Annotated in this window: 45 protein-coding genes and 1 riboswitch (1 of these 46 running past the window's edge); of the genes, 31 read left to right on the forward strand and 14 right to left on the reverse strand. The window is 57.2% G+C overall.

The window, feature by feature from the left end; translation table 11 throughout:
• A protein-coding gene (locus AB5Z25_RS03935) for a recombinase family protein (RefSeq protein ID WP_368134846.1) crosses the window boundary here: on the reverse strand, positions 1–471 show its 5' portion. It extends 93 nt beyond the left edge of the window; 471 of the gene's 564 nt are visible here — the first part of the coding sequence; it begins with the start codon at positions 469–471; the stop codon falls past the left edge of the window.
• Between the two features lie 269 nt (positions 472–740).
• Here AB5Z25_RS03935 and AB5Z25_RS03940 point away from each other — a divergent pair, with 269 nt between their 5' ends.
• Together AB5Z25_RS03940 and AB5Z25_RS03945 are read left to right on the forward strand one after the other, a co-directional pair.
• Positions 741–1046: a hypothetical protein gene (locus AB5Z25_RS03940; RefSeq protein WP_368134847.1), complete on the forward strand. Its 306-nt coding sequence runs from the start codon at positions 741–743 to the stop codon at positions 1044–1046.
• Positions 1046–3598, forward strand: a complete 2553-nt coding sequence (locus AB5Z25_RS03945; RefSeq protein ID WP_368134848.1) for a DEAD/DEAH box helicase family protein — start codon at positions 1046–1048, stop codon at positions 3596–3598. The genes AB5Z25_RS03940 and AB5Z25_RS03945 overlap by 1 nt, the downstream gene beginning before the upstream one ends.
• A 254-nt stretch (positions 3599–3852) precedes the next feature.
• Here AB5Z25_RS03945 and AB5Z25_RS03950 read toward each other — a convergent pair whose 3' ends face one another.
• Positions 3853–4296, reverse strand: coding sequence for a hypothetical protein (locus AB5Z25_RS03950; RefSeq protein WP_368134849.1), 444 nt, complete (start codon positions 4294–4296; stop codon positions 3853–3855).
• A 132-nt stretch (positions 4297–4428) separates the two neighbouring features.
• Here AB5Z25_RS03950 and AB5Z25_RS03955 point away from each other — a divergent pair, with 132 nt between their 5' ends.
• From AB5Z25_RS03955 to AB5Z25_RS03970, 4 genes are all read left to right on the forward strand, one after another.
• Entirely contained in the window at positions 4429–4992 is a 564-nt protein-coding gene (locus tag AB5Z25_RS03955; RefSeq protein WP_368134850.1) for a hypothetical protein, read from the forward strand.
• A 172-nt stretch (positions 4993–5164) separates the two neighbouring features.
• Positions 5165–6844 (forward strand): energy-dependent translational throttle protein EttA, encoded by a 1680-nt coding sequence (gene ettA / locus AB5Z25_RS03960; protein ID WP_055251458.1) that lies wholly within the window; start codon positions 5165–5167, stop codon positions 6842–6844.
• Between the two features lie 280 nt (positions 6845–7124).
• On the forward strand, positions 7125–8252 hold the full coding sequence (locus AB5Z25_RS03965; RefSeq protein ID WP_147332645.1) for a hypothetical protein: 1128 nt from the start codon (positions 7125–7127) through the stop codon (positions 8250–8252).
• Positions 8230–8622: a hypothetical protein gene (locus AB5Z25_RS03970; protein WP_271756768.1), complete on the forward strand. Its 393-nt coding sequence runs from the start codon at positions 8230–8232 to the stop codon at positions 8620–8622. The genes AB5Z25_RS03965 and AB5Z25_RS03970 overlap by 23 nt, the downstream gene beginning before the upstream one ends.
• 54 nt (positions 8623–8676) lie before the next feature.
• On the opposite strand, the gene AB5Z25_RS03975 is transcribed toward AB5Z25_RS03970, so the two are convergent.
• Positions 8677–9966 (reverse strand): hypothetical protein, encoded by a 1290-nt coding sequence (locus tag AB5Z25_RS03975; protein ID WP_368134851.1) that lies wholly within the window; start codon positions 9964–9966, stop codon positions 8677–8679.
• A gap of 140 nt (positions 9967–10106) precedes the next feature.
• A complete protein-coding gene (locus AB5Z25_RS03980) occupies positions 10107–11060 on the reverse strand; it encodes a hypothetical protein (protein WP_368134852.1) in 954 nt (317 codons plus the stop codon).
• Positions 11061–11263: 203 nt separating this feature from the next.
• On the opposite strand from AB5Z25_RS03980, the gene AB5Z25_RS03985 reads away from it, so the two are divergent.
• The 5 genes from AB5Z25_RS03985 (at position 11264) to AB5Z25_RS04005 (ending at position 18079) form a co-directional block, all read left to right on the forward strand.
• Entirely contained in the window at positions 11264–13243 is a 1980-nt protein-coding gene (locus AB5Z25_RS03985; protein ID WP_368134853.1) for an NAD(+) synthase, read from the forward strand.
• Between the two features lie 118 nt (positions 13244–13361).
• Positions 13362–14525, forward strand: a complete 1164-nt coding sequence (locus tag AB5Z25_RS03990; RefSeq protein WP_368134854.1) for a pyridoxal phosphate-dependent aminotransferase — start codon at positions 13362–13364, stop codon at positions 14523–14525.
• Positions 14526–14726: 201 nt separating this feature from the next.
• The gene (locus tag AB5Z25_RS03995; RefSeq protein ID WP_022094138.1) at positions 14727–15677 is read left to right on the forward strand and encodes an L-lactate dehydrogenase; all 951 of its coding nucleotides are present in this window, start codon (positions 14727–14729) and stop codon (positions 15675–15677) included.
• A gap of 126 nt (positions 15678–15803) precedes the next feature.
• Complete coding sequence (locus AB5Z25_RS04000; RefSeq protein ID WP_368134855.1) at positions 15804–16964, forward strand: DUF2974 domain-containing protein; 1161 nt, start codon at positions 15804–15806, stop codon at positions 16962–16964.
• Between the two features lie 110 nt (positions 16965–17074).
• Positions 17075–18079: a nucleoid-associated protein gene (locus AB5Z25_RS04005; protein WP_316367139.1), complete on the forward strand. Its 1005-nt coding sequence runs from the start codon at positions 17075–17077 to the stop codon at positions 18077–18079.
• Between the two features lie 143 nt (positions 18080–18222).
• Here the strand turns inward: AB5Z25_RS04005 and dapD are convergent, their stop codons facing one another.
• The 3 genes from dapD to dapA are packed head-to-tail and all read right to left on the reverse strand — an operon-like array spanning position 18223 to position 22024.
• Entirely contained in the window at positions 18223–18942 is a 720-nt protein-coding gene (gene dapD, locus AB5Z25_RS04010; protein ID WP_368134856.1) for a 2,3,4,5-tetrahydropyridine-2,6-dicarboxylate N-acetyltransferase, read from the reverse strand.
• A 39-nt stretch (positions 18943–18981) separates the two neighbouring features.
• Positions 18982–19722: a 4-hydroxy-tetrahydrodipicolinate reductase gene (gene dapB / locus AB5Z25_RS04015; RefSeq protein WP_368134857.1), complete on the reverse strand. Its 741-nt coding sequence runs from the start codon at positions 19720–19722 to the stop codon at positions 18982–18984.
• Entirely contained in the window at positions 19715–22024 is a 2310-nt protein-coding gene (gene dapA, locus AB5Z25_RS04020) for a 4-hydroxy-tetrahydrodipicolinate synthase (RefSeq protein WP_368134858.1), read from the reverse strand. The genes dapB and dapA overlap by 8 nt, the downstream gene beginning before the upstream one ends.
• A 65-nt stretch (positions 22025–22089) precedes the next feature.
• Positions 22090–22258: riboswitch (Lysine riboswitch) on the reverse strand.
• 146 nt (positions 22259–22404) lie between these two features.
• Here dapA and AB5Z25_RS04025 point away from each other — a divergent pair.
• The 9 genes from AB5Z25_RS04025 (at position 22405) to AB5Z25_RS04065 (ending at position 30082) form a co-directional block, all read left to right on the forward strand.
• Positions 22405–23592, forward strand: a complete 1188-nt coding sequence (locus AB5Z25_RS04025; RefSeq protein WP_368134859.1) for an N-acetyldiaminopimelate deacetylase — start codon at positions 22405–22407, stop codon at positions 23590–23592.
• A gap of 101 nt (positions 23593–23693) precedes the next feature.
• A complete protein-coding gene (locus AB5Z25_RS04030; protein WP_271744584.1) occupies positions 23694–23975 on the forward strand; it encodes a type II toxin-antitoxin system RelE/ParE family toxin in 282 nt (93 codons plus the stop codon).
• Positions 23947–24288 (forward strand): HigA family addiction module antitoxin, encoded by a 342-nt coding sequence (locus AB5Z25_RS04035; protein WP_343007032.1) that lies wholly within the window; start codon positions 23947–23949, stop codon positions 24286–24288. Before AB5Z25_RS04030 ends, AB5Z25_RS04035 begins: the two co-directional genes overlap by 29 nt.
• A 29-nt stretch (positions 24289–24317) precedes the next feature.
• Positions 24318–24641: a hypothetical protein gene (locus AB5Z25_RS04040; RefSeq protein WP_349128594.1), complete on the forward strand. Its 324-nt coding sequence runs from the start codon at positions 24318–24320 to the stop codon at positions 24639–24641.
• 480 nt (positions 24642–25121) lie between these two features.
• Complete coding sequence (locus AB5Z25_RS04045) at positions 25122–26045, forward strand: GIY-YIG nuclease family protein (RefSeq protein ID WP_368134860.1); 924 nt, start codon at positions 25122–25124, stop codon at positions 26043–26045.
• A 9-nt stretch (positions 26046–26054) separates the two neighbouring features.
• On the forward strand, positions 26055–27158 hold the full coding sequence (locus tag AB5Z25_RS04050; protein ID WP_349128591.1) for an ADP-ribosylglycohydrolase family protein: 1104 nt from the start codon (positions 26055–26057) through the stop codon (positions 27156–27158).
• A 416-nt stretch (positions 27159–27574) separates the two neighbouring features.
• Positions 27575–28120 (forward strand): DUF4352 domain-containing protein, encoded by a 546-nt coding sequence (locus tag AB5Z25_RS04055; protein WP_368134861.1) that lies wholly within the window; start codon positions 27575–27577, stop codon positions 28118–28120.
• A 39-nt stretch (positions 28121–28159) separates the two neighbouring features.
• The gene (locus AB5Z25_RS04060; protein WP_368134862.1) at positions 28160–28582 is read left to right on the forward strand and encodes an XRE family transcriptional regulator; all 423 of its coding nucleotides are present in this window, start codon (positions 28160–28162) and stop codon (positions 28580–28582) included.
• A gap of 99 nt (positions 28583–28681) precedes the next feature.
• Positions 28682–30082 (forward strand): serine/threonine protein kinase, encoded by a 1401-nt coding sequence (locus AB5Z25_RS04065; protein ID WP_349128586.1) that lies wholly within the window; start codon positions 28682–28684, stop codon positions 30080–30082.
• 44 nt (positions 30083–30126) lie between these two features.
• Here AB5Z25_RS04065 and AB5Z25_RS04070 read toward each other — a convergent pair whose 3' ends face one another.
• Together AB5Z25_RS04070 and AB5Z25_RS04075 are read right to left on the reverse strand one after the other, a co-directional pair.
• The gene (locus AB5Z25_RS04070; RefSeq protein WP_368134863.1) at positions 30127–31260 is read right to left on the reverse strand and encodes a coiled-coil domain-containing protein; all 1134 of its coding nucleotides are present in this window, start codon (positions 31258–31260) and stop codon (positions 30127–30129) included.
• Positions 31261–31494: 234 nt separating this feature from the next.
• The gene (locus AB5Z25_RS04075) at positions 31495–32127 is read right to left on the reverse strand and encodes an MOSC domain-containing protein (RefSeq protein WP_349128583.1); all 633 of its coding nucleotides are present in this window, start codon (positions 32125–32127) and stop codon (positions 31495–31497) included.
• 219 nt (positions 32128–32346) lie between these two features.
• On the opposite strand from AB5Z25_RS04075, the gene AB5Z25_RS04080 reads away from it, so the two are divergent.
• Positions 32347–33603: a carboxylate--amine ligase gene (locus tag AB5Z25_RS04080; protein ID WP_368134864.1), complete on the forward strand. Its 1257-nt coding sequence runs from the start codon at positions 32347–32349 to the stop codon at positions 33601–33603.
• 83 nt (positions 33604–33686) lie between these two features.
• Positions 33687–34433: an aspartate/glutamate racemase family protein gene (locus AB5Z25_RS04085; protein ID WP_368134865.1), complete on the forward strand. Its 747-nt coding sequence runs from the start codon at positions 33687–33689 to the stop codon at positions 34431–34433.
• 124 nt (positions 34434–34557) lie between these two features.
• On the opposite strand, the gene AB5Z25_RS04090 is transcribed toward AB5Z25_RS04085, so the two are convergent.
• From AB5Z25_RS04090 to AB5Z25_RS04110, 5 genes are all read right to left on the reverse strand, one after another.
• Positions 34558–35304, reverse strand: a complete 747-nt coding sequence (locus AB5Z25_RS04090; RefSeq protein ID WP_343007023.1) for an energy-coupling factor transporter transmembrane component T family protein — start codon at positions 35302–35304, stop codon at positions 34558–34560.
• Positions 35297–37048: an ABC transporter ATP-binding protein gene (locus AB5Z25_RS04095; protein WP_368134866.1), complete on the reverse strand. Its 1752-nt coding sequence runs from the start codon at positions 37046–37048 to the stop codon at positions 35297–35299. The genes AB5Z25_RS04090 and AB5Z25_RS04095 overlap by 8 nt, the downstream gene beginning before the upstream one ends.
• 213 nt (positions 37049–37261) lie before the next feature.
• Positions 37262–37834: a hypothetical protein gene (locus AB5Z25_RS04100; protein ID WP_368134867.1), complete on the reverse strand. Its 573-nt coding sequence runs from the start codon at positions 37832–37834 to the stop codon at positions 37262–37264.
• A 419-nt stretch (positions 37835–38253) separates the two neighbouring features.
• On the reverse strand, positions 38254–40056 hold the full coding sequence (locus AB5Z25_RS04105; RefSeq protein ID WP_368134868.1) for a C69 family dipeptidase: 1803 nt from the start codon (positions 40054–40056) through the stop codon (positions 38254–38256).
• 410 nt (positions 40057–40466) lie between these two features.
• Positions 40467–41384 carry a diacylglycerol/lipid kinase family protein gene (locus tag AB5Z25_RS04110; protein WP_349128577.1) on the reverse strand — a complete coding sequence of 306 codons (918 nt, stop codon included), beginning with the start codon at positions 41382–41384 and terminating at the stop codon, positions 40467–40469.
• A 98-nt stretch (positions 41385–41482) separates the two neighbouring features.
• Between AB5Z25_RS04110 and rnd the strand changes: the two genes are divergently transcribed.
• The 9 genes from rnd to AB5Z25_RS04155 form a co-directional block, all read left to right on the forward strand.
• Positions 41483–42616 (forward strand): ribonuclease D, encoded by a 1134-nt coding sequence (gene rnd, locus AB5Z25_RS04115; protein ID WP_349128576.1) that lies wholly within the window; start codon positions 41483–41485, stop codon positions 42614–42616.
• Between the two features lie 238 nt (positions 42617–42854).
• Positions 42855–43559: a zinc metallopeptidase gene (locus tag AB5Z25_RS04120; protein ID WP_368134869.1), complete on the forward strand. Its 705-nt coding sequence runs from the start codon at positions 42855–42857 to the stop codon at positions 43557–43559.
• A 115-nt stretch (positions 43560–43674) separates the two neighbouring features.
• Positions 43675–45126, forward strand: coding sequence for an exodeoxyribonuclease VII large subunit (gene xseA / locus AB5Z25_RS04125; protein WP_438265589.1), 1452 nt, complete (start codon positions 43675–43677; stop codon positions 45124–45126).
• Between the two features lie 42 nt (positions 45127–45168).
• Entirely contained in the window at positions 45169–45435 is a 267-nt protein-coding gene (gene xseB, locus AB5Z25_RS04130) for an exodeoxyribonuclease VII small subunit (RefSeq protein ID WP_006234311.1), read from the forward strand.
• Positions 45436–45484: 49 nt separating this feature from the next.
• The gene (locus AB5Z25_RS04135) at positions 45485–45820 is read left to right on the forward strand and encodes a histidine triad nucleotide-binding protein (protein ID WP_035137921.1); all 336 of its coding nucleotides are present in this window, start codon (positions 45485–45487) and stop codon (positions 45818–45820) included.
• Positions 45821–45861: 41 nt separating this feature from the next.
• Positions 45862–46752 (forward strand): LysR family transcriptional regulator, encoded by an 891-nt coding sequence (locus AB5Z25_RS04140; RefSeq protein ID WP_368134870.1) that lies wholly within the window; start codon positions 45862–45864, stop codon positions 46750–46752.
• 119 nt (positions 46753–46871) lie between these two features.
• On the forward strand, positions 46872–48032 hold the full coding sequence (locus AB5Z25_RS04145) for an MFS transporter (protein ID WP_368134871.1): 1161 nt from the start codon (positions 46872–46874) through the stop codon (positions 48030–48032).
• Positions 48033–48152: 120 nt separating this feature from the next.
• Entirely contained in the window at positions 48153–49331 is a 1179-nt protein-coding gene (locus AB5Z25_RS04150; RefSeq protein ID WP_368134872.1) for an acetate/propionate family kinase, read from the forward strand.
• Positions 49332–49495: 164 nt separating this feature from the next.
• Positions 49496–50298, forward strand: an 803-nt coding sequence (locus AB5Z25_RS04155; RefSeq protein ID WP_368134873.1) for an acetate/propionate family kinase, incomplete at its 3' end; no start/stop codon positions are given.

Genomic DNA, 50298 nt, shown 5'->3' on the forward strand with positions numbered 1-50298 from the left:
GCGATAAAGCTCTACGGCACGCTCCTTTGCGGCATTGCTTGCTTTGGGCCTACCCATCTTCTTACCTGCTGCCTTAGCAGCCTCATAACCCTCGCGCTGGGTTTCCCTGATTATTTCACGCTGGAATTGCGCTACAGCGGCACTAACGGTAAAGAAGAAACGACCTTGCGGCGTAGAGGTATCAATCTGTTCCTTGATTGAGTAGAGGTTTACGCCCTCAGCCTCAAATCTGTTAGACAAATCGAGAAGCTGCTTAGTAGAACGTGCCAACCTATCGAAAGACAGGATTACTACAGTATCGTCTTTGCGTAGACGAGAAAGCATATCGTCTAGAGCTGGACGCTCTGCTTTTGCTCCTGAGATTTTGTCGCAAAAGATGTTATTGTCCTCAACGCCTGCCTTATGTAATGCTTCAATCTGCCTATCAAGATTCTGCTCGATGGTAGAAACCCTAGCGTATCCGAACTTCATTTTGCCAATCTCCCGTCTAGATAGAGTCTCAATAATTCAAATTATAGATTATTGAGATACTAGATAAAGAGACTAGTTTTGAGAATTTCATTAACAGGCATTTTGACATTCTTTTAGTGTCTCAAAGCGCTGTATCAAAAAGTATGCTGCTGAGACAGCGCTAAATCGTTAGAACAATTTTCAAAAAATGTGGGCAGATTGCTGTAATTCGTACAGTCAATTTTTCAAATAGAGATAGAAGAAATCATTTCTATTGAAAGGAGACTGTTATGGCAAAAGATACGAAAGTAACCATTCGTATTTCTGCGGAAAAGAAACAACTCTGGGAAGATTACTGTGATGCTCATGGAAAGGGTTTAACGCTCACAGGTCTAATTGAATTAGCTGTAGACGATAGGGTAACTAACGTAACTGAGTTTAGAGATAAGGCCGCAGGGACGGGTCTTTACTGGATTCTTAAACCTAATGGCGAATATCGCAAGCAATACGATTCAAGAGTTGAACGTTTAGGCCGCATGGAAATTGAACGCCTGAACACCCATAAGCAAAATATCTTAAACGGCATTTACGATTAGTGCAGTTCTGCTATTCAGTAGATTCACTTAGTAAAAAGCCAAGCAATCCCAGTCCGTATCAAAGGAAAGAGAACTATCGACAAGACGATTTATCAATTGAAGATATAGCTAGACTTTGCGGCACTGGGCATTGTTGGCGTGCTGGTATCTACGATTTGAACAATGGCACGTTCAAGAAGAAGGACGCTCAGGCCGCACAGTTGATAGCACTTGATTTTGATAAGGTCGAGACAAGACCATACGAAGTAATAGAATATGCGGCGAACGTTGGTCTACCTGTTTCATTCTGGTATCCGAGCTTTTCAATGAATCCCGAAACTCTGAAAAAAGAAGCAAAAAGTGCGGATTCCACCTGTGTACTTATAAGTAATCTATTAAGTAGACAGGTGCAAAACGGCGATTTTGGGTCTAAAAACGGAGCGTATAAGGATGGATGGAATTACCGCATAGTCTGGTGCCTGAAGCGTCAAATCAGCCCACGTGAATACGAATGCGTCTACAAAGCGCTCCTAGGTCTGTTTGGCAAATTCAGCCCCGATAGAGCCACAAAAGACTGCTCAAGGCTCTGGTACGGCGGCAAGCTGGGCTATGAAGTAATTAACCAAGAACCACTTGAAACGGCCTTAATTGGGCGCATTATGGCCTTAGATAAGGTTTCCTCTGGTACTGAGCCGAATAAGGCAATGAAGCAAAAGAAGAACTTCATTCCTGAGTATGCGGATATGCCTACGCCTGATGCCGTGCTGGTTAATGAGGGCTGGTACCGCAAACTTCAGGGCCGTTGTAAGTTATGGGATAGATGGACTAAGGGCGATTACCTCGATTACAACGAACGCCTTGCACTATTCGGCAACCTTCGATTCCTTAGATACAGCGACAAGAATAGGTTTGTCGTTCAGGATGTTTTAAAGTTCTTCATTCCCGAGACGTATGAAGGTCATACCTGCGATGAAGGCCAGATTAGGCAGAAATTCAGAGATAGCAGTCTAAAGCCTTGTCCGATTGTCAAAGGGCCTTTAGGCGTACCGCAAACAATCCCAGAGTTTCTTTCTCAAAACATAGATATTCCAATAGTTCCCCATCTAAGCAAGGTTCCTTTAGAGAACTTAGATAAGTGGATGGACGAACATGTACCGCAGTTTCTAGATGATAGAGACGCTGGAATTAAGATTCTTAAGTCACAAACAGCTTCGGGAAAGACCGAACGAATAATCAACTATCTTCTTACTAAGGTTGACCTTGAAAAGGCTAAGGTTATTTATGCGGCACCCAAGCATTCAAATCTAGAAGAGGTCGAGACTCGCTTATTGGGTAAAGCAACCTTTAATCAAATAGCGTTGATTCATCGTTGCCCGCAAAAAGAGGTAACTCAATCTGATTTACTCTATCTGCAATTAGGACTACCAGCAAAAACAAGAAGTGCCAAGAGAAAAGGCTTCATAGATAAGTTGTTCAGCCCCGATGAAAAGGGGCTTTTTCTTTTAACTCACAGCCTGCTAACAAATGTAAGTAACTTGGATGCGGATTTGATTATCGTAGACGAAGAAATTGATTCGAGCTTAATCAAAGAGACGAAATTAGGCCTAACCAACCTAGCAACGACAATTCCTTTTCTAGATTTACAAACATCCCAAGAGCTTATTCAGTTCATTAATGATGTAAAAGATAGAAAGCGTGACGAAGGTTTAGATATTGACCTAACCATCTTACGAGAGAAAGTAGCGCCACAAGTAGAAGAGCGGTTAGATAGCTACATTCAGTCAACGCAAACAAGCTCAATTGCAGTCGGTCTATTTGAGTGTTACAAGACAGACGGCAGGCTTTCGAAAGACAATGCGGGGAATAATTGCGTGCGAATGGTTCGCAAAAGTACGTTAATTGGCGATGCCAAGTTAAACGGTATTCCCGTTAGGGTATTCACTGCAACGCCTTTAAGTAAACGAACTGAAATGTACTACGGAGTAGAGATTGAGGTCATTGAAGCGCCGCTTGCAGAGAATAAAGGCAAGATTGTGCAATTCTGCGGCCTTAGTGGTGCTAGAGGGATGCACAATGACAACTTTCCCAAACTTGCGCAGTACATAAAGGAAAAGTTGCCGCAGGAAGTAATAGATAAATCAATTCTGATTACCTTCAAGGGCAGTAAAGAGGAAGTTGATTTTTGGCAGAGCCAAGGATTCAACGTGGCAGAGAACAAAGGGAATCAAATACATCTGTTGAACAATAGCGGTCTAGATTGCTTTAAAGGAAAATCGCTAATAATCGCTGGTAAGTCTGATTTGCCTCAACAAGCCTATCAAGACTACTACGATGATTGCCATGAATCGCCGCGGGAACTTACGAGACAGAATCAGGTTATAGAGCTTAACGGAGTGCGGCAATCGCTCTATCTCTTTGAGGATGAAGAGATGCGTAAGCTACAACTTCAAAACATCCAATCTGCTACAGAACAGTCCGCAGGACGCGCTAGGGCGTTACGCGAAGAAGGTGCAACGGTCTATCTCTTTAGCAATCTGGTAATTAGGGATGCGGATGAAGTTATTGATAGGTAGAGAATGGGGACGGGGGTATGTTACGGGATTCTCCAAACGGTTTGATTAAATCCCGTCCATCCCGCTCAACATACCGACCAAAAGCAATTATTCAATTTCCGAAAAACGAATAGAGGTATTTATGAATGCAGTAAAGAGCTATACGCAATTGAAATGCGGCTAGAAATGACTACACCTCATTAGCTGAAGTACGCATTGTGCACCAACTAATGAGGTGATAGATAGTGGCGAATTCTGTAATTCGGAAGAGAAAGTTATTCTTTTGAGTATTCCATTCTGGTCTTATCAAAATTGCTTCCATTGAGCATGAAGTTTTTTAAATCATCCTCTGTTTTAAAAGCATAGAAATGTTTGTTGCTGACCATTGCATAGCGAATTTTGAAAAAGTACTTTGAGTTATGAGTTACCAATCTATAAACGTAGAACTTTTCGCCGCTTACGGTGTATCCGTTGTCAAAGCATTTTTCCCAACGATAAGTTGAACCATGATAGGATTCTGTTCCGCTTTTCTTGTAGACAAAGGTTCCATCAGAGTTAAATCTTAAATCACGTCTATCGGTTTCTTGCACGCTAGACGGATTATTTAGTTTCCAAATTCCTACAATCGGCTCTTTGTTGAATAGTAGGTAACAGCTGAAAGCGATAATCACACAAACCAGTGCGAGGCAAATCGGCTTGATTAGTTTCTTGCTTTTCATCTATAGCGCCTTTCAATTAATGAAATTAGCCTTTCTTGCTGTAGAGAATAACGCTCATTGCTGTTTTCTATCTAATGAAATGAGATTATTATTTTGCTTGAGTTTAGCCCTTGTCGCTAGAAAGGTTGAATTATGGCTGACGTAAAGGAAAAGAAGCCTAAAAAGCCCGAGATTAAGTATCAAGCTAAGATTCATGAGGCATATTCTGAGTTTATTGATAAAGAGGACAAGGCAAAAGCGCTTGAGGTACTTGAAGAGCTTAAAAAGAATCATCCTGATATTTCGCTTGCCTATCAGCCATCTCCTTTGGCTAAAGTTCTAACCGAGAGCAATCTTGAAATTTGCAAGGCCCTGTTTGTTGACTCTGAAGAATCGGGTGCCTTTAGTTTCAATAAGCCGCGCTCTAAGACTGTTGAACAGACCGTTAGGGCAAATCTGATTGCTTATAACAATGCTAAAACCGCTCTTGAAGAAGAGACTTTCGATGATTACAAGTATGTCTACAAAACTATCGTAGATGCCCTCGAAGTCTATTTCTCCATTGCCGCAGAAAGTGCGTTGAGGGAATACTTCACGGGCTACGCTGAGTTTGCCGATAACTATACAAAAGAGGAAGAGAAGAAACAGGCCGCGAAGTCTGCGAAGAGGCGCAAGACAGAGGAAGAAAAGAAGCGGGGCAAGGATGCGGAGAAGTAGCGTAAGGCTCTTCGGCTGAATTTATAGGGCAATGCGGCCCTGTATTATGGGGGGGGCGGGAAACCGCATCCCCTTCTTTTTGTAGAAGTTCATTTGAATTTTTTCTACAAAACGTTTCTACTGTTTACGTACACGATAGTGTTTCCGCAGGTGAGAAAGGTAAAATAGGACAATGGCGGAGTTTATCTACCAGATGTATCAGGCTCGCAAGGCCCATGGCGACAAGGTAATCCTTGACGACGTGACCCTGAGCTTCTACCCCGGTGCCAAGATCGGCGTCGTGGGCCCCAACGGTATGGGCAAGTCGACCCTGCTCAAGATTATGGCCGGCATCGAGGAGGTCTCCAACGGCGATGCCAGGCTCACCCCCGGCTACACCGTGGGCATCCTGCAGCAGGAGCCGCCGCTCGACGACGACAAGACCGTTATCGAGAACGTGCGCATGGCGTTTGGCGATATGATCGCCAAGGTCGATCGCTTCAATAAGATCGGCGAGGAGATGTGCGACCCGGACTGCGACATGGACGCCCTCATGGCTGAGATGGGAAAGCTCCAGGACGAGATCGACGCCGCCGACGGCTGGGATATCGATTCCAAGCTCGGCCAGGCTATGGACGCCCTGCAGCTGCCCGATTCCGACATGCCGGTCAACGTGCTTTCCGGCGGCGAGCGCCGCCGCGTGGCCCTGTGCAAGCTGCTGCTCGAGGCTCCCGACCTGCTGCTGCTCGACGAGCCCACGAACCACCTGGACGCCGAGTCGATCCTGTGGCTCGAGCACTTCCTGCACAACTACCAGGGCGCGGTGCTTGCCGTCACACACGATCGCTACTTCCTGGATAACGTTGCCGAGTGGATCTGCGAGGTCGACCGCGGTCACCTTTATCCCTACAAGGGCAACTACTCCACGTATCTGGAGACCAAGGCCGCCCGTATCGAGGCACAGGGCAACCGCGACGCCAAGCTCGCCAAGCGCATGGAGGCCGAGCTCGAGTGGGTGCGCAGCTCGCCCAAGGCCCGTCAGGCCAAGAACAAGGCCCGTCTGGCTCGCTACGAGGAGATGGAGGCCGAGGCCCGCGCAAGCCAGAAGCTCGACTGGACCGACATCCGCATTCCCGTTGGACCGCGTCTGGGTAACAAGGTGCTCGAGGCCCATCACCTGCACAAGGAATTCGACGGTCGCGTGCTCATCGACGACCTATCGTTCACCCTGCCGCGCAACGGCATTGTGGGCGTCATCGGCCCCAACGGTGTGGGCAAGACCACGCTGTTCAAGACCATCGTGGGCCTGGAGCCGCTGACTTCGGGCGAGCTCGAGGTGGGCGAGACCGTCAAGATCTCCTATGTCGATCAGAACCGTTCTGGCATCGACCCCGATAAGAACCTGTGGGAGGTCGTCTCGGACGGCCTGGACCACATGATGGTCGGCGAGACCGAGGTTCCGAGCCGCGCGTACGTGGCGAGCTTTGGCTTTAAGGGCCAGGACCAGCAGAAGCGTGCTGGCGTACTCTCCGGTGGTGAGCGCAATCGTCTGAACCTGGCGCTCACGCTCAAGCAGGGCGGCAACCTGCTGCTCCTCGACGAGCCCACGAACGACCTCGACGTCGAGACGCTGTCCTCGCTCGAAGCGGCGCTGCTCGAGTTCCCGGGCTGCTCGGTGGTCATTAGCCACGACCGCATGTTCCTGGACCGCGTCGCCACGCACATTCTGGCGTGGGAGGGCACCGACGAGAATCCGGGCAACTGGTATTGGTTCGAGGGCAACTTTGAGGCCTATCAAGCCAACCGTATCGAGCGCCTGGGCGAGGACGCAGCCCAGCCGCATCGTATCCACCGTAAGCTGACGCGCGACTAGTAGCAAGTAGAAAGGCCGCCAGCAAGGGCGGCCTTTCTTGTAGCAATTGCTCTGCAGCTATGCCCTGGCTGCTGGTTTGATTCATAATCAAAGTCATCTCTTTGGGATTAAAGCCCGTTTTTGCTATGAGTGATTTTCTAATTCCGTTTAAAACGTAAAGATGTATTGGGTTACAAGGACATAAGCGAATCGAATTGAAATATAACCAGTGCTGTAACGTTACAAAAAAGGTTATAGAATAGGAGTATCTTATAAGTCGCTCCTCTAGAAAGAAGAACATATGCTTTCGCGTCGTCGTTTTCTGCAACTTGTCGCGTCTTCAATTGTCGCCTTAGCCGCACGTCCGAAAGAGGTTTTTGCTTCGACGGGCAATATTGATGGTGAGCAGATACAATTTACTTCTGAAATTGCGCAAGAGCTTGCCGATAAATATATAAAGGGACTCCTCGGCTCTTCGTATACGCCTTCTGACCCTATTCCTTTTGTAGACGTTGATGGGTCCCCGCTTGGTTACATTGTTCCGGTTGTGACATCCAATAGAGCCGCGGGCTATTTGGTTTTAGATGCTTCAGATGATGAAATACTTACGGGATATCGTTTTGGAGACGGCTTAGTCAGCCCTATGGATCGGGGAGGAGATCTTGGTGTCGAGCCTTATTCTTTCAATAACCCAGTCGTAATGATCAATCCATTCGAATTCGGCGTGCAATCTTTGGACGGTTCAATAACAACAAATTGCGGAAGAACAATCCCGGCTGTTTCCATAGAAGGACGGCCTGTCGTTTTATCGAATAAACCTTCAAGCTGGAACGATGTTGTAATTTACGCAACTCAAATGCAGGATTACACAGTATCTGGATTTCGTTCCATTTCTCAGTTTATGTCATATGATGAAAGCGAGATTAAGAGGCTTACCGCCCACTATGCTTGTATGGTGACGGCTTTTTCGAACGTTGCGGAACTGTATGGCATTGCCAATTTATATAGCGACCCTTCGCAATATATGCAGATATGGAATTACACCAATACCCATGCTCTTTCCGATGAAGAACAGACTGTTCCCGGTGTTGTTTTGGGCGGAACGCCGATTTCAACCTGTGCAACGGGGTTTACAAATTACTGCGCAAGCAGAGGGAGTAATCTTATCGCTCGCACTGTCTCCTCCCCGGCTATCGTGAACATTCAAAATGAGATTAACTCTAATAGACCGAATGTTTTACATGCGAGTTTGTACAACGGATCAGCCCATTCTGTAACAGCGGAGGCTTACGCCACACTTACTGGTAAGAAAACTGGAGAGACAAGGCAGATGATTGGCATAGCGGACGGCTGGAATTCATCCTTATCCTTCCTGAAGTATGATCAGAGTTATTATGCGTGGACTTATGGAACGACTTTTTCGAAGTAGGACGATTCGTTTAGTCCTGTCTTTGGTGTTGATGGCTTTATTGGTGAGCTGTTCAACAAAAGAAGAGATGCCGCGCGGAGATTCCGGAGAAATGTCTGTGACAAACTCAGATTCATTGGAAATAGCTGGTGGGCATGCCGATGTGATGTTGCAAGGTAAAGGCATGCTTAGGTCGATTGATGCTGAAGACGCTGTCTGCTCAATAGAGGAATTAAAGACAGGTGAAACTGCATCGTACCGTGTTTCAGATAATGCTGCGAATATGATTGAGTCGATACCGATTGGAGCACAAGTTTCTTTTAGGTATTTTGCTCCGCAACTTGAGGAGGAGCTTGCTTCTCTGGTGTCTATATGCGCCGATGGCAACTAAAAGGCCTGAATTCAAACGGCCTCGGATGGTCAATTGGCTATCCGAGGCCGTTTTTTACTCGACCGGGGCGTTGACCTTGTCGATGGTCCAGGCGGCTCCGAGGCCGCCGGTGGTGTTGCGGCGGATGCGCACGGTGACTTCGTGGCGCTCGCCTGCCTGCGTGTAACGCAGGGGGAAGCTTGCGCGGTTTCGCGCGGCCTCGATGGTTCCGCGCTCGCGGGCGATCCAGTAGTACTCGCCGACGATGCCGAGCGTGTCGGCGCCGTAGGGGAGATAGGTCGACAACTGGTGCAGAAGCGGGCCGGGGCAGAAGACCTCGGTTGCGAAATCGACGGGGAAGTCCTCGGGGATGGCGGGCGCTACGGGTGCGGGGGCCGGTACCATCGTCGGTGCGAAGGCCTGCTCATTGACGGGCGTCACCTCGATGACGGGCGCGGGTTCGGCGCCGAGTACTGATTCGGTGTCCGCTTTCGGCATCGCCGCGGAATCTGCGGGCTCGACGATGGCGGGTGCGTCTGCGGTCGCGGTGTCGAACTCGACTTGCGGAGCGCTCTGATTCTCGACGCTCGACTTTGCCTCGATGGGCGTGGAGGCCATGGTGGTGATGCCGGCGTTGGCGTTCTCGGGGTCATAGACGACCGTAAGCGAGATGGCAGGCTGCGGTGCCTCGGGCTCCGATGCCACCTCGGTAGCGTCCTGTTCTGCGGGCTCGCAAGGCTGATCGTCCTCGGCCTCGTCGCCAAAGACATCGCTGTTTTGGAACGCAGACGTCTCGGGCTGGTCGGCGGCTTCTTCGGTTGTCGACTTGGGAGCTTCGTTGAGCTCCGCAGTGGCTTCCTGCTCGGATATGACTTTGGGATCGGCCGTGGTGGCGATTTCGGTTTCGGCTTGTGCCGTTACCTCAATAGCGACTTCGATCTCGGGCTCGGGCTCGGGCACAGCTTCAACTACGGGCTCGGGACGCTTAACGTGCTTGGGGCGCACGGCCTTCAGGTCCTTCTCGCCGCGCTTCTTCTTTTTGTAGGACTGCTTGGCGCCCTTGGTGGCCTTGGGCTTGTCCTCGCCCTTGGCAAGGGCGGCATCCCAGGCCTCGTTGGCGATGACGGTGGCATACAGGCGGCCGCCCTTAAAGACGGTCAGCTTAATGCAGTCGTTGAGCTCCTCGAGCAGCTCGCGCGTGGACTCGAAGCCCAGGTCATAAGCGGTCATGTCGCCGGCGGCGAGCGCCTCCTCGACCTGTGTCATAAACGTTTGCTTGCCGCATCCGATTGCATCGCGTAGCAGGCGATACAGATAGATGTGGTTGCCCAGCGATAGCGTGGGCCTAACTATTGTCTTGCTCATGGCAAATCTCCTCTTTACACATGTAAAGCATCTTACCATCGCATGGCGTTCGCCATAGCGGCGCCCAAGGCAAACGGGCGCGAACCGCTTTCGATTCGCGCCCGTTGTACAGGTCGGTTATCTATGAGAGGCAAATGTGCTTAGTTGCCCGATGCCGTGCCTTGGCTCGAGTTGTCAGATGTCGTGCCGGACGCGGTTCCGCTCGAGCTGTTGGTGTTGCTACTGTCTGCTGCACCCGTTCCCGACGTGGTGTCGCTCGTCTGGCCTCCTGTGTTCGGCTGTGAACCGTCAGTTGTTTGGCTTGAGTCGGTCGTGTCGGACGGCGTGCCACTGTTTGCCGTAGAGGAATCGGTGCCCTGCGATTGGTTTTGGGTGTTCGAGGACGAATTGGCAGCGGTAGAACTGTCTTGCGTGCCGTCCGCCTGTGCCTGCTGATCCTGCGACTGGGTGTTGCCATTTGCATCGCTCTCGGTCGTGCGCGACGACAGGATTGGCTCGGGACGCTCGCCCAGACCCTCACCGGCAGTGGTGATAAGGATGGCGCCGGCGCAGGCGATGACCGCGACGATGGCGATAGCGATCGAGAAGACGATGACCTTCTTTTGCGTCTGGCTGCGCTCTGCCGCCGCCTTGGCGCGCAGGCTGTTGGGGGCGACGCGCGCCGTGGTCGCGCGTCCCGCAACCTGGCGCATCTCCTGCGTGGTCGCGGCGCCACCTAGGTGCTCCTCGACATCGGGCTCAACGGGCTCGTAGGCGCCGGCAGGGTAGTCGACAGCGGCATGCGTGCCCTTGATTGCTTCGGCGCTGGCGGAGATAAAGTGGCGATAGACCTGCGAGGACACAACAGTGATGACTGAGCTCACAGCGGCACCAATCACCGAGCCGGCAATGCCGATCTTTGAAGCAAGCGCCACGCTCGTGGCGGCAGCTGCGGCGCCGGCGATGATCTGGGGAATGGAAATGTCGTCAAACAGGCCCTTTTTGGGCGCGATGGCCATGGTCTGTCCGATGGAATGGTTCTCGTGCACGCCGTTGTTGAGCGATGCCGGCGTCATGACGCGCGTGCGTGGCGCGTCGGTGTACTTGGTTGTCATACGGGGTCCTCCCGGTGTAAATCTGCTTCGTTTCGTGTAGCCATCAGGGTACCCACCAGATGTGAATCGTACGTGACATTTAACAGATACCATCAACTCATCAATAGCTCACCAAGTTGGTGGGATGCGGTTACACCCGGCGGTTGAACTACAATAGGGCTTGCTAATTGTTGTGAATGGCGTTTACGCACGGGAGCATTCTTATGAATCTTCACCTTTCTCAGTCTGATGGCTTTTTGCGTGTGGCGGCGGCCTCGCCCAAGATGCGTGTGGCCGATGTCGAGGGCAATGCCGAGGTGGCGCTGGCGGCTGTTCGCGAGGCTACCGAGCGTGGCGTTCGCGCGCTGGTACTGCCCGAGCTTAACCTGACCGGCTATACCGCGGCCGATCTGTTCCATAACCGCACGCTGCTGCATGCCTGCGAAGCAGCGCTGGTGCACATCCTCGATGAAACCCGTGAGCTGCCGATCGTCTTTACCGTTGGCTTGCCCGTTGCGGTGGCTGAAAACATCTACAACTGCGCCGCCGTGTGCTGTGCGGGTGAGCTTTTGGGTCTTACGGCTAAGAAGTATCTGCCCAACTATGGCGAGTTCTATGAGCGTCGCTGGTTTGCTCCGTCGCCTGCGGATCCCGTGTGGGTTGAATTTGCCGGTCAGGGTCCGGTTCCGCTGGGTTCGGGGCTTGTCTACCGCTGCTGTGATGAGGGTGCCGAGGATATGGTGCTGGGCGTTGAGGTTTGCGAGGACCTGTGGGTACCGGCGCCGCCTTCGACCGAGATGGCGCTTGCCGGTGCGACGGTGATCCTCAATCCGTCGGCTTCGGACGAGATTATCGGTAAGGCGGATTACCGCCGCAGCCTCATTTCCAACCAGAGCGCGCGCCTGTATTGCGCCTATGCCTACGCGGACGCGAGCGAGGGCGAGTCCACGACCGACATGGTCTTTGCGGGCGAGAACCTCGTCTACGAAAACGGCTCCAAGCTCGCCGCGACCAAACTGCTTACCTGCGATATGGCCATCGCCGACGTTGACCTTGACCGCTTGGTTGCCGAGCGCCGCCGCTCGACGACATGGACGCGCTCGGACGATGCGCCGGAGGCCGTGACCGTCGAGTTCTCGTTTGAGGGAACGTTCACCGAAAAGTCCGTCCTGCGCGATGCCTGCGATATCGACCGCGTTTTCCCGCGCGCGCCCTTTGTGCCGGCCGACCACGGCGACTTGGCCGAGCGCTGCGAGACGATCCTCGATCTGCAGACTGCGGGCCTCAAGACCCGCCTTGCCCACACGGGTACCAAGGCTGCGGTTATCGGCCTTTCGGGCGGCTTGGACTCCACGCTAGCGCTGCTTGTGACCGTGCGTGCCTTCGATGCACTGGGGCTGCCGCGCACTGGTATCACAGCCGTGTCCATGCCCGGCTTCGGCACGACGCATCGCACCAAGTCGAATGCCGAGTCGCTCGCTCGCGACCTGGGTGTGAGCTTCCGCGAGGTTTCGATCCACGCGGCTGTGGAGCAGCACTTCAAGGACATTGAGCATGATCCAGCTGTGCAGGACGTGACCTACGAGAACAGCCAGGCGCGCGAGCGTACGCAGATTCTGATGGATCTGGCCAACCAGGCTGGCGGTTTTGTCATTGGCACGGGCGACCTGTCGGAGCTGGCGCTCGGCTGGGCTACCTATAACGGCGACCACATGAGCATGTACGCCGTCAACGCGAGCGTGCCCAAGACGCTTGTGCGCCATCTGGTACGCTATGCCGCCGATGTCTTTGGCGGGCGCATTGCCGAGGTCTTACTCGATATCCTCGATACGCCGGTGTCCCCCGAGCTTCTGCCGCCCACGGGCGACGGCGAGATTGCGCAGAAGACCGAGGATTTGGTAGGTCCGTACGAGTTGCACGACTACTTTCTCTACTACCTGCTGCGTTTTGGCTTTGAGCCGGGCAAGATCTACCGCATGGCGCTCAAGAGCTTCGAGGGCGTCTACGACGCCAAGACCGTCCACACGTGGCTACGTACGTTCTACCGTCGCTTCTTTGCCCAGCAGTTTAAGCGCAGCTGCCTGCCCGATGGTCCCAAGGTGGGCTCTGTGACGCTCAGCCCGCGCGGCGATTGGCGTATGCCGAGTGACGCTAGCTCGCGTCTGTGGCTTGCGCAGATCGACGCGCTCAATCCAGTTGACTAAGGTTGGCTAAATTGAACCAATACGGGGGTTGCAAGCGTTACACTTTTGCAATCTGATGGCCCGTATCGCGCGGCGCTCTTGTCGGAGCGCCGCGTTTTTCATATCGAAAGGTGGCACCATGCAGGCATCGCAGCGTCTCGACCGCTTTGGCGCGGAGGTCTTCGCCTCACTCAACAACAAGCTTCTCGCGCTGAAGGCTCAGGGCAAGACCATTTACAACATGAGCGTGGGCACGCCCGATTTTAAGCCGTACGACCATGTGGTCGAGGCGCTCACGCAGGCAGCCCAAGATCCCGAGATGTGGAAGTATGCCCTGCGCGACCTGCCCGAACTCAAGCAAGCCGTGTGCGATTACTATGAGCGCCGCTTTGGCGTTTCGGGCATTACGCCGTCTATGGTGCAGTCGTGCAACGGCACGCAGGAGGGCGTGGGCCATTTGGGCCTGGCCCTGCTCGATCCGGGTGACACCATTCTGGTTCCCGATCCGTGTTACCCGGTCTTTGAGGCGGGTGCCAAGATCGCCGATGCCAAGCTCGAGTACTATCCGTTGGTTGCCGAGCACAATTACCTGCCCTATGTGGCGGGCATCGATCCCGAGGTGGCCGATCGCGCCAAGTATATGATCGTGTCGCTGCCCGCCAACCCGGTCGGCTCGGTGGGCACGCCCGAGGTCTACGAGGAGATCATCACTTTCGCCCGCGAGCACGACCTGCTCATCGTTCACGACAACGCATACTCTGACATCGTGTTTGACGGCGAGCCCGGCGGCAGCTTCTTGCAGTATCCCGGTGCGCTTGAGGTGGGCGTGGAGTTCTTCTCGCTTTCCAAGTCGTTTAACGTCACCGGTGCCCGCATCGGCTTTTTGGTCGGTCGCGAGGATGTGGTCTCGGCCTTTGCCAAGCTGCGCGGCCAGATCGACTTCGGTATGTTTTTCCCGATCCAGAAGGCTGCTATCGCCTGCCTGAACGGTCCGCGCGATGAGGTCGAGGCGCAGCGCCTGAAGTACCAGGAACGTCGCGATGCCCTGTGCGACGGTCTTGAGGGCCTGGGCTGGGAGCGTCCCAACGCGCATGGCTCTATGTTTGTGTGGGCCAAGCTTCCCGGTGGTCGCACCGATTCCATGGCGTTTTGCGAGGAGCTCATGGAGAAGGCCGGCGTTGTGGTGACGCCGGGCGCGAGTTTTGGTCCTTCGGGCGAGGGACACGTGCGCATGGCGCTGGTCCTACCGCCCGATCAGATCGCTTTGGCTGTCGAGGCCATTCGCGAGGCGGGCCTGTATTAGAAACCTATTTCGACTCGTCAATAGCTCGAAACCGATTTCGCGCAGTTATTTTACGAATACTGCAAACAATTTCGGTAAACGGTCGATTTTTGGCTGCGAATAGGGGCATAATCAAAGTCCCGATTGGATGTATTGGGATTACGACAAGCCGCTCGGGTCGTTCCCGGGCGGCTTGTTTGTGGAGAGAGATGGGAGTTTCTAATGGTTAACGAGAAGAAGGTCGCTATTGTCGGCTGCGGTTTCGTCGGTTCGTCTTCGGCGTTCGCACTGATGCAGAGTGGTCTGTTCTCCGAGATGGTCCTCATCGACGTGGACAAGAACCGTGCCGAGGGTGAGGCCCTGGATATCGCGCACGGCATGACGTTTGCCGAGCCGATGAAGATCTACGCCGGCGATTATTCCGATGTCGCCGACGCCGCCATGATCGTCGTCACTGCTGGCGCTGCCCAGAAGCCCGGTGAGACCCGCCTGGACCTGGTCAACAAGAACGTCAGCATCTTCAAGTCCATTATTCCCGAGATTAAGAAGTCCGGCTTCGACGGCATTCTGCTAATCGTCTCCAACCCGGTCGATGTTCTGACCTACGCCGCCATCAAGATGTCCGGCCTGCCCGAGGGCCACGTCATCGGTTCCGGCACCGTGCTCGACACCGGCCGCCTGCAGCAGATGCTTGGTGCCCACGTCGAGGTTGACCCGCGCGATGTCCAGGCCTATGTCATGGGCGAGCACGGTGACTCCGAGTTTGTCGCTTGGTCCAGCGCTCAGGTTGCCGGCGTTCCGCTGAACACCTTCTGTGAGCTTCACGGCCACCTGGAGCATGAGGCTGCCGAGAAGCGCATCGCTGAGGACGTCAAGAACTCCGCCTACACCATCATCGAGAAGAAGCACGCCACCTACTATGGCGTCGCCATGGCCGTCAAGCGCATCTGCACCGCCGTTATGCGCGATGAGCAGACCGTTCTGCCTGTCTCCTCGCTCATGGTGGGCGAGTATGGCCTGTCCGATCTTGCTATCTCCATGCCGACCGTCGTTGGCCGCGACGGCGTTGTCTGCCGCGTCCCCGTGCCGCTGAACGACGACGAGCAGCATGAGCTCACCGTCTCCGCCAAGGCCCTCAAGGACATCATCGACAGCGTCGATTTCTCCTGCTAAATCAAGCTCGCTAGAGCGAAAAGCTACAATGAAGGCGTCCGGGTCCACACGGCCCGGGCGCCTTTTGGTGCAAAGTAACCTGACCCCAATGCACCATCCCAATACACCATAGTTGATGGGAGGGCCATGTCGGATTCGCCTAATTTTTTGACCTATGCCCAGACGGCGTTTGATCCGTTTGAGGAGCGGCCGTTCTGCGCGGTGGACAGCCTGGTCTTTGCGTGGTTGTCCTATTTGCGTTTGCCGGGTGATACGGCGGAGCTGACGAACTGGCAGGGCCTAGACGTACGCGAGCTGCTGCGCGCCGAGTGCTACCAAGACATGATTGGCGACCTGTGGGATCCGGAGGGGAGTCGTGCCCTGTTGGAGGCTGTGGCAGCAAGCCCTCGCTACCGTGGCGTTCGTGTTTGCGGCTATCGTAGCGTGAGTGATGCCGAGACAACGGAGCAGTTTGCGGCCATGACGTTCCGATTTCCGGCGGGGTTTAGCTATCTTGCCTTCCGGGGGACCGACAGCACGATTGTGGGCTGGAAAGAGGACTTTAACATGGCGTTCCGGTGTCCTGTGCCGGCCCAGGAATCCGCGGCGCGTTATGTGGACGAGGCGGCGGATGCGATCGACGGGCCGCTTTTGTGCGGAGGTCATTCCAAGGGTGGAAACCTTGCGGTGTACGGTGCGGCGATGTGCTCCGATGTCGCCCGTGAGCGAATCGAACGGGCGTATTCCCATGATGGTCCAGGGTTCGTCGAGGAGTTTCTGAACGGCAACGCCTTTGCCGATCTTTCCGGTCGAATCGATAAGACGCTACCTCGGTCGTCGATCTTTGGCATGATGTTCGAGACACAGGAGGACTATGCCATCGTTGAGAGCACCGAGTTCAGCCTGCTGCAGCACAATCCCTTTAGCTGGGTGGTTGATGGTCACGACTTCGTGTACTGTGAGCGCCTGTCTGCCGGTGCTCGATACGTTGATGGTTCCATTCGCGAGATGTTGCTTGCAGTGTCGCCTAGCGAACGCGAGCGTTTTGTAGATGCGTTGTTCTCCGTGTTTGAGGCTACGGGTGCTGAGCGGTTTGCGGATATCGCTGGGAATCTGCGCGAGAGCCTGCCCGTGATGCTCCAGGCTGCGCAAGGCTTTGACGAGGATACACGACGCTTTGTCTCGCAGACCATCGTAGCAATCCTTAAATGCGCACTGCTGCCCAAACGACCTCAGATCGACATGCCCGCTGCCGGCAAGAGTTTGGCAGAACAGCTCGAGGCTTGGCAGTCCGAGCTCCTGCGCTAACCATTGGTGCAAGCAACCTGTCCCCGATGCACCAATCTTCGAAGCGCCTGGGGCGGGATCGACCGCTATACTGATTCGTGCCGAAATCGATCTAGAACGGAATGCCGTATATGAAAATCAATCACGCGATTCTGCATATCCTGGACTTTGACTCTGCCGTCAACGTCATGAGCCAGCGCGAGTTGGATATCGAAAGCCGTACTGTCCGCAACTTCGTGACCACACATCTGCGTCGCGCGCGCACTTCGGCCGATAACAAGCGTGCCACGTTTGCCGAGAACTCCGCATTCGGCGGCGAGCTCAAGAGCTATTTCTTTGGTGAGCGTGAGTTCGTGGACCTGTCGCAGCAGATTGCGGAGTTTATCTCTTCCGAACTCACCAAGGCTGAGAAAGCCGAGTCCACCGACGTGCTTGTGGCGGACTTTGACGACGATGAGGATGCCCGCTGGTTTGCCGTGATGCTGCTGGGCTCCAAGCAGGCATTCATGCACGAGGTGGGTCGCGAAGAGGGCGAGGTGCGTAACGACATCGCGCGCCACTACGCCATTCTGCCGAACCCCTCGCAAAAGGTGCCGAGCTATGCCATCGTGCGCGCGAGCACCATGGAGATCGGCTATGTGGACAAGAAACGCAAGATTGCCGGCGAGGACCGTATGCTTATCCCCGATGGCCTGCTGCAGTGCGACACGGGCGTATCGGGCAAGGAGGTCATCGACACCGTGACGCGTGTGGTCGAGGAAGTCGCCGAGGAGCACGGTGCCAATACGGCCGTAGCGCTCGCCAAGGTTAAGGCTGCTGTTGCCGAGAAGGTCGAGGATGACGAGGAGCTGCCGCCTTGGGATATCGTCGACGAGGTCTTTGAGGACGAGCCGGTCATCAAGGAGAGCGTGCGCGCGGCACTGACCGAGGAGAAGGTGCCTGAGCGTGTGCCCGTGGAGCGCAAGCAGGTCGAACGCGCGGCGGTGCGCAATCATAAGATCCGTACCGACACGGGTATCGAGATCAGCTTCCCGGCCGAGATGGGTTCCAACTCCGAGTACATCGAGTTCGTCAATGAGCCTAACGGCCTCATCTCCATCGAGCTCAAAAATATCGGTAGCATCGAGAATCGATAAGTTGCGTTGCGCCTACAGCGAGAAAGCAAAGGCCGAAGCCCTTCGGGACTTCGGCCTTTTTTGTTTTCGGCTTGGTTGCTGACATTGCGCCGCAGGTTGGGCATACGTCAGCGAAAACGCGGTTTGTCAAAACCGCGTAACTATTAAAGTTGACGTAAGCCCTCTTCCAGGCCGGTCTTGCTGTCGGTCTTCTCATCGCGCATCTTGATGACGCGGGCGGGGACACCGGCCACGACGGCGCCGGCGGGGACGTCCTCGACGCACACGGCACCGGCAGCCACGACGGCGCCCTTGCCCACGCGCACGCCCTCCAGGACCACGGCGTTGGCGCCGATCATGACATCGTCCTCGATGATGACGGGCGTGGCGCTGGCGGGCTCAACGACGCCTGCCAGTACGGTGCCGGCGCCGATATGGCAGTTCTTGCCCACGGTTGCGCGGCCGCCCAGGACGGCGCCCATATCAATCATAGAGCCTTCGCCAATGACGGAGCCGATGTTGATGATGGCGCCCATCATGATGACGGCGCGGTCGCCGATCTCGACGCGGTCGCGGATGATCGCGCCCGGCTCGATGCGGGCGTTGATGCCCTTAAGGTCGAGCATGGGCACGGCAGAGTTGCGACAGTCGTTCTCGACGTCGTAGTAATCGATGGAATCGGCGTTGGCGTCCAGGATGGCCTTAAGCTCATCCCAGTCGCCAAAGACGGTCTTGCCGCGACGACCGCCGTAGACATGTGCGTCGCCCCAAGCAACCTTCATGCCCGGCTTCTCGCGCACGTACAACTTGACGGGCGTCTTTTTGGGCGCGGTGGCGATGTAGTTGATAATCTTCTGTGCATCCATCTCGGCTGCGTTACTCATTTGCTATCTCTCCTTTGGGCGGATTCGGTTGACACCTGGTTAGACAAACATGACCTGGTCGAACGTATAGAAGCCGGGTTCGCGGGTGACGAGCTTCTGCGCGGCTGCCAAGGCGCCGTTGACAAAGATCTGACGACTCGTGGCGCGGTGGGTGAGCGTGACCTCCTCGTCCTGGCCGAAAAAGCTTACCTCGTGCACGCCGGCGACGGTGCCGCCGCGCAGCGAGTGCATACCGATCTCCTTGGGGTCACGCGCGCCGCACATGCCCTCGCGGCCATAGACGGGGTGGTAGCCTGCCTCGGGCTCAGCTTCGACGACGGCATCGAGCAGTAGCTTGGCAGTGCCGCTGGGGGCATCGACCTTTTGGTTGTGGTGCGTCTCGACGATTTCGCAGTCAAAGCCGGGCAGCTCGCGTGTAGCCTGCGCTACCAGATGGCGCAGGGCTGCGATGCCGATGGAGTAATTGCCCGAGTGCATAACGCGGGTGTTCTGGCCCAGCTCACGCAGACGGTCCATCTGCTCGGGGGTGTAGCCTGTGGTGCCCGAGACCAACGCCGCGCCCGTGCGCTCGACATAGGCGACGACGGCATCGAAGGTCACGACGTTCGAGAAGTCGATAATCACATCGGCAGCCGGTGCGTTCTCGAGCTTGCTCAAATCGAAGCCAATCTGGGCGACGATATCAAAAACGTGCTGACCGGCGGCGTCGACAACGCCCTCGGCGGTGGTGCGGATGAGCGAGCCCATGCGGCCCGTTCCCATAATGACGGTCTTAATCAAGCAGACCAGCTCCCTTCAGAGCATCGGTAAGTGCAGCGCGCGTGTCGTTGGCCATGGAGCAAAGCGGCATGCGGTAGTTGGCTTCGATCATACCCATCTGAGCGAGCGCTTCTTTAACGGGGATGGGGTTGACCTCACTAAAGAGGGCGTTGATGAGCGGCTGGCCAGCAATTTGAATATCGCGGGCACGTGCCACGTCACCGTCCAGATAGGCGCGGCACATGTCATGCACGAGCTGCGGCTGAACGTCGGCCCACACGCTGATGGTGCCCGAGGCGCCCAGGCTCATGAGCGGTACGGTCAGCGCATCCTCGCCCGAGTACATGCGGAAGTCGTCGGACAGCAGGTGAGCGATCTTGGCCGCGTAGGCGACGTTGCCCGAGGCTTCCTTAATACCCATGATGTTGGGGTGCGCGGCCAAGCGCTCTACGTTGCGCTCGCTGATGCCGCAGCCGCAGCGGCCGGGGATGTTGTACAGGATGCAGGGGATGTCCACGGCGTCGGCGACGGTCTTAAAGTGCTGATAGATGCCCTCTTCATTGGACTTGTTGTAGTAGGGGGTAATGAGCAGCAGACCATCGGCGCCCAAGCCCTGGTAGGTGAGCGACTTGGTGAGCATGGTTTGCGTGGAGTTGGAGCCCGAGCCGGCGATGACGGGGACGCGTCCTGCAACCTGCTTGACCACGGCGGCGACAACGGAGTTGTCCTCGTCATCGGTCATCGTGGCGCTCTCTCCGGTGGTGCCCAGGGTGAGGATGGCGTCAGTGCCGTTTTGCAGGTGGAAATCGACAAGGCGCTCGAGTGCGTCAAAGTCGACACTGCCGTCCTTTTTAAATGGCGTAACAAGGGCGACGATTGAGCCCTCGAGATTGCGGATATCCATGTTCTTCTCCTTCGCTTCCGCGATCTGGATGCGTTTGTTCCACTGAGCGGCGATGGCCAGGCGCTCGTCTTGGGCGCGACGGCGGGCACTTTCGGCACGCGACTTTGCCAGCAGCTCGCGTCCGCACGGCAGCACGTCGAGCGTGGCAAAGTAGTCGCCCGGGCGCTCGGCGCGACGAATGAGATCTGCCGAGCCATCGGGGCGAAGCAGGACCTCGGCGGATCGCAGGCGTCCGTTGTAGTTGTAGCCCATGGAGTAGCCGTGCGCGCCGGTATCGTGGATCACAAGCAGGTCGCCCATGTCGATATGCGGCAGCTTGCGATCGATGGCGAACTTGTCGTTGTTCTCGCACAGATTGCCCGTGATGTCGTAGATGTCCGTGACGGGCGCTATGGTCTTGTCGTCGCCACCCGGCTGGCCAATTACCGTAATGTGGTGGTAAGCGCCATACATGGCAGGGCGGATCAGATCGACGGCACTTGCGTCGACACCGATATAGTCCTTGTAGATCTGCTTTTCGTGGATGGCCTTGGTGACCAGGCAGCCGTAGGGGCCCATCATAAAGCGGCCCATCTCGGTGCAGATGGCCACATCGCCCATGCCGGCAGGAACCAGAATCTCGTCGTAGGCTGCGTGTACGCCCTCGCCGATGGCGTGGATGTCGTTAGCCTGCTGCTCGGGCAGGTAGGGGATACCCACACCGCCGGACAGATTGATAAAGGCGACATGTGCGCCGGTCTCGCACTCCAGGCGCACGGCAAGTTTAAAGAGGATGCGTGCGAGCTTGGGATAGTAGTCGTTAGTGACGGTGTTACTGGCAAGGAAGGCATGGATGCCAAAATTCTCGGTGCCCTTGGCCTTGAGCATGCGGAAAGCCTCAAAGAGCTGCTCGGTGGTCATGCCGTACTTGGAGTCGCCGGGGTTATCCATGATGCCGTTGGAGAGCTGGAACAGTCCGCCCGGATTAAAGCGGCAGCTTACCGTCTTGGGGATAGGGCCCGCAACGCGCTCAAAGAACTCGATATGGCTGATGTCGTCAAAGTTGACGATGGCACCCAACTTGCCGGCGAGCTCAAAGTCGGCAGCCGGCGTGTCGTTGGACGAGAACATGATGTCGTGGCCGGTGATACCCAGCGAGCGGGCGATCATGAGCTCGGTATAGCTCGAGCAATCGCAGCCGCAGCCGTATTCGTTGAGGATGGAGATGAGTGCCGGGTTAGGGTTGGCCTTGACGGCAAAGTACTCCTTAAAGCCCGGGTTCCACGCAAAGGCGTCGCGCACCTCTTGCATGTTGCGGCGGATGCCCGCCTCGTCGTATAGATGAAACGGCGTAGGGAACTGCTCGACGATATGCTCGAGCGTTTCCTTGTCCACAAACGGCTGTTTGGCCGTGTACGCTTCGTTGGGGGTCAATGCCATGTCCCGTAAACCTCGCTATCCAGACGGCGCCATCTGCGCATCGAATCCGCATAGCGTGGACCCAATGTCCGGATAGCGCTCCCGCATTGCTGCAGACAGTCCTGCGGGTGTTTCCCGCAGGCCCACCAGGTTGTTCGTGCCCGAAAAACCCAGTTCGGCGGGTTTCGCCTCCCCACGGGGTCAAAGTCTGCCGACTCGCCCGCGGATCTTCGTGCCCGCGCCTCTATCAAGTGGTAACGACCCTACCATGTTACACTTTACCAAACAAGAGTATTCGTATATAACGTTTAAAAAATGCAGGGATATGCTGGAAATAAGGGTGTGGCAATCTTGCGGCACAATAAGATGGCAACTGGCGCGCACCTATGAAAGGAACCTTTATGACCGAGCTCCAAGAACTCCGTCGCTATCGGCGCGATCTCCATCGCATTCCGGAGCTCGACTTCGATCTTCCGCAGACTATCGCCTATATCGAGGGCGTGTTGGCGCCGCTCGCTTGCGAGGTGACCCATCCGTGTCCCAGCTGCGTTTGTGCCTTTTTCGATGCCGGTGTGGGCGCTACGCATGCCACGGCGATTCGCGCCGACATGGACGCCCTGCCCATCGCGGAGGCGACGGGAGCTGATTTTGCCTCGACGCATCCCGGTAAGATGCATGCGTGCGGTCACGACGGTCACATGGCCATGGCGCTCGCGGCGGCGACTTTTGTCGACCGCACGATTCGTGAGCAGCCGGGCGCCATCAAGCGCAACGTGCTCTTCGTGTTCCAGCCTGCCGAGGAAACGACCGGTGGCGCCAAGACGGTGTGCGAGAGCGGCGTGTTCGAGCGCTATGGGGTTGACCGCATCTTTGGTTTCCATGTGTGGCCCGATCTTCCTGCCGGTACGCTGGCGAGTTGTTCCGGTCCGCTGCTGGCGCGTTCGAGCGAGACACATGTGCACATTCATGGGACGAGCATCCATATCGCCAAGACCTACGGCGTTCCCGTTGGCGAATCGCACGATGCGGCATTGGCGGCTGCCAAGTTCTTGGTTTCCGAGCGCGAGCTCATGGACGAGTTGGGCGCCGATGAACCCTGCATTGGTAAGTTCGGCCTGTTGCAGGCCGGCACCGTCTGCAATGCGGTGGCAGGGGAGGCCCATGTGGCTGGCAGCCTGCGCGTGTTTACGGACAGCACGTTCGACCGTGCGCGCGAGGGCGTGCGCCGCGTGTTGGACGAGGCCTGCGCCGCAACAGGCTGTACGTACGATCTCGACTTTGCCGAGGGCTATCCGCCAGTCGATAACGACCCCGAGCTGTTTGCCTGCATTGCGCCTGCCTTGTCCGAGCTGCAACTTGTGGACGAGCCGCTGCTGATTGCCGAGGACTTCGCGTTCTATCAGCGCCATCTGCCGGGCGTGTTCTTCTTGCTGGGCACGGGCGTGCCAGAGGGACAAGAAAACCCGAGCGATTCGGATGGCTGTCCCGCCTATGCCACGAGCGCTCTGCATACCGATACCATGCTCTTTGGCGAGGAAATTCTGCTCAAAGGCCTCGATGTCTACAAACGATTGTTTCTGCTTGGTTAATTGGCGAAGGATACCTGCTCTAGAAAACACGAACAGATGTACGGTATAATAGAGATGTAAGTCTATAGAAACGTTTGACGTTATTAACGTAAGGCGATACTATGATTGCATCATATAAAGATGAAGACACTGAACGCTTCGCAATGGGTGTGCGGATTAGGAAGTTCATTCCTTTTGAGCGGGTCGCCTTGAGGAAGATTCGCCAACTGCAGATCTGCGCTTCGCTTGATGATCTTCGCGTTCCGCCAGGCAATCGTCTTGAAGCGTTGAAGGGCGATCGCGCTGGTCAATATAGCATCCGTGTTAATGAGCGCTATCGGGTCTGTTTTGAGTGGAGACAGGGGATGGCTTGGAATGTCGAAATCGTCGATTATCACAAGTGATGAGACCGCGCCCGATTTGCTGTCGCCGGTGACTCCTGGTGAACTTCTCAAAGAGGAATTTCTTGTTCCTATGGGCATTTCTCAATATCGCCTTGCTAAGGAGACCGGAATTCCGGCACAGCGTATTGGGCAGATTATTTTGGGAAGGCGTCGTGTTACGGCTGACACCGATCTTCGCCTTTGCCGCTACTTTGGCCTAACGGATGGCTATTGGCTTCGCGCTCAGATGGCGTTTGACCTCGAGGCAGAGAAGAGGCGCATCGAGCCGGAGCTGGATAAGATTGTTCCCGTTCAGCGGGCCGTTGCGTTGTAGTGCTCAAAGATATTGAGGTTGGAGTGACGATGGAACGACGCCGACAGACTGCCGTGTATAGTCCGGGTGGATGCGGGTGTGGCTTGCTGCTGATTCCGGTCATCGTCGTGAGCGTTGGCTTGATGTTTGTGCTTGCCGGGCTGGCCGCAGCGGCGCTCGTGCTGCTGATTGTGGCTATTGGCGTGACGATTTGGCTCTGCCGCAATCGCGAGCAACGTCGTGCCGACGGCAAGACCGATGTGGGATGGATTGTCTTTTTGGTTACCGCCTACCTGTTGAGCATCGGCTACCTTGTGTTCTTTGTTTTGCTGCTCGTTAGCACCTTTACCGGGGAATCCGTCACGGTGGGCTAGGCTTCGACGAGCCTTTTGAGGATGAGGCGAGGGGGCGGATGGGACATGTTGTTCAAGACGGAGTGCGACGCGCGGGCGGCAAGAAGATCGCGATTCCCATCGGCAAGCAGGACGCGACCGTCTTCCGCAAGGTGATGAGCGCAAAAGACGCCATCTAAGAGTTCGCGCCGGCGCTAGGGACGGCCGATCAGGAGCGGGCACTGCGTATTGCCCGAGTGCGGGCGAGACGGATGGTGGCGTGGATGATTCGCACTTATCTTCCTTACTTTCGGATTATTCACCAAAAATAGCCGTGCGGGCACATCACGAACAATCGCCAAACAAGGCATAAACACGGGCGCGGGGCTTATCGGCTTCGTGCTCTTCTTCGCCATAAGAAACGACAACAGCAGAGCGGTTAGCCGAGCGCTAATTTTCGTCTGGAAAGCGAGTGGTATGATTCGACCTACAGGCTTTTCAAACTGAAACGGCGGAATTAACATGGGAAATGCTGTTATAACGCTCAGGGATTTGATGCCGGTGGCGCACCCAGAGAAGACAAAGATCAAATTCAACATGAATGCTGGCGACGTGAACGTGCGCGCGTACGACATGCTGCTGAAGGACACCTCGACCCCCGAGAAGACCGATAGCGGCTCGCGATGGTACGAGATGAACGCGTGGAGGAGCGCGACGGGACAAGCGAATAACAACCTCAACCATGCGGATTACCTACTCTCGTTCGCACAGTACTACACCTACGGGCCCGAGTACTTCATCTTCGGCGGCATGCACAAAGTGGAGAAGGCAGTACCCGAGGTGCTGGGCGGCGTGGGCTACAAGTTGACGCTTCTTCCCGACTACGAGGCCTACATCAAGCGCCTCATCATCAAGTTGAAGAAGCCTATCGGGCGCGACATCTACAACAAGTTCTACGAGAACACGATGCACGACTTCGAGCCCGTAGTGTACGAGTACTCGATGAGCCTGGGCAACGTTGCCCCTTTTCCTGGCTACAAGTACGTGTGCATCGACCACAAGACCTTGCAGGCCGTTATCGCCAGCGTGGGCTCCGACTGGTACTGGGCGCTGGACAACGTGAAGGGCGTCTACTGCATCACCGACACCGCGACGGGGAAACTCTACGTGGGTTCGGCCTCGGGCGACAGCAAGAAGGACGCGGGCGCGGACTTGGGTATCTGGCAGCGCTGGAGCGCCTATGCCAACCCCATGGACCCGACTGGCGGCAACAAGGAGTTCAAGGCCATCGTGGCCGAGCACGGAACTGGGTACATCATGGAAAACTTCACCTACTCCATTCTAGAGGTGTGCGACACCAAGATGACCACCGCCGAGGTGTGCGAGCGCGAGAGTCACTGGAAAGACGTGCTTTGCTCGCGCAAGTTCGGCATGAACTGGAACTAGGTGCGCGCCATGGGCTTGTTACGGACGGTGAGGGACTGCGTGTACGGCATGGCCGTGGGCGATGCGCTCGGCGTGCCCTACGAGTTCAGGCCGCGCGGCAGCTTTACCTGCACGGACATGGTGGGCCGCGGCACGCACAACCAGCCTGCGGGCACATGGAGCGACGACACGTCCATGGCGCTCGCGCTGTGCGACAGCTACCGCGAGCTGGGCGATATCAATTGCGACGATATCCTCGTCAAGTTCCGCAATTGGATAAACGAAGGCGCATACACCGCCGACGGGAACGTCTTCGACTACGGCAACGCCACCAGGCAGGCGCTCGATACGGGTTGCGGGCTCACAAGCGAATACAGCAAGGGCAACGGCTCGCTCATGCGTTGCCTGCCTATGGTGTTTATGGAATGCTCCGACTGCGACATAAGGGAGGTCAGCGCGATCACCCACGCTACCGACGACTGCTGCCAGGCCTGCGTGGACATGATCGCCTATGCCCGCGAGGTGCTTTACAGCGGGCACGCCGGCTGCGAGAGTGAGGACAGAGCTGGTGCCAGCGGCGGTTACGTGTGGGATACTTACCACGCCGCCATCTGGTGCCTAGAACATACCGACAACTACCGCGACTGCGTACTGACCGCCGTGAACCTGGGCGACGATACCGACACCACGGCTTGCGTGGCCGGTGGATTGGCCGGCATCCTGTACGGATACGAGGGCATTCCGACCGAGTGGTTAGAGGCCTTGCGCGGCAAGGACGTGATTGAGCCTTATTTGTTCGGCGGGGCTTACGGTGATGACCTGTGCAGGTTCGTTAAGCGCTTCGAGGATTCGCTGGACGGTCCCACCCGCGACTTCCACGCGTTGGCCCATGACATGTTCGGCCTGGGTTGGCACATGGACTGTGGCGAGGCCTTTGCCGGGGCATATCCGCGCTCCGGTACGGCCGAAGGACTGCGAGAGGACATAGACACCATAGACGACGTTGGGCTTCTGGGCAGCGGCGTCTTCTCTCGGTGGCGCTATATAACGCACTGGAAGTACGATAGCGTGCCTGATAAGGACGATCTGGAGTGGTTCAGGCTGGCGCTCGGGAGGCTTCGCGAGCTGGCATAGGGGTGCCGTGATTTGAATCGCTTGCCTGAGGTGGCTGATGCCGACTTAAAGCACGGGGAGATATACCGCAGCGCTATTGCTTTATTGCCTGAGTGATCTTAGGACCATACCTTTTATTCGATAGCGGGGCGACGGAATCGTCGAACACCATGCGCGCGCTATCTTCGACGGGCAGCCCCCCCTCATGGGCATCTTGCAGGTGAGAGGGGTGCGGCTAACGTCGGCCAGAGGCGCGGAAAGGGCGCTTTGGTATCAAGCTGCAGCCTCAATCACCGCTCCATCTGAACAGGCATCTTCTCAATCCAGTACCAATCTGGCTTACAAACCCCCATTAGCTCCCAGCTAATGAATTTGAGCTCGCTGCCTTCTACGATGTGCTGTGTGCCGGCGCGGTAGCCGGATCGTAGGAAGGATGCATGATGAATAAGCTCGAAAACGAAGTGCTGCTGAGCCGTCGCGCTGCACTTGGCGCATTCGCCACTGTTGCCTTGGGGACTGCCGGTCTTCTTGCCGGTTGCGGTAGCGATAAGGCGACCGTCACCGAGGATGCCGGCGATGGCGACAAGAAGGAAGAGACGAAGAAGGAAGAGCAGCCTACGACTGACCTGGCTGTTGGCACGACGGTGACCACGACTGCTGGCCTTTCCGTCGTCGTCGATTCCGTCCAGCCCGGCCTTACAAATTATGACGGTTCGACCATGACGGGTATTCACGTCACGTACGTCAACAATGGCGATGAGGGCGCAGATTACAATATCTACGACTGGAAGGGCGAGGACGCCAACGGTGCGCAGCAGAACCAGGGTTATTACAGCGAGGGTTCCGATGAGCTGCAGTCTGGTACCCTTGCCGCCGGTGGCTCCGTGGCGGGCAATATCTACTTTGATGGTGACATCAAGAAGGCTCTCTATTTTGCCAACGTGTTTGATAAGTCTGCTGCTGCAAGCTGGGTGCTGGCCTAACATGTCGCTACCGTTGCGCCGTATGGGAGGTGAGGTCGTATGCCCAATAAAAAGCTGACGGACGAGTTACTCAATGAACTCCTCGACGCGCCAAACATCGATGGCTATATCAAAGAGCACGACTTTGCCGCCCCGTCGCTTTCGGATTACTTAAAGCAGTTGCTGCAAGAGAAGGGGCTCGAGCGCTCGCGTGTGGTGCGTATGGCCGACCTCAACGAGACCTTTGGCTATCAGATTTTTACCGGTGCGCGGCATCCGAGTCGCAATAAGGTGCTGCAGATTGCCTTTGCAATGGCGCTGTCGATGAAGGAGACCAACCGCGCTCTGACGGCTGCCGGAGTGAGCGTCCTCAACTGTAAGGACCGTCGCGATGCAATCATTATCTTTTGCATCGACCGTGGCTGTAGCCTCCAAAAGGTCAATGAAGAGCTATATCGCTTTGGCGAGGAAACGGTGAGTTAGTGGTCGATGGCTGAGCCGGCGGTGTCACCAGAGCAGCCATGCAAACGATCGGGGTGCGGACACCATGGGGTGTCCGCACCCTGCGTTATGATGGGCACCATGGATACTCAGAGCCCAACATATTCCGATGACGAGCTGACTGCTTCACTTGTCGAGCATTTGGCGTCGCTCGACCGCGATGACAGCTATCGTGTGGAGCGCGTGCTCAAGTGCTCGGATGTCGAGACGACCGAACTCGTCTATTTTGAGGGCTCTGGCGGCGGGTCTCTCGGTCCCTTTGTCCGCAAGCGCATCGATGCTTCGGTGCAGATTGGCGGAGCATATGAGCGCCTGTTTGCGGCCCAGCGCGCCGGTCGTCGTTTTGAGCACTTGCCCCGAATCGTCGATTGCCGCCGTGTGGGCGACGAGCTTGACGTGGTGATGGAGTATGTCGAAGGCGAGACACTCGAGGCCCTGGTGGGACGCTTGGGGACGACGCCCGATTATGCCCGCGGGCTGTATCCCGTTCTGTGTGAAGCGGTGGGCGAGCTGCATGCTGGTTTTGCAGCTGCGGGGGAGCCGGGGATGCCGGTAATCCACCGCGACCTTAAACCCTCGAACATCATCGTATCGGGCGTGAGATACGCGACCGATGCCGGCATGACCTTTTCCTCGCTGGTGATTATTGACCTGGGAATTGCGCGCGTTTGGCGCGATGGCGCCGACGCCGACACCGTCAAGTTTGGCACGCGTTCCTATGCGCCGCCCGAGCAGTTTGGGTTTGGGCAAACGAGCGTCCGCAGCGATATTTACGCGCTTGGCGCGCTGCTGTTCTTTTGCCTGACGGGAACTGACCCCAAGCCTGGGCGTGACATGCGCGAGCAATGCGAGGCGCATGGCATTCCCGTTCCGCTGGCGGATGTGATTTGCATGGCGATGGCGCTCGATCCCGCTAAGCGCTTTGCGAGTGCAAAGGCACTGGGGCATGCTGCGCGTGCGGCATATGAGCTATGTCTCCCTGCACCGTCGCCCGTGACCTTTTCTGCTGCCAGCGTGCCCCGGGCCGCGGTGCCACAGGTGCAGCGGGTACAGCAGCCGGTTGCCCTCACGCTTCCGTCTTCTGCAAGCCGGCGTTCGATCGTCTCTCCCGTGACATCCAAATGTGTGCGTCTGCTCTCGCGTATCCCCGAGCCCGTGGGGCGCATATGGAATGGATGCGTCTATGCGACAACATTGTTGCTGCTGATGGGCAGCCATTTTGCGGTATTTACGCCAACGGGCGAAAACCGAAACTATCCAACGTGGTTTTTGGCGCTTGAGTATTTCTTTATGGTCGATGGCCTGGTGTTGCTCATTACATTCGGAATGCTCGACCGGCGTAGGCTTCGACGTCGTTTTCCCGTGCTCGGTCGGTATCGGGGGAGTGCTTTTGTCGAACTATGGTTCAAGGCGCTCGGGTTTATGTTTGCCGTCATGTGCGTCGTCGTTGTTATCGGCAACGCGACCGGTATCGTCTCCTAGAGAATCGAAAAGGGGCCCCGTTTGGGGCCCCTTTGCAGTTGCACTTAAATACGGTTCATTTGATTGGCGACCTTGTTGTACCAGTCCTGCCACGTGGGCGGGCAGTACTTCTTGGCGGCTGCCGGAGTAAGCGTGGAACCATAGTTGGCGCCCAGGTAGGCAACGTGGGCGGAGACGCCCTCGCTCCAGCTACCAAAGCTACGCCAACCACCGCCGCGGGCACTCCAGCCCCAGGCGTTATAGGAGCCGGCGCAATAGAGGCCCTTGCTGCTCTCGATGCAGGCGATGGCGGGGGACCAACGGGGATCGACGCCGGTATTCCAGGCGGCGACGGCAAAGTTGTAGCCCTGGCCTGCCATGGGGGAGCCGGCAAGGTAGTTATCGATGCGGCTCGTCCACTCGTTAATGAACGAGTCGTAATCGGAGTTACCGCTATTCGAGCTGTTCACCGTGGTGTCGATGGTGGTGTTGGCGTTGTTGGCCTGGCTGTTGGAGTTGTTGCCGCTTACACCCTCGCCCGAGATCTTCTCGGCGGCAGCGGCCTTGTCGGCCTCGAGCTTTGCCAGCTCGGCAGCATTTTCCTGCTCGGCCTTTGCCTGCGCCTCGCTGCGGAGCTGCTGAGCCTGCGCCAGTGCATCCTCGGCATTCTTTTGCTCGCCCTCGAGCTGAGACTTGGCCTGATCGAGGGCGGTTTTGTTCTGCTCGAGCTCGGTCTGCATCTTGTTAAGCTCTTCGATCTCGTCGACGCTCGAGCTCGTAATCTGGTTGGTGTATTTGCAGGTGGTGATAAAGTCACCCAAGCTCTGCGTGTTCACCAGGAAGCTCACGATGGGGCTGGTGCCCTTCTGGTACTTATACAGATCGCGCATGGCGGAGCTTGCCTTGGCCTGCTGCTCGGGTAGCTCGGCCTCAATCTTATCGATGTTCGCCTCATTGGAGTCGATCTGCTTTTGCAGATCCTCGAGCTTGGTTCGGGCGTCGTTGTAGGCGCTCGTGGCGTCCTCGATCTTTTTCTGGGCGGCGGAAAGCTGATCCTGCGTTGCCTGCGAGGCGGCATAGGCCGCGACGGGGGAGAGCATCGGCGTGGCCGTCAGCGCGACGGCGAGCGCGGCGCTCGTGATGATACGAGCCGGCTTCGACGCGATGAGCGCTGCGGTGCGATGGTTCGAATGCTGCATCCAGTCCCTCTGCAATCAATCGTAGGTTATTGGTCGAGGTGTATTCTACTACTGCTTTCGACCTCAACTTGAACCTTAAAGGTTCTAAAGGGTCAAGTTGAACTTGAGGTTTTAGCCTTGACCTGCGGGAATGGTGAATTGTTGAGAAACCATAGAGTTCAACTTTAACGTTACGGCACCCTGTTGTAACTGAATTCTTGGCTGCAAAAACTACCTCAACGTGGGGTTTTGCAACTATAGGGTTCCTTCGCGGCGAGCCTGCTCCACCTCTTGGAGCGCCTCAGCCGGCGTAAACGAACAGGTGCCGTCACCAAGCTTGACCATCTGTATGTCGTCACCGATATGGACTTCTCCGCCCTGCAGCACGACGCCAAAAATGCCCTCGTGGGGGAAGATGCAGTCGCCGGCGAGATAGTAGATGGCACAGCGGGTATGGCAGACTTTGCCGATCTGGCTGATTTCGACGAGTACTTCGTTGCCAATCTTGAGCTGCGTGCCCAAGGGGAGTGAGAGCAGGTTGATGCCCTGGGTTGTGAAGTTCTCGCCAAAGTCGCCCTCGTGCACATCGAGCCCGCGCGCCTGCGCCGTCTGGATAGACTCTGCAGCTAAAAAGGAGACCTGACGGTGCCAATGCCCGGCGTGCGCATCGGAGGCGAGGCCAAACTGCTCGATGACGGTGTCGTGCCCGTCGGCGACGGGTGACTTACGCGTGCCTTTGTGCTCCGACGTGTTGATTGAGACGATGCGGGCAGGCCCGTTGTAAGCATCGTTTGCGGTGCGTAGGGGAGCTGCCGTCTGGGCACGATCCGCAAGTTCGCGCTTTGCGGCGTCAATGATGGGGTTGTTGATCGGATGAGCCTGGGGCACGGTGCACCTTTCGACGGGGCGGGCAATATGCTGAATCCTATAACAACGGTGGGTTCATTGCCCGTTGTCGTACGCCGGTGATTGCCGCCTTCGTGCTGATAATTACGCCGATTGCCATAGATACGGTGGAGCTTTGGGTGCCGGCGGCTCGGCACGCTAGAATAAATCAGTTGCACAAAGACCGCCCGTCGTGTGGGCAGTTCTAGATAGGAAGTTTCCATGGCATTGCAGTTTACAGAGCGCGAGTTTATCCCCGTGCTGCTCGGCGGCGACATCAACGCGTATTCGGTGGCGCGCGCTTTCTACGAGGAGTATCAGGTTAAGAGCCTGGTCTTTGGCAAGTACCAGACCGGCCCCGCGTATCGCAGCCAAATTATCGATTACACGCCCAACGTGGATATCGATACCATGCCCGTGATGCTTAAGACCGTCAACGGTATCGCTCGAGTTCATGCCGACAAGACGATTGTTCTGATGGGCTGCGGCGATAACTATGTTGCCCTGGTGGCTCAGGCCAAGGATGCCAACGAGCTGGCGGATAACATCGTTGCGCCTTACGCGCCCTATAGCATGCTTGAGCAGTGCCAGAAGAAGGAGATCTTCTACGAGCTGTGCGAGAAGCACGGTGTGCCCTATCCGCATACGTTTACCTTTACTGCGCAGATGCTCAACACGCAAGGAGAGGCGCCTGCCGAGGTGCTCGACCAGATTGACTTCCCCTACCCGATGATCTTGAAGCCTTCCGACGGCATCATGTGGTGGCAGCATGAGTTCGAGGGTCAGAAGAAGGCTTATGAGATTGCCGACCGCGCCGAGCTGGAGCAGGTTATCCGCGATTCCTATGCCAGTGGCTACACCGATGACCTGATTTTGCAGGATCGCGTGCCCGGCAACGACGAGTACATGCGCGTGCTCACCAGCTATTCTGATCGCAACGGCAAGGTTCGCATGATGTGCCTTGGTCACGTGCTGCTCGAGGAGCATCAGCCCCATGGCGTCGGTAATCACGCCTGCATCATCACCGAGCCCAACGATGAGCTTATGGGTGGCGTGCGCAAGCTGCTCGAGGACCTTCACTTTGTGGGCTATTCCAACTTTGACGTCAAGTATGACGAGCGCGATGGCTCGTTTAAGTTCTTTGACTTCAACACCCGCCAGGGCCGCAGCAACTACTACGTAACCAACAGCGGCTTTAACGTTGCCAAGTATGTGGTGGACGAGTATGTGCTCAACCGCCCGTTTGAGCCGGAATTTGTGACGGCGCAGGATGAGGCTCTGTGGATGGTTGTTCCTATGGGCGTCGTTGACAAGTATGTCAAGGACCCCGAGCTGCGTGCGAAGGCACATCGTCTGGCCAAGGAGGGCAAGGCCGCCGATCCTTCGTTTATGAAGGGTGATTTTGTCTTTAACCGCTGGTTGCGCATGTGGCACACCAAGCTGCGCCACTTTAAGCTGTTCAAGACGTATTACAAGTAGACGAGCGTGGCGCCCGTCCGGTATGTATCGGGTGGGCGCGGGTATGATACGCGAAATTGCGGGGCGTCACCAAGGAGGCGGCGATGGAAAAGCTGGGAGTTATCGGCGGCATGGGCGCCGAGGCCACGTCGTATTACTACGACCAGGTGGTACGTCATACGGCGGCTACGTGCGACCAGGAGCATATCGACATGGTGGTGCTTTCCAAGTCGACCATGCCCGACCGCACGCTGGCCATCAAGACCGGTGAGCATGCCGAGCTGCTGGCGACCATGAAGGAGTGCGCTCAGGCGCTCGAGACGCTGGGCTGCGCGCACATAGCGATTCCCTGCAACACGTCGCACTACTTCTACGATCAGATTCAGTCGTTTACCAAGGTGCCGATTATCCACATGCCGCGCGAGTCGGTGCGCTATGCTCTGGCCGGCGCGGTGATGGGGGAGTGCGAGTTCGATCCAAACCTGAGCATGCCGGCCGAGCCGGTGCACAAGATCGGCATCATGGGCACCGACGGTACCGTGGGCGCAGACGTCTATGGGCGCGAATGTGAGACCGCGGGCGTTGAGGTCGTCTATCCCAGCGAAAAGCGTCAGGCCGACGTGATGTCGCTCATTTACGACGATGTGAAGGCCGGGCGCGAACCCGATATGGATAAGTTCGACCGCGTGATGTGGGAGTTCGCCCGCAGCGGCTGCGACCGCGTCATCCTGGCCTGCACGGAGCTTTCGGTGTTGCAGAAGTATCGCGAGATGCCCGAGATCACCCTCGATGCGATGGATGTCCTGGTGCGCGAGTCCATCATTCGCAGCGGCGTCCCCTACCGCCTGTAGCCCTCGACCTGCCAAAAAGGGACAGGTTTATTTTGACAGGTATTATCTGGGAAAACAGTAAAGGCCTCGGCTCGTTTGGTGCGAGCCGAGGCCTTTTGCATTTGCCGGTTGCTGCCAGCGAGTGCTAGAACAGGAAGCCGGTGGCGATGAGGGCGATGCTGATGATGAGTACGGCGATGTCTAGGCCCTTGATGGGGTAGCGCTTGTACGAGCTGGCGCGCGTACGCAGATAGAAGCCGCGCTGCTCGGCGGCAAGCGCGGTGGCATCGGTCTTGCCCACGCTCGAGATAAGCAGCGGCACACACAGCGGCAGCATGAGTTTGAGTTTCTTGACGGGATTCTTAGTGTCGTATTCGACGCCGCGTGCGGTCTGCGCCTCCATGATGGCGTTCATTTCCTGGCCAAATACCGGCACAAAACGCAGCGCCGTGGTAAAGGTGAAGGCATAGCGATATGGCACGTGCAGCACCTCGACGCAAGCGTTGGCGAGGTCGTTGAGCTTGGTCACCATGAGCATGAGGATGAGTGGCAGCGCCACGCCCAGCAGGCGCAGGCAGGCCTTCGATCCGGTAATGAGGCCCGTGTCGGTGATGAAACCCCACACCACGTTGCCATCACGCATAAAGGCCAACTGGAGCACCAGCATGATAAGCGCGAGCGGAATCAGCAACTTGAGCAGCGAGAGCAGACGGTCGACGACGCCGGCATAGGCACCCAGTGCAAGGGTGAGTGCCAAAAAGCCCAGCAGCGCCACGTAGGTGTCGGACAAAAAGATGCCGATGATGATGGCGGCGGCGAGGCCCAGTTTGACGACGGGGTTCAGACGATGCAGCAGCGTATCGCCCGGCATATAGTCGATGACGTTAACCACGGTGGACCATCTCCTCGGTAATGCGAACGATATCGGTGACCTCGCTCACCTGTGCAAAGGCGGGAGAGACGGAGGATGCCAGGCGACGAGAAAGCTCTATGACCTGGGGCGGCTCAACGTAGGCGCGCTGCATGAGCTCGATGTCCGAGAACAGCTCGTGCGTGCGGCCGCGCTCGAGGATGCGGCCGTCGGCCATGACTACGATGCGCTCGGCAAAGTCGGAGACGACTTCCATGTCGTGGCAGACCATGATTACAGCGCAGCCGCGCTCGGCCATGGTGCGCACCGTTTCCATCACGGTCATGCACTCGCGGTAGTCAAGGCCGCTCGTGGGCTCGTCGAGCACCACGATTTTGGGCTCTACGACCACGACGGAGGCGAGTGCCACCATCTGGCGCTGACCGCGCGAGAGCGAGAAGGGCGCCTCGTCGGCCGGCAAGCCAAAGCGGTCGATGACGAGCTGGGCGCGACGCAGCGCCTCGGCACGGTCGATGCCGGCAAGCTCCAGGCCAAAGGCGACCTCGTCGAGCACGGTGTCCTTGCAGATCTGACGGTCGGGGTTTTGGAAGAGGGTTGCGACTTCGCGGGCGATGCGGCTTGTGGGAACGGCTGCGGTATCCAGTCCCGTGACGCGCACGCTGCCCGAGGCGGGCTTAAGCAGGCCTGTGAGCAGCTTGGTGAGCGTGGTCTTGCCGGCGCCGTTTTGACCGACGATGCCCACGAGCTCGCCGGGATAGAGGGTCAGGTTGAGGTCGTGGACGGCGGCGCCGCCATTGGGATAGGCAAACTCAACGTGATCGAAGGTGAGCACGGGTTCGGCGTCCTTGGCGTGCGGGCGCAACGACGGTGCGTGCGGTGAGCCGGCGGGTGCCTGAACGTCGCTGCTTGCGTGTGCGGGGTCGACGATGCCCGTAATCAGGCGCTCGGCCTCATCAACATCCAAACAGGGAGTGCCGCTGGCCAGGCCATCGGCCTCGAGGCTGTTGAAAATGCGCGTGACGCGCGGGCAATCGACGCCGATGGCGCGGAGCTCATCGGCGTGCGCGAAGACCTCGTGCGGCTCGCCCTGTAGCGCGATTTCGCCATGATTGAGCACGAACACGCGGTTGCAATACTCCGAAAGCAGGGCGACTTTTTGCTCAACGACGACGATGGTGATGCCGAGTGCGCGGTTGGCCTCGCGTAGGGTCTCGAAGACCAGCGTGGAGCTGGCGGGGTCGAGCGCCGCGGTGGGTTCGTCGAGCACGAGCACACGCGGACGCATAGCGAGGATGGCGGCGATGGCAACCTTTTGCTTTTGGCCGCCTGAGAGGGTGGCGATCTCGCGGTCGCGCAGGTCGCTGATGCCGACGGTCTCGAGCGTCTCGCTCACGCGCTGCTCGATCTGGTCGTGCGGAACGCCAAAGTTCTCCAGGCCAAAAAGCATCTCGTCCTCGACGACCGAGGCGACCATTTGCGTGTCGATGTCTTGCAACACGCTGCCGACGATCTGCGACACATCGGTGAGCGAAACTTCACAGGTGTCGTTGCCGTCGACAGTGACGGAGCCAAAGAACGTGCCGGTGTAATGGTGGGGTACGGCTCCCGACAGGCAGGCGGCAAGTGTGGACTTGCCGGCGCCCGAAGGCCCGATAATGCCGATAAAATCTCTCCTGTTCACGCCGAGCGAGATATGCTTAAGCGCCTGCTCGGTCTGCGTGCCACGGGAGAACGAGACATCGTCGACGTTGATGATCGTTTCCATGGATACCTTTCATAGTCATCGGGGACGTTCTTACATGACTAGTTGTTTAAGACCGTCCCAAAAAAGCTCGTTGTTTGGGACGGTCTTTGGTGGTGAAGCACGGAGACGGCTTTACGAGGGGCCCCAGGTTGGCGCGAAAGAGGAGCGAAGCGTACTTGGGTACGCGAGCGACGAATGAACGCCGAGATAGGGTGGCTCGTAAAGCCGAGCGGGTTAGTTGAGCTTCAGGGCCTTCTGGATGGGCAGATAGAGAGCGCCGACCAGAATGGCGTTAAACACGGCGGTCATAGCGACGACGGGCAGCATGGCAGCGGCGAGCTCGCCCACCACGCCGAGCATGGCCATCTTGATGACCATGAAGATGACGCCCGAGACAAAGGTGGTCACGAACGTTGCGACGATGGCGACGGCGGGCTTAACCTGGCCGTCCTTGGCAGCAGCGTTGACAATGAGGGCCATGAGCATGGCGGCGATGCCCTCGGCGGCAAAATCGACGAACGGCGAGGTGGTGGTGATTTGGATTACAGCAGCCGAGATGAGGCCGATGATGAGCGCCTGGCCAATGTTGGGACGAACGACCAGGATGGTAAGGCAGAAGGCCGAGATGATGAACTCGGGGCTGATCATGCCGCCCGAGATGCCGGAGATGGCCTTGCCGACGGTGAAGTTGAGGATGAAGCCGGCGGCAAGCAGGATGGCGAGCAAGACGAGGGCGCGGACGTCGAGTTTGCCGCGGTCGGCGGTCTGGACGGTGCGGGGCTGGGCGGTGGTGGTGTTCTGAGACATGGTGAAAATCCTTTCGGAAGGGAAGTGCAAGAGAAGAAAGCGGAGGCGCGTGATGCGAATGCGATTGGGCTCGAGATAGAAAAAGGCCCCCGGTCGAAACCGGAGGCCTTCCAATCACCTAGAGCGCAAAAACAGGCGTGAGGGACTCACTGTCGACCGATCGTATTCGCATCACGCCACCACCAGTTGTTGAGAGACTTCATCGTGTTCTTCATGTTGGTGGCTCCTTTCGTGATGCCATGGCGCGGTCGCACCTAGTTGCTGTTGCGCTGCACTATAGCACAGCAAAGTGTGTGCGGGGAAATCTTTTTTGAAAAGATTTCAGCAGTGTTTCCCGCGGTGTTTCCCACCGGTCAGATAACGGGTCAGGAGGGCAAGACCGCTCGCACCGTCTTGCCCTCCCTTAGGACGTGAGGGTCTTAGGCCTTCTTGCGACGATAGAGCACGAAGCCGCAGACACCGATGACGACGACGGCGCCAACGGCCATGGCGGCCATGTTGTTGCCCTCGGACTTCTCCTCGGTGGCCTTTTCCTCTTCGACTTCGGGCTCGGCTACATCCTCATCCGAGAGGGCCTCGTCGGCATAGGTGATGGACTCGACTAGGCAGTCGTTGTCGGCATCGTAGTCACTCGGGACGAACTCCTCGGAGAAGTCGCCCTCCTTGAGGTAGTCACGCATTTCCTCGAGCATGGCCTTGCACTTGAGGTAGGTGTTCTTGGTGGCAGCCTTGCCGGCCTTGTTGGCCAGGGCGGTGCGGGCCTCGGTGTTCTCGGCGGCCTGCATGGCCTCGTCGACGGTCAGGTTCTGCTCGATGAGCTCCTTCTGCAGGGCGTCGAGGTAGGCGCGGACGCCGGTAGCGCAGTGATCGCGATTCTCATAGGCGAGCGTGTTGATGTCCATGAGGACGTAGTTGATGGAGTTCTTGGGCTCCTCGTTGTTTACAACGTCTTCCTCTTCGCAGTGATCGAAGGAGACATCCTGATCGCTGAAGTAGGGGCTGACCTCGGTGAGCAGTGCGGAGTAGAGGGGGATAGCGACGGAGAACTCGGCGTTGGAGAGCATCTCCCACTGGATGGTCGCGATTTCGGGGTCCATGCCGTGGCGGATCTGGAAGGTGTGAATCTCGGTGTTGCGGTTGGAGCCGATAGCATAGGCGCCGTCGGTGTTGGCGTTGAGACCGGCGACATTCTCGCCGCGAGCAGCGAAGCTGCGGATCATCTCAAAGGTGTTCCAGTCGGACTTGCCGGGCTGGAAGAACAGCGGCTGCATCTCGTGGACCAGGGCGCCGGTCGTGGCGCGAGCGTCTTCACGCTCGTCCTTGACGATCTCGTAGTCAGTGCCTTCAGCCAGCGGGGCCATGAAGTAATCGCGACCCTGGATATAGCGCGACCACTGGTGCATACCGGCCTCGCCGATCTCCTCGCCGTAGGTCTTGGCGACGTCGAACTTGCCGTCAGTGTACTCGGCAAAGCCCTTCTCCTTAGGCATGGACTCGATGCCATCGGAATGGAGACAGTTCTCGGTGTCGTCGAGGTCGACGTCATAGGTGAGGTTGCCGATGTTGGGGTTGAGCGAGGCGATGTCATCGGCGAGCCTCATGGCAATCCACTGATGGCCGGAAAGCGCGGCGAACAGCCAGGTCTCGGTGCTGTCGGCGATGATGATCTGGTCGTTGGAGCAGACGCCCTGCTCGTCGATCAGGCTGCCGATGAGCTCGACGCCCTCGCGGGCCGTGGCGCTCTCGCCCAGGATGACGCTGGCATAGCTGTACTCGCCAATGCCAGTCTCCTCGGTGATGGGGTCGGCCTCTTCGGCCTTCTCGTTATAGGAGGTGCTCAACGTGGCAGAGCAGGAGACGCCCTTCTCGTTGATGCCGGCCTCGGAATATGCGTCGTAGCGATCTTCCCACTGCGAGGGGTTGTCGCGAACGAAAGTGTAGCGGTAGGTTGCGCCCTTGGACTTGTACTCAAAACCGGACTCGACCGATGTGTACTCGTTGCCGTCCTTGTGTGCGGGCTCAATGCCAAAGTGCTTGACATAGCGCGGACCGAAATCCTCGGAACGGCCATAGTACGTGTTGCCGTCTGCCGTGAGCTTGCTACCCATGTAGATCTGGGTGCAGGCGAGCGCCGAAGTCGGCATGGCCATGATGGCCGCTGCTCCAAACGCAAGGCCGCAGCCGAGCTTTTTGAGCGTGTTGACAGGATGAGTAAACCTCATGATCCCTCCCAACTGTTGAGACCCCGCAAAACTGTGCGGAATCTCAGCTAATAAATACATCCATTAGCCTATCGGAAGTCTAAGAAGTATTCATCTATTTCGATGAAATACTCGATGAGCGTCCTAAAATATGCGATGAGCGGATAAGAATACTCATTTTGTAGCTTTACTTAAATAAAGGCACCCTGCAATTACTGTACCTGAATAAAGCGCCTTGCACGGGGCGCAAAGAAAAATCCCCCGCTGTTTGGCAAATGCATAAACAACGGGGGAGACGATAATTGGATGAATATCATACCAATGTGGAATTACTTCTTCCGGCGGTGGATCACGTTGATCGCATAGCCGATGAGCATGGCCAGAACAATGACGATAAAGCCGGGCAGGGGAGTGTCGTTCATGGGGTCCTCCTATTTTCCGAGTGGGGAGAATTCGTCGACGATGAGGTCGAGGCATTGCGGAAGTGCGCGGGCGCCAAAGACGCCCGAGTTGCTGGAGATGATCTCGCCATCGAACTGCATGCCCAGCGACGGCGTGCAGGTGATCTTGGCTTCTTTGGTCTGGATGATCTTGAACTGCGGGCGGCCGAGCACCTTGCCGGCGGGGTCGAGTGCGGCGGTGATCACGGTCGGGAGGAGCTGCACGGTTTTTACGGGCTCGATGACCGCGATGTCGACCATGCCGTCGTTCATACGGCAATCGGGGAACAGGTTGATGTCGTTTTGAATGACCGAGGTGTTGCCGGCCATGCAGCAGATGCCATCGAGCTCCTCGACAATGCCGTCATGCTCAATCGTAAAGTGCGCCACCGTGGGGTTGGGTGTGGCGAGCGCCGACAGGAAATAGGCGATCTCACCGATGTCGTTTTTGGCGGGGGCGGCCTTCATCATGATCTCGGCGTCGAAGCCCGAGCCGGCGATGATGATAAAGCCGTGGCGCTTTTCGTTGCCGTTCTCGTCGAGCCAAAAGAGCTCGCCCATGTCCACTTTGACCGTGCGACCGGCGCGGCAGGCCTTGGCAAGCGCCGCGGCCTCGGGGGCATTGCCAATGTTGTTGAAGAACAAGCAGGCCGTGCCGGAGGGGAAGACGAGCGTGGGGACGCCGCATCCGCGCATCTGGTCGAGCACGTTGGAGACGGTGCCGTCGCCGCCCGAAACGACCACGCGATCAAACTCGCGCACGTCTGCCACGGCGTCCTCGGGTTCCATGCCATCGCCGATAAAACGCATCACGATCTCGTCGCCGCCCTGCGCGAGGGCGTGCGCGAACGCGTAGATTTCATCTGAGCTGGGGCCCGATGCCGGGTTGTGGATGATAAGGCAGCGCATACTTACGTTCCCGTTCTGTGACTAACCGAGTATAGTTGTAAGGCAATGCCGATATCCTACCCGTGTTTTTCGGGCCTAACCTTATTCGATGGGTTGATATGTACATTTCCACACATCAGGCTCTGCTCGACTTTTGCCAGCGCGCCCGCGAGTTCGACGCGATTGCCGTCGATACCGAGTTTTTGCGCGAGCGCACGTTTCACCCGCGCCTGTGCTTGGTTCAGATCGCCACCCCTGCCGAGAGCGTCGCGGTCGATCCTCTGGTGATCGACAACCTGTCGCCGCTCGCCGAGCTTATGGGCGATGAGAGCGTGATCAAGGTGTTTCACGCCTGCTCGCAGGATATGGAGGTTATGCTCCATACCGTGGGCGTGCTGCCGCGTCCCATTTTTGACACGCAGGTGGCCGCCGCCTTTTTGGGTGAGCGCCAGCAGATTTCCTACGGCGCACTCGTGCAGACGTTTTGTGGCGTTTCATTGCCTAAGACCGAGTCGCTGACCGACTGGTCGCGCCGCCCGCTGACCGATAAACAGATCGAGTACGCGATCGATGACGTCAAGTACCTGATTGTCGCCTATACCGAGATGATGAGCCGCCTGCGTGAGCTGGGCCGCGTGGACTGGGTGCTCGACGAGTTGCGTCCGCTGGCCGACGAGTCGCACTACCGCGCCGACCGCCATGAGGCATTCCGCAAGGTCAAGCGCATCAACTCGTGTAGCCGCCATCAGCTGGGCATCGCGCGCGAGCTTGCCGCTTGGCGCGAGGACCGCGCCGAGCGCCGCAACATCCCACGCAAGTGGGTCATGTCCGACGATACGCTGCTGGCGCTCGTCAAGCGCAATCCTGTGCGCGTTGAGGAGTTCCGCAGCATCCGCGGCACCGATCAGCTGGGGGAGCGCGACGTGGACGGCGCGCTCATGGCCATTAAGCGCGGTGCGAGCTGCCCGCACGATCGCCTGCCGCTCATGGTGCGCGGGCACCGTCAGATTTCGCCGGAGTTGGAGAGCGTGACGGACCTGATGTATGCGCTCATTCGCCTGGTTGCCGAGCGTTCGGGCGTGGCGACCTCGGTCATTGCCTCGCGCGATGACCTGGCCGACTACATTGAGCATCCCGAGCAGAGCCCCCTGCGCGAAGGCTGGCGCTTTGAGCTCGTGGGCTCGCGCCTGGACGATTTGCTCTCGGGCAATATGGGGTTGACGGTCAAAGATGGCAAAATTGAATTGCTATAGGTATATAGTTACGCGGTTTTGCCAAACCGCGTAACAGCTCGACGCTGCAAACGGCCGAGAGCGGCAATCTGACGTTCAATCGTCGCTCGCGTACCAAAGTACGCGTCGCTTCTCTTTCACGTCACCTTGCTCGCTCTCGGCCGTTTTCGCTGACATTGCCAAAACATCGATGTTGATTTGCTGGTCAGTCGAATGGGTAGAATGCCTCCAACGTGTAACTCGATTCGGAGGAATTCGCATGCCTTATTACTATGGATACGGCTTTGGCATTGACCCGCTGTACCTGCTGGTTGTTCTTGTCTGCACGGTGCTTGGCCTTGCCGCGCAGAGCTATATCAACTCGACATATAAGACCTGGTCCAAGGTTCGCTCGGACGGCGACGCGGGTGCCACGGTCGCTCGCCGCATGCTCGATGCCAACGGTTGTAGCGCCGTGGGCATCAAGGGCGTTGCCGGCGAGCTCACTGATCATTACAACCCACAGGACAACAACCTGTATCTGTCGGATGCCAACCGTTCGGGCGGGTCGGTCGCAAGCGTTGCCGTCGCCTGCCACGAGGCGGGCCATGCCGCCCAGCGTCAAAGCGGTTACGCCATGATGAAGGTACGCACCGCTTTAGTCCCCGTCGTCAACTTTACCCAGAACACCTGGACGATCGTGCTGCTCATGGGCCTGTTCATGAACATCGCGGGGCTCACGACCCTCGCGCTGGTCTTCTTCTCGTTTAGCGTGCTGTTCCAGCTGGTTACGCTGCCGGTCGAGATCGATGCCAGTCGCCGCGCCGTGGCGTATATCGAGCAGTCGGGCATGAGTTCCAAGCAGGTTAGCGGTGCCAGGAAGGTGCTGACGGCAGCTGCGCTTACCTACGTGGCGGCGGCGCTCACCTCGATTATTCAGCTGCTCTACCTGATGGCTCGCTACAACAGAAACTCCAACCGATAGCAAACGGGACAGGCAGGCGCCGCGGGGATTCGTGTCCCAGCGGCGCTGTACTATGTGTTGGACTTGAATTTGCGCAGGGCCGGAGCCCGTGTGCACGATGACGAAAGGAGGCTGCGTGGCTGGCTGGAATCTGACCGGCAATACCGTTTCCGCCGAGTTCGACGGATCGGACGAGCAGGAGTGCAAAGAGCTCAGCGTGAGCCAGGCGGTGGAGATCGCCGCCGGTGCGCTCGATGCCATTCCGCAGCTGAGCGTTTTGGGCGAAGTCACGGGTTTCCGCGGTCCCAATGCCCGAAGCGGCCACTGCTACTTCCAAATCAAGGACGACTCGGCGGCCGTCGACTGCATCATCTGGAAGGGCGCCTACCTTAAGCGCACCTTCGATCTGCGCGACGGCATGCAGGTGAGCTTTAAGGGTAGCTTCAATCTCTACAAGCCTACGGGTCGTATGAGCTTCGTCGCCCGCTCGTTCTCGCTGGCGGGGGAGGGCCTGCTGCGTCAACAGGTGGCTCAGTTGGCCGAAAAGCTGCGTCGCGAGGGCCTGATGGACGAGGCGCGCAAACGTCACATTCCGGTGTTTTGCTCGCGTGTGGCGGTCGTCACCTCGCTTTCGGGCGCCGTGATCGACGACGTCAAGCGTACGCTGCGCCGTCGCAACCCGCTCGTCGAGCTTGTCTGCGTGGGTGCCAAGGTTCAAGGCGAGGGTGCGCCGGTAGAGCTTATTGAAGGCCTGCGTCGCGCCGCTGCCATTACGCCGGCGCCCGATTGCATTTTGCTCGTGCGTGGCGGCGGTTCCTTCGAGGACCTCATGACCTTTAATAACGAGGAGCTTGCCCGCGCGGTGGCGGCTTGTCCTGTGCCCGTGGTGACCGGCATTGGCCATGAGCCCGATACCTCGATTTGCGACATGGTGAGCGACCGTCGCGCCTCCACGCCCACGGCGGCAGCCGAATCGGTGGCGCCGGCTATGACGGAGCTGGCAGATGTGCTCGAGGCACGCCATCAGCGTCTTGGCGCCGCGATGGCATCGATGATTGGGTCGAATCAGGTTGATTTGGAGATGCTCGATCAGCGCGGTCGCCGCGCCTGGGATACCTATACGGCCCGTCTGGGCGATGCGCTCGATGCCGCCGCATGCCGCCCGTGCCTCAACGACCCCACATTTATGGTCGAGCGTCGCGAATCGGAGCTTGCACTGACTGCCGATCGCTTGTCGGGCGCCATAGCTCGCTCGGTCGGGACATTCCGCTCCAACTTTGAGCGCCTGCCCGAGCGTCTGGTTGCAAGCACCTCGGGGCTCGATGGCAAGCGCCATGCGCTCACGCTTGCGAGTTCCCGTCTGGAGCATCAGGGGCGCACGATGCTCAGCAAACCCGCGTCCGACCTGGGCCGTGCGGCAGCCTCACTCGATGCCCTGTCGCCGCTCAAGGTGCTTGCCCGTGGCTATTCCATCGCGTACAGCGATGATGGGGTGGCTACGAGCGCCAAGACCTTTAAGCCCGGCGACGCCATACGCGTGCGCATGGCAGACGGCAACGTGGCGGCAACGGTTGATACGGTCGAGTAGGCCGCGTTTCACAGCGATAAACCTTTAGGAAAGGAAACAGATATGGCAGAGAAGACCCCGGTCGAGCAGCTTACGTACAAGCAGGCCTCGCAGGAGTTGGAACTCATCATCCGCAGCTTGGAGTCGGGCGATATGGAGCTCGAGGAGTCGCTCGAGAGCTACACGCGCGGCGTCGAGCTCCTCAAGAGCCTACGCACCCGCTTGTCCGATGCCGAGCAGAAGGTCTCGGTGCTCCTGAAGGACGTCGACGGCAACGACGTGCTCGCCGACGGCGAGGCCGCCAACACGGACGACAACCTCTCGTTCTAACCATCCCGACCAAATATAATTACCTTGGTCTGTGAGAAAGGAACCAGCCATGTGTGATTGCATCTTCTGCAAAATTGCCAACCACGAGATCCCCTCGACCGTTGTCTATGAGGACGACCAGGTCATCGCCTTCGACGACCTCAACCCCCAGGCACCGGTCCACACGCTCGTGATCCCCAAGAAGCACTACAGCGACATCGCCGACAACGTGCCTGCCGAGACCATGGGCGCCATGGCCCACGCCATCCAGGAGGTCGCTAAGGCCAAGGGCCTGGAGGACGGTTTCCGCGTCATCTCCAACAAGGGCGTCAATGCCGGCCAGACCGTCATGCACTTCCACATGCACGTTCTCGGTGGCAAGAACCTGGGCGAGAACCTCATCTGAGGGCGCGTAGGCCGTCGACTTGGCTGCCTTTGGAGTAATCTATGCAGCTTTCTCAACTCGAATACCTTCAAGCGGTAGCGAACTATGGCGGCGTGCGCAAAGCAGCTCGCGCTGTTCACGTGAGTCCGCAGGCCGTTTCGTCGGCAATAAAAAAGTTGGAATCTGAGTATCAGATTGTTTTGCTCGACCGATCGGCGGGGGAGGCTGTTTTGTCTCCGGCGGGCAGAGAATTTGCGCGTCGTGCACGCGTGATTCTGGCACAAGTCGACGATCTCAAAAAGTACGCTCAATCAAGGGACGACGGCGTCTCGCCCGATGGCCACTTTCGTCTTTACGCCCCCTGCCTTCACGGGCGGGGGCGTCTTTTTTCCGAAAACTGGTACGACTCGTTTGAAAGCTTGCACCCCCAGATTCACCTTGATGTTTGGCATCAGCCAACGGCCACATGCTTTGAATCACTTGTGCTTGGCATTTCGGATGCGGCCATCTCATTTGAGGAACCAAGGGATAGTGTCCTTTCTTCGAAATACTTGGGTGAAAAGGAGCTCAAGGTTCTTTCGTGTCCAGCGGGTCATCAATCTGTGGGTGCTATGACCGTTCGTGAGTTGCTGGGCGGCAGGCTGGCTGTTCCCATTAATTTGTCACCCTGTCTCAATGCAATCAACCAATGTCCCGAGGCTCAGCTGGTTAATTTCCGCTTCCGCGACGTCGAATACGAAAACAGGGCGCAGACTGAGTTTCTTCAAGCCGGGGGATTGATATTGAGTTTTTCTGGCTCTTCTCTCGCAACAGATGGACTGGAAGTGAGCGAGTGCTCCATTGAAGGTTCGCATGACGTGGCCTTGCCCATCTATTTTTGCTATCGACAAAATGCCTGGACCGATCGACACCAGACGGTATTTCTTCACCTATTGCGTCATCTCGCTTCGTGAGGCCATTTGGCCTCGTGGCGTCAAGTGAATGTTGACGCCTTGTAACACATGGCTGACGGCTTTGCCCTCATGCTTTTCCAAGATTTCGGTTTGGGCTATTGGCTCTTGGAGGGCGGAGCATGAAAAACCGTACGGTTTTGCTTTATATGACGTTCGTTTTTCTGTCGAACTTCAGCACCATTTTGTATTTTCTGACGGTTTTTCTTGAATTCGTCGGATTCTCGATGGTAGCGATTTCTAGCATGATGATTGCATACCAAGTGAGTAAGTTCATTCTTGAGGTTCCTACTGGTTATATTGCTGACAGGTTTGGACGAAAGACAAGCGGTCTCGTTGGCGTCGTGGGAATGCTTGGATACTACGCCGCCCTACTTTTCGCCCGTTCTCCTCTGCTTTTAATCGGCGCGTTTGCTCTCAAAGGATTTGCAGTTGCATGTGTGAGCGGATCCATAGAAGCGATCTACATTGACAGCGTCTCTCAGGACCAGCTCGTAAGACTTAATGTCGTTGAGCGATTTGTTTTCTATGCCTCTTATGCCATCTCCGCTTGCGTGGGCAGTTTCATTTCGTCTGTCGGTGCATATCTCATTGGTCTTTCGGCAGATATCATCGCAATGGTGTTGACGTTGGTTGTCGTTGCCTGCATTCCTGAGATGCGAAGAGGGGACACTGCAACGACACCTAAGCGTGGAATTAGCCCGAAGATGATCGGTGCCGCTATTGCGCGTAACGGCATTCTTCGTTCAGCGTTCATCATGGACTGCTCTCAGGCATTTGCTTTTGTCGCCCTGGAAGACTTTTTCTCACTGCTGCTTGCGGGTCGCGGAATGAATGCCGTCGCTTCGGGTGTGACCATTGCGGTCCAGCTCCTTGCCTCGGCTTCCATGGGGCTTATTGTGCCGAGTGTGATTGCTCATGTCGACAAGGGCCGTTTTGCGCGTATTTGCGGCATCGTGCGCCTTTTCCTGACTGCTCTGTTTTTGATTCCCTTTACTCCGGTCTATTTGCTGCCCGTGTTCTATGTACTGCAGACGGTTGCTTACTCGTTATTTGCTCCAATAAAATACTCAATTTTTCAAAATGCTGTCGATTCTTCGATGCGCTGTTCACTGATTTCGGTCCAAAGCCAGATGGTGGCGGTGGGTGCCATCCTTTTCTATCTGTTCAATGCTGCGTTGAGCAGCATCGCGGGCATTCGAGTCATATTGCTTGTAGCGCTCGGGATATCTTCTTTGGTGTATATCCCCGCGCTCTTTCGTCTTACAAGTCAAAGGCCATGAGTATTTGGGCATCGATAACTTATATATCAACGCAATAAACCCGAGCGCGAGGGCGTTTGGGTTTATTATTGAAGCGTATGTAACCTGGCGGCGCCACACCGCCTGTTAGTAGGGAGACACATGAACGTTCTGGTCGTCAACGCAGGATCTTCGACCCTTAAGTATCAGGTCATCGATACCAAGTCCCACAAGGTGTCCGCAAAGGGCTCCTGCGAGCGCGTCTGCTTTACCGGCGGTACCTTCACTCACGCTGCCAACGGTTCCAAGAAGGTGACCGAGAACATCGAGTTCCCCGACCACAAGGTCGCCATCGAGGTCGTCCTGAAGGACCTCGAGGCCAACGGCGTCAAGATCGAGGGCATCGGCCACCGTATCGTTCAGGGCGGTTGGTACTTCGGCGATTCCTCCCTCGTCGACGAGGACGTCCTCGCCAAGATCCGCGAGGTCGCTCCGCTCGCCCCGCTGCACAACAACCCCGAGGCCAACGTTATCGAGTACTGCCTCGAGCAGTATCCCGACCTGCCCAACGTCACGGTCTACGACACTGCTTTCCACTTCAATATGCCCGAGGTCGCCAAGACCTACGCCCTGCCCAAGGACGTCTGCGACAAGCTGCACATCCGTAAGTACGGCGCTCACGGCACCAGCTACCGCTACATCTCCAAGAAGGTTGCCGAGATGACCAACGGCGAGGCCCGCAAGGTCGTCGTGTGCCACATCGGTTCCGGCGCTTCCCTGTGCGCCATCGAGGACGGCAAGTGCATGGACACCACCATGGGCTTGACGCCGCTCGACGGTGTCATGATGGGCACCCGCTGCGGCTCCATCGACCCTGCTACCGTGTGCTACCTGCAGCGCGAAGGCGGCTACACCTTCGACGAGGTCGACGAGATGATGAACAAGAAGTCCGGCCTTCTGGCTGTGACCGGCGGCAAGACCAACGACTGCCGCAATGTTGAGGAGCTCGCCGCTGCCGGTGACCCCGAGGCTCAGCTCGCCTTCGATATGTTCGTCTACAAGATTGCCGCCAAGGCCGCCGAGATGGCCACTTCCATGTGCGGCATGGACACCATGGTCTTTACCGCCGGCATCGGCGAGCACGCTCCGGCTGTCCGCGCTGGCGTGGCCGACCGTCTGGCCTTTATGGGCGTCAAGATGGATCACGCTCGTAACGCCCTGCGCGGCGACGGCGCTTGGTGCCTGTCCGCCAAGGATTCCAAGGTCAAGATCTTCGTCATCCCCACGGATGAGGAGTTCATGATCGCCTCCGACGTCGAGCGCATCGTCAGCGGCAAGTAATTGCAAGAGGGGAGGGGCTGGACAACCGAGCGCCGTTCGGCCCCTCTTTTGTGCTCGTTGGGCGATATGCCTGATAGCTATTTATCAAGTTGTGATAACTTCTTATTAAAATGCGGCCGCCTTAAGGGGTCTGCGTCGACCGTATTGCACTGCAAAGGAGTCTCATGAACGTACTTGTTGTCAACGCCGGCAGCTCAAGCCTTAAATATCAGCTTTTGGATACCGATACCCGCGAGGTTTTCGCCAAGGGCAACTGCGAACGCATCGGTTCGGACATGGGCATCTTTGGCCACTCCGAGAACGGTGGCGCCAAGCAGACCGAGGAGGTCCCTTTCCCCGATCATCGCTCTGCTATCGCTCGCGTGCTCGAGGAGCTCGAGAAGACCGACTTTACGATTGATGGCATTGGCCATCGTATCGTTCAGGGCGGCTGGCACTTCGATGATTCCGCGGTCGTCGACGACGAGGTTATGGCTAAGATCCTTGAGGTGGCCCCGCTCGCTCCGCTGCACAATTACGGCGAGGCCGCGGCAATCGAATATTGCCGCGAGAAGTATCCGGAGCTGCCCAACGTGGCCGTCTTTGACACCTCGTTCCACATGACCATGCCCGAGGTCGCCTACACCTACGCGCTGCCCAAGGACGTGTGCGACAAGTACCACGTGCGCAAGTACGGCGCCCACGGCACGAGCCACCGCTATGAGTGGATGATGGCCAAGGAGATCCTGGGTTCGCGCTGCCACCGCCTGCTTTCGTGCCATCTGGGCAACGGTGCTTCGCTCGCTGCTATCGAGGACGGCGTGTGCCGCGACACCACGATGGGTCTCACGCCGCTCGATGGCCTGATGATGGGCACCCGTTGTGGTTCCATCGACCCGGCCACCGTGTGCTACCTGCAGCGCGAGGGCGGCTACAGCTACCAGGAAGTCGATGACATGATGAACAAGCAGTCTGGTCTGCTTGCCAT

The organism is Collinsella aerofaciens (genome assembly GCF_040910325.1).
Lineage (GTDB): Bacteria > Actinomycetota > Coriobacteriia > Coriobacteriales > Coriobacteriaceae > Collinsella > Collinsella aerofaciens_BL.

Coding starts and splice junctions, on each gene's coding strand:
- AB5Z25_RS04145 (WP_368134871.1), top strand. CDS start 46,872: ATGAAAAACCGTACGGTTTTGCTTTATATGACGTTCGTTTTTCTGTCG.
- AB5Z25_RS03995 (WP_022094138.1), top strand. CDS start 14,727: ATGGTTAACGAGAAGAAGGTCGCTATTGTCGGCTGCGGTTTCGTCGGT.
- AB5Z25_RS04085 (WP_368134865.1), top strand. CDS start 33,687: ATGGAAAAGCTGGGAGTTATCGGCGGCATGGGCGCCGAGGCCACGTCG.
- AB5Z25_RS03990 (WP_368134854.1), top strand. CDS start 13,362: ATGCAGGCATCGCAGCGTCTCGACCGCTTTGGCGCGGAGGTCTTCGCC.
- AB5Z25_RS04120 (WP_368134869.1), top strand. CDS start 42,855: ATGCCTTATTACTATGGATACGGCTTTGGCATTGACCCGCTGTACCTG.
- AB5Z25_RS03980 (WP_368134852.1), bottom strand. CDS start 11,060: ATGACAACCAAGTACACCGACGCGCCACGCACGCGCGTCATGACGCCG.
- AB5Z25_RS04150 (WP_368134872.1), top strand. CDS start 48,153: ATGAACGTTCTGGTCGTCAACGCAGGATCTTCGACCCTTAAGTATCAG.
- AB5Z25_RS04035 (WP_343007032.1), top strand. CDS start 23,947: ATGTCGAAATCGTCGATTATCACAAGTGATGAGACCGCGCCCGATTTG.
- dapA (WP_368134858.1), bottom strand. CDS start 22,024: ATGGCATTGACCCCCAACGAAGCGTACACGGCCAAACAGCCGTTTGTG.
- AB5Z25_RS03970 (WP_271756768.1), top strand. CDS start 8,230: ATGGAACGACTTTTTCGAAGTAGGACGATTCGTTTAGTCCTGTCTTTG.
- AB5Z25_RS04055 (WP_368134861.1), top strand. CDS start 27,575: ATGATGAATAAGCTCGAAAACGAAGTGCTGCTGAGCCGTCGCGCTGCA.
- AB5Z25_RS03955 (WP_368134850.1), top strand. CDS start 4,429: ATGGCTGACGTAAAGGAAAAGAAGCCTAAAAAGCCCGAGATTAAGTAT.
- AB5Z25_RS04080 (WP_368134864.1), top strand. CDS start 32,347: ATGGCATTGCAGTTTACAGAGCGCGAGTTTATCCCCGTGCTGCTCGGC.
- AB5Z25_RS04140 (WP_368134870.1), top strand. CDS start 45,862: ATGCAGCTTTCTCAACTCGAATACCTTCAAGCGGTAGCGAACTATGGC.
- AB5Z25_RS03965 (WP_147332645.1), top strand. CDS start 7,125: ATGCTTTCGCGTCGTCGTTTTCTGCAACTTGTCGCGTCTTCAATTGTC.
- AB5Z25_RS04025 (WP_368134859.1), top strand. CDS start 22,405: ATGACCGAGCTCCAAGAACTCCGTCGCTATCGGCGCGATCTCCATCGC.
- AB5Z25_RS04065 (WP_349128586.1), top strand. CDS start 28,682: ATGGATACTCAGAGCCCAACATATTCCGATGACGAGCTGACTGCTTCA.
- AB5Z25_RS04045 (WP_368134860.1), top strand. CDS start 25,122: ATGGGAAATGCTGTTATAACGCTCAGGGATTTGATGCCGGTGGCGCAC.
- AB5Z25_RS04070 (WP_368134863.1), bottom strand. CDS start 31,260: ATGCAGCATTCGAACCATCGCACCGCAGCGCTCATCGCGTCGAAGCCG.
- dapD (WP_368134856.1), bottom strand. CDS start 18,942: ATGAGTAACGCAGCCGAGATGGATGCACAGAAGATTATCAACTACATC.
- AB5Z25_RS04100 (WP_368134867.1), bottom strand. CDS start 37,834: ATGTCTCAGAACACCACCACCGCCCAGCCCCGCACCGTCCAGACCGCC.
- ettA (WP_055251458.1), top strand. CDS start 5,165: ATGGCGGAGTTTATCTACCAGATGTATCAGGCTCGCAAGGCCCATGGC.
- rnd (WP_349128576.1), top strand. CDS start 41,483: ATGTACATTTCCACACATCAGGCTCTGCTCGACTTTTGCCAGCGCGCC.
- AB5Z25_RS04095 (WP_368134866.1), bottom strand. CDS start 37,048: ATGGAAACGATCATCAACGTCGACGATGTCTCGTTCTCCCGTGGCACG.
- AB5Z25_RS04110 (WP_349128577.1), bottom strand. CDS start 41,384: ATGCGCTGCCTTATCATCCACAACCCGGCATCGGGCCCCAGCTCAGAT.
- AB5Z25_RS04005 (WP_316367139.1), top strand. CDS start 17,075: ATGAAAATCAATCACGCGATTCTGCATATCCTGGACTTTGACTCTGCC.
- AB5Z25_RS04060 (WP_368134862.1), top strand. CDS start 28,160: ATGCCCAATAAAAAGCTGACGGACGAGTTACTCAATGAACTCCTCGAC.
- AB5Z25_RS03950 (WP_368134849.1), bottom strand. CDS start 4,296: ATGAAAAGCAAGAAACTAATCAAGCCGATTTGCCTCGCACTGGTTTGT.
- AB5Z25_RS04050 (WP_349128591.1), top strand. CDS start 26,055: ATGGGCTTGTTACGGACGGTGAGGGACTGCGTGTACGGCATGGCCGTG.
- AB5Z25_RS04040 (WP_349128594.1), top strand. CDS start 24,318: ATGGAACGACGCCGACAGACTGCCGTGTATAGTCCGGGTGGATGCGGG.
- AB5Z25_RS03985 (WP_368134853.1), top strand. CDS start 11,264: ATGAATCTTCACCTTTCTCAGTCTGATGGCTTTTTGCGTGTGGCGGCG.
- AB5Z25_RS04030 (WP_271744584.1), top strand. CDS start 23,694: ATGATTGCATCATATAAAGATGAAGACACTGAACGCTTCGCAATGGGT.
- AB5Z25_RS04105 (WP_368134868.1), bottom strand. CDS start 40,056: ATGAGGTTTACTCATCCTGTCAACACGCTCAAAAAGCTCGGCTGCGGC.
- AB5Z25_RS03975 (WP_368134851.1), bottom strand. CDS start 9,966: ATGAGCAAGACAATAGTTAGGCCCACGCTATCGCTGGGCAACCACATC.
- xseB (WP_006234311.1), top strand. CDS start 45,169: ATGGCAGAGAAGACCCCGGTCGAGCAGCTTACGTACAAGCAGGCCTCG.
- AB5Z25_RS04135 (WP_035137921.1), top strand. CDS start 45,485: ATGTGTGATTGCATCTTCTGCAAAATTGCCAACCACGAGATCCCCTCG.
- AB5Z25_RS03940 (WP_368134847.1), top strand. CDS start 741: ATGGCAAAAGATACGAAAGTAACCATTCGTATTTCTGCGGAAAAGAAA.
- AB5Z25_RS04000 (WP_368134855.1), top strand. CDS start 15,804: ATGTCGGATTCGCCTAATTTTTTGACCTATGCCCAGACGGCGTTTGAT.